The organism is Mesorhizobium tamadayense (assembly GCF_003863365.1).
In the GTDB taxonomy this organism is placed as follows: Bacteria; Pseudomonadota; Alphaproteobacteria; order Rhizobiales; family Rhizobiaceae; genus Mesorhizobium; species Mesorhizobium tamadayense.
The window spans coordinates 1-55,858 of the sequence record NZ_RQXT01000037.1; the positions used below are offsets into that span (position 1 = coordinate 1).

Annotated in this window: 52 protein-coding genes and 4 pseudogenes; 24 read left to right on the forward strand and 32 right to left on the reverse strand. The window is 64.0% G+C overall.

Going from position 1 to position 55,858, the window contains the following annotated elements; genetic code table 11:
* Positions 1-108: 108 nt before the first annotated feature.
* Positions 109-720: a TetR/AcrR family transcriptional regulator gene (locus EH240_RS24900; RefSeq protein ID WP_125003578.1), complete on the reverse strand. Its 612-nt coding sequence runs from the start codon at positions 718-720 to the stop codon at positions 109-111.
* Positions 721-1,031: 311 nt separating this feature from the next.
* On the opposite strand from EH240_RS24900, the pseudogene EH240_RS38140 reads away from it, so the two are divergent.
* The 3 genes and pseudogenes from EH240_RS38140 to EH240_RS24915 form a co-directional block, all read left to right on the forward strand.
* A pseudogene (locus EH240_RS38140) lies at positions 1,032-2,089 on the forward strand (aldehyde dehydrogenase family protein); the annotation flags it as partial.
* Between the two features lie 192 nt (positions 2,090-2,281).
* Complete coding sequence (locus tag EH240_RS24910) at positions 2,282-2,740, forward strand: GFA family protein (protein ID WP_167484152.1); 459 nt, start codon at positions 2,282-2,284, stop codon at positions 2,738-2,740.
* A gap of 247 nt (positions 2,741-2,987) precedes the next feature.
* Positions 2,988-3,992 carry a hypothetical protein gene (locus tag EH240_RS24915; protein ID WP_125003710.1) on the forward strand — a complete coding sequence of 335 codons (1,005 nt, stop codon included), beginning with the start codon at positions 2,988-2,990 and terminating at the stop codon, positions 3,990-3,992.
* 54 nt (positions 3,993-4,046) lie between these two features.
* Here EH240_RS24915 and EH240_RS24920 read toward each other — a convergent pair whose 3' ends face one another.
* Complete coding sequence (locus EH240_RS24920; RefSeq protein WP_125003580.1) at positions 4,047-4,334, reverse strand: hypothetical protein; 288 nt, start codon at positions 4,332-4,334, stop codon at positions 4,047-4,049.
* Between the two features lie 554 nt (positions 4,335-4,888).
* Here EH240_RS24920 and EH240_RS24925 point away from each other — a divergent pair.
* Positions 4,889-5,902: a PQQ-dependent sugar dehydrogenase gene (locus tag EH240_RS24925; RefSeq protein ID WP_125003582.1), complete on the forward strand. Its 1,014-nt coding sequence runs from the start codon at positions 4,889-4,891 to the stop codon at positions 5,900-5,902.
* 28 nt (positions 5,903-5,930) lie between these two features.
* On the opposite strand, the gene EH240_RS24930 is transcribed toward EH240_RS24925, so the two are convergent.
* From EH240_RS24930 to EH240_RS24955, 6 genes and pseudogenes are all read right to left on the reverse strand, one after another.
* Entirely contained in the window at positions 5,931-6,344 is a 414-nt protein-coding gene (locus tag EH240_RS24930) for an ABC transporter permease subunit (RefSeq protein WP_125003584.1), read from the reverse strand.
* Positions 6,341-7,085 (reverse strand): annotated as a pseudogene (locus EH240_RS24935) (amino acid ABC transporter permease). The gene EH240_RS24930 and the pseudogene EH240_RS24935 overlap by 4 nt, the downstream one beginning before the upstream one ends.
* A 72-nt stretch (positions 7,086-7,157) precedes the next feature.
* Positions 7,158-7,967 (reverse strand): transporter substrate-binding domain-containing protein, encoded by an 810-nt coding sequence (locus tag EH240_RS24940; protein WP_125003586.1) that lies wholly within the window; start codon positions 7,965-7,967, stop codon positions 7,158-7,160.
* Between the two features lie 100 nt (positions 7,968-8,067).
* Entirely contained in the window at positions 8,068-8,799 is a 732-nt protein-coding gene (gene cuyB, locus EH240_RS24945) for a cysteate racemase (protein ID WP_125003588.1), read from the reverse strand.
* 47 nt (positions 8,800-8,846) lie between these two features.
* The gene (gene cuyA, locus EH240_RS24950; RefSeq protein WP_125003590.1) at positions 8,847-9,851 is read right to left on the reverse strand and encodes a D-cysteate sulfo-lyase; all 1,005 of its coding nucleotides are present in this window, start codon (positions 9,849-9,851) and stop codon (positions 8,847-8,849) included.
* 134 nt (positions 9,852-9,985) lie between these two features.
* Positions 9,986-10,435: a GatB/YqeY domain-containing protein gene (locus EH240_RS24955; protein ID WP_125003592.1), complete on the reverse strand. Its 450-nt coding sequence runs from the start codon at positions 10,433-10,435 to the stop codon at positions 9,986-9,988.
* Positions 10,436-10,706: 271 nt separating this feature from the next.
* Here EH240_RS24955 and carA point away from each other — a divergent pair, with 271 nt between their 5' ends.
* A complete protein-coding gene (carA, locus tag EH240_RS24960) occupies positions 10,707-11,912 on the forward strand; it encodes a glutamine-hydrolyzing carbamoyl-phosphate synthase small subunit (RefSeq protein ID WP_125003594.1) in 1,206 nt (401 codons plus the stop codon).
* Between the two features lie 16 nt (positions 11,913-11,928).
* Here the strand turns inward: carA and EH240_RS24965 are convergent, their stop codons facing one another.
* From EH240_RS24965 to mntR, 3 genes are all read right to left on the reverse strand, one after another.
* Entirely contained in the window at positions 11,929-13,197 is a 1,269-nt protein-coding gene (locus tag EH240_RS24965; protein ID WP_125003596.1) for a TCR/Tet family MFS transporter, read from the reverse strand.
* A 149-nt stretch (positions 13,198-13,346) separates the two neighbouring features.
* Positions 13,347-14,246, reverse strand: a complete 900-nt coding sequence (gene ypfJ, locus EH240_RS24970; protein WP_125003597.1) for a KPN_02809 family neutral zinc metallopeptidase — start codon at positions 14,244-14,246, stop codon at positions 13,347-13,349.
* 159 nt (positions 14,247-14,405) lie between these two features.
* Complete coding sequence (mntR, locus tag EH240_RS24975) at positions 14,406-14,861, reverse strand: manganese-binding transcriptional regulator MntR (RefSeq protein ID WP_167484150.1); 456 nt, start codon at positions 14,859-14,861, stop codon at positions 14,406-14,408.
* 217 nt (positions 14,862-15,078) lie between these two features.
* On the opposite strand from mntR, the gene EH240_RS24980 reads away from it, so the two are divergent.
* The 4 genes from EH240_RS24980 to EH240_RS24995 all read left to right on the forward strand — a co-directional run bounded on the left by EH240_RS24980 (position 15,079) and on the right by EH240_RS24995 (position 18,815).
* Positions 15,079-16,434 (forward strand): Nramp family divalent metal transporter, encoded by a 1,356-nt coding sequence (locus tag EH240_RS24980; RefSeq protein WP_125003601.1) that lies wholly within the window; start codon positions 15,079-15,081, stop codon positions 16,432-16,434.
* A 46-nt stretch (positions 16,435-16,480) separates the two neighbouring features.
* A complete protein-coding gene (locus EH240_RS24985; protein ID WP_125003603.1) occupies positions 16,481-17,317 on the forward strand; it encodes a protein-L-isoaspartate O-methyltransferase family protein in 837 nt (278 codons plus the stop codon).
* Between the two features lie 96 nt (positions 17,318-17,413).
* Positions 17,414-18,064 carry a dihydrofolate reductase family protein gene (locus EH240_RS24990; RefSeq protein ID WP_125003605.1) on the forward strand — a complete coding sequence of 217 codons (651 nt, stop codon included), beginning with the start codon at positions 17,414-17,416 and terminating at the stop codon, positions 18,062-18,064.
* A gap of 112 nt (positions 18,065-18,176) precedes the next feature.
* On the forward strand, positions 18,177-18,815 hold the full coding sequence (locus tag EH240_RS24995) for a glutathione S-transferase family protein (protein WP_125003607.1): 639 nt from the start codon (positions 18,177-18,179) through the stop codon (positions 18,813-18,815).
* A 50-nt stretch (positions 18,816-18,865) separates the two neighbouring features.
* Here the strand turns inward: EH240_RS24995 and EH240_RS25000 are convergent, their stop codons facing one another.
* On the reverse strand, positions 18,866-19,732 hold the full coding sequence (locus tag EH240_RS25000) for a LysR family transcriptional regulator (RefSeq protein WP_125003609.1): 867 nt from the start codon (positions 19,730-19,732) through the stop codon (positions 18,866-18,868).
* Positions 19,733-19,831: 99 nt separating this feature from the next.
* Here EH240_RS25000 and EH240_RS25005 point away from each other — a divergent pair, with 99 nt between their 5' ends.
* Positions 19,832-20,431, forward strand: a complete 600-nt coding sequence (locus EH240_RS25005; RefSeq protein WP_125003611.1) for a LysE family translocator — start codon at positions 19,832-19,834, stop codon at positions 20,429-20,431.
* Between the two features lie 10 nt (positions 20,432-20,441).
* Here EH240_RS25005 and EH240_RS25010 read toward each other — a convergent pair whose 3' ends face one another.
* Positions 20,442-21,236, reverse strand: coding sequence for an SDR family NAD(P)-dependent oxidoreductase (locus tag EH240_RS25010; RefSeq protein WP_125003613.1), 795 nt, complete (start codon positions 21,234-21,236; stop codon positions 20,442-20,444).
* 193 nt (positions 21,237-21,429) lie between these two features.
* On the opposite strand from EH240_RS25010, the gene EH240_RS25015 reads away from it, so the two are divergent.
* Positions 21,430-21,894, forward strand: coding sequence for a MarR family winged helix-turn-helix transcriptional regulator (locus EH240_RS25015; RefSeq protein ID WP_125003615.1), 465 nt, complete (start codon positions 21,430-21,432; stop codon positions 21,892-21,894).
* A 32-nt stretch (positions 21,895-21,926) separates the two neighbouring features.
* On the opposite strand, the gene EH240_RS25020 is transcribed toward EH240_RS25015, so the two are convergent.
* Positions 21,927-23,105 (reverse strand): MFS transporter, encoded by a 1,179-nt coding sequence (locus tag EH240_RS25020; RefSeq protein WP_125003617.1) that lies wholly within the window; start codon positions 23,103-23,105, stop codon positions 21,927-21,929.
* Positions 23,106-23,311: 206 nt separating this feature from the next.
* On the opposite strand from EH240_RS25020, the gene EH240_RS25025 reads away from it, so the two are divergent.
* From EH240_RS25025 to carB, 4 genes are all read left to right on the forward strand, one after another.
* A complete protein-coding gene (locus EH240_RS25025) occupies positions 23,312-23,668 on the forward strand; it encodes an ArsR/SmtB family transcription factor (protein WP_125003620.1) in 357 nt (118 codons plus the stop codon).
* Entirely contained in the window at positions 23,668-24,426 is a 759-nt protein-coding gene (locus EH240_RS25030) for a metallophosphoesterase family protein (protein ID WP_125003622.1), read from the forward strand. Before EH240_RS25025 ends, EH240_RS25030 begins: the two co-directional genes overlap by 1 nt.
* 215 nt (positions 24,427-24,641) lie before the next feature.
* Positions 24,642-25,439 (forward strand): SH3 domain-containing protein, encoded by a 798-nt coding sequence (locus EH240_RS25035; protein WP_125003624.1) that lies wholly within the window; start codon positions 24,642-24,644, stop codon positions 25,437-25,439.
* A 262-nt stretch (positions 25,440-25,701) separates the two neighbouring features.
* On the forward strand, positions 25,702-29,205 hold the full coding sequence (gene carB / locus EH240_RS25040) for a carbamoyl-phosphate synthase large subunit (RefSeq protein ID WP_125003626.1): 3,504 nt from the start codon (positions 25,702-25,704) through the stop codon (positions 29,203-29,205).
* Between the two features lie 508 nt (positions 29,206-29,713).
* Here carB and EH240_RS25045 read toward each other — a convergent pair.
* The 6 genes from EH240_RS25045 to EH240_RS25070 form a co-directional block, all read right to left on the reverse strand.
* Positions 29,714-30,271, reverse strand: a complete 558-nt coding sequence (locus EH240_RS25045) for a DUF4142 domain-containing protein (protein ID WP_125003628.1) — start codon at positions 30,269-30,271, stop codon at positions 29,714-29,716.
* Positions 30,272-30,488: 217 nt separating this feature from the next.
* Positions 30,489-31,313: a carbohydrate ABC transporter permease gene (locus tag EH240_RS25050; RefSeq protein ID WP_125003630.1), complete on the reverse strand. Its 825-nt coding sequence runs from the start codon at positions 31,311-31,313 to the stop codon at positions 30,489-30,491.
* Between the two features lies 1 nt (position 31,314).
* Positions 31,315-32,229, reverse strand: a complete 915-nt coding sequence (locus tag EH240_RS25055; RefSeq protein WP_125003712.1) for a carbohydrate ABC transporter permease — start codon at positions 32,227-32,229, stop codon at positions 31,315-31,317.
* Between the two features lie 119 nt (positions 32,230-32,348).
* Complete coding sequence (locus EH240_RS25060) at positions 32,349-33,617, reverse strand: ABC transporter substrate-binding protein (RefSeq protein WP_125003632.1); 1,269 nt, start codon at positions 33,615-33,617, stop codon at positions 32,349-32,351.
* Positions 33,618-34,023: 406 nt separating this feature from the next.
* On the reverse strand, positions 34,024-34,521 hold the full coding sequence (locus EH240_RS25065; protein WP_125003634.1) for a GNAT family N-acetyltransferase: 498 nt from the start codon (positions 34,519-34,521) through the stop codon (positions 34,024-34,026).
* A 53-nt stretch (positions 34,522-34,574) separates the two neighbouring features.
* On the reverse strand, positions 34,575-35,534 hold the full coding sequence (locus EH240_RS25070) for a lytic transglycosylase domain-containing protein (protein ID WP_125003636.1): 960 nt from the start codon (positions 35,532-35,534) through the stop codon (positions 34,575-34,577).
* Between the two features lie 175 nt (positions 35,535-35,709).
* Between EH240_RS25070 and EH240_RS25075 the strand changes: the two genes are divergently transcribed.
* Positions 35,710-36,279, forward strand: coding sequence for a methylated-DNA--[protein]-cysteine S-methyltransferase (locus tag EH240_RS25075; protein ID WP_125003638.1), 570 nt, complete (start codon positions 35,710-35,712; stop codon positions 36,277-36,279).
* Between the two features lie 207 nt (positions 36,280-36,486).
* On the opposite strand, the gene EH240_RS25080 is transcribed toward EH240_RS25075, so the two are convergent.
* Positions 36,487-36,816, reverse strand: a complete 330-nt coding sequence (locus tag EH240_RS25080) for a hypothetical protein (protein ID WP_125003640.1) — start codon at positions 36,814-36,816, stop codon at positions 36,487-36,489.
* 278 nt (positions 36,817-37,094) lie between these two features.
* On the opposite strand from EH240_RS25080, the gene EH240_RS25085 reads away from it, so the two are divergent.
* Positions 37,095-37,307, forward strand: a complete 213-nt coding sequence (locus EH240_RS25085) for a cold-shock protein (RefSeq protein ID WP_125003642.1) — start codon at positions 37,095-37,097, stop codon at positions 37,305-37,307.
* 582 nt (positions 37,308-37,889) lie between these two features.
* Here the strand turns inward: EH240_RS25085 and EH240_RS25095 are convergent.
* From EH240_RS25095 to EH240_RS25105, 3 genes and pseudogenes are all read right to left on the reverse strand, one after another.
* Positions 37,890-38,482 (reverse strand): annotated as a pseudogene (locus EH240_RS25095) (glutathione S-transferase family protein).
* Positions 38,483-38,666: 184 nt separating this feature from the next.
* Positions 38,667-39,527: an EAL domain-containing protein gene (locus tag EH240_RS25100; RefSeq protein WP_125003644.1), complete on the reverse strand. Its 861-nt coding sequence runs from the start codon at positions 39,525-39,527 to the stop codon at positions 38,667-38,669.
* Entirely contained in the window at positions 39,524-40,423 is a 900-nt protein-coding gene (locus EH240_RS25105; RefSeq protein WP_125003646.1) for an EAL domain-containing protein, read from the reverse strand. The genes EH240_RS25100 and EH240_RS25105 overlap by 4 nt, the downstream gene beginning before the upstream one ends.
* A gap of 205 nt (positions 40,424-40,628) precedes the next feature.
* Between EH240_RS25105 and EH240_RS25110 the strand changes: the two genes are divergently transcribed.
* The gene (locus EH240_RS25110; protein ID WP_125003648.1) at positions 40,629-41,831 is read left to right on the forward strand and encodes a pyridoxal phosphate-dependent aminotransferase; all 1,203 of its coding nucleotides are present in this window, start codon (positions 40,629-40,631) and stop codon (positions 41,829-41,831) included.
* A gap of 58 nt (positions 41,832-41,889) precedes the next feature.
* Here the strand turns inward: EH240_RS25110 and EH240_RS25115 are convergent, their stop codons facing one another.
* The gene (locus EH240_RS25115; RefSeq protein ID WP_125003650.1) at positions 41,890-42,285 is read right to left on the reverse strand and encodes a (R)-mandelonitrile lyase; all 396 of its coding nucleotides are present in this window, start codon (positions 42,283-42,285) and stop codon (positions 41,890-41,892) included.
* 290 nt (positions 42,286-42,575) lie between these two features.
* Between EH240_RS25115 and EH240_RS25120 the strand changes: the two genes are divergently transcribed.
* Entirely contained in the window at positions 42,576-44,627 is a 2,052-nt protein-coding gene (locus EH240_RS25120) for an elongation factor G (RefSeq protein ID WP_125003652.1), read from the forward strand.
* Positions 44,628-45,296: 669 nt separating this feature from the next.
* A complete protein-coding gene (locus tag EH240_RS25125; RefSeq protein ID WP_125003654.1) occupies positions 45,297-45,794 on the forward strand; it encodes a methyltransferase family protein in 498 nt (165 codons plus the stop codon).
* Between the two features lie 28 nt (positions 45,795-45,822).
* On the opposite strand, the gene EH240_RS25130 is transcribed toward EH240_RS25125, so the two are convergent.
* Positions 45,823-46,719 carry a LysR family transcriptional regulator gene (locus EH240_RS25130; protein ID WP_040970899.1) on the reverse strand — a complete coding sequence of 299 codons (897 nt, stop codon included), beginning with the start codon at positions 46,717-46,719 and terminating at the stop codon, positions 45,823-45,825.
* 72 nt (positions 46,720-46,791) lie between these two features.
* Positions 46,792-47,766 (reverse strand): thioredoxin-disulfide reductase, encoded by a 975-nt coding sequence (trxB, locus tag EH240_RS25135; RefSeq protein WP_125003656.1) that lies wholly within the window; start codon positions 47,764-47,766, stop codon positions 46,792-46,794.
* Positions 47,767-47,984: 218 nt separating this feature from the next.
* Here trxB and EH240_RS25140 point away from each other — a divergent pair, with 218 nt between their 5' ends.
* On the forward strand, positions 47,985-48,461 hold the full coding sequence (locus tag EH240_RS25140; protein ID WP_125003658.1) for an Lrp/AsnC family transcriptional regulator: 477 nt from the start codon (positions 47,985-47,987) through the stop codon (positions 48,459-48,461).
* Positions 48,462-48,548: 87 nt separating this feature from the next.
* Here EH240_RS25140 and EH240_RS25145 read toward each other — a convergent pair whose 3' ends face one another.
* The 4 genes and pseudogenes from EH240_RS25145 to EH240_RS25160 all read right to left on the reverse strand — a co-directional run bounded on the left by EH240_RS25145 (position 48,549) and on the right by EH240_RS25160 (position 52,021).
* Positions 48,549-49,181, reverse strand: coding sequence for a D-glycero-alpha-D-manno-heptose-1,7-bisphosphate 7-phosphatase (locus tag EH240_RS25145; protein ID WP_125003660.1), 633 nt, complete (start codon positions 49,179-49,181; stop codon positions 48,549-48,551).
* Positions 49,174-49,746, reverse strand: coding sequence for a D-sedoheptulose-7-phosphate isomerase (locus EH240_RS25150; protein ID WP_125003662.1), 573 nt, complete (start codon positions 49,744-49,746; stop codon positions 49,174-49,176). Before EH240_RS25150 ends, EH240_RS25145 begins: the two co-directional genes overlap by 8 nt.
* Before the next feature lie 7 nt (positions 49,747-49,753).
* On the reverse strand, positions 49,754-51,244 hold the full coding sequence (gene rfaE1 / locus EH240_RS25155; protein WP_125003664.1) for a D-glycero-beta-D-manno-heptose-7-phosphate kinase: 1,491 nt from the start codon (positions 51,242-51,244) through the stop codon (positions 49,754-49,756).
* Between the two features lie 150 nt (positions 51,245-51,394).
* Positions 51,395-52,021, reverse strand: a pseudogene (locus tag EH240_RS25160) (LysE family translocator).
* A 189-nt stretch (positions 52,022-52,210) separates the two neighbouring features.
* On the opposite strand from EH240_RS25160, the gene rfaD reads away from it, so the two are divergent.
* The 3 genes from rfaD to waaC are packed head-to-tail and all read left to right on the forward strand — an operon-like array spanning position 52,211 to position 55,112.
* Positions 52,211-53,161, forward strand: coding sequence for an ADP-glyceromanno-heptose 6-epimerase (gene rfaD, locus EH240_RS25165; RefSeq protein ID WP_125003666.1), 951 nt, complete (start codon positions 52,211-52,213; stop codon positions 53,159-53,161).
* Entirely contained in the window at positions 53,134-54,141 is a 1,008-nt protein-coding gene (gene waaF / locus EH240_RS25170) for a lipopolysaccharide heptosyltransferase II (protein WP_125003668.1), read from the forward strand. Before rfaD ends, waaF begins: the two co-directional genes overlap by 28 nt.
* Positions 54,138-55,112 (forward strand): lipopolysaccharide heptosyltransferase I, encoded by a 975-nt coding sequence (gene waaC, locus EH240_RS25175; protein WP_125003670.1) that lies wholly within the window; start codon positions 54,138-54,140, stop codon positions 55,110-55,112. Before waaF ends, waaC begins: the two co-directional genes overlap by 4 nt.
* A gap of 201 nt (positions 55,113-55,313) precedes the next feature.
* Here waaC and greA read toward each other — a convergent pair whose 3' ends face one another.
* Positions 55,314-55,787 (reverse strand): transcription elongation factor GreA, encoded by a 474-nt coding sequence (gene greA / locus EH240_RS25180; protein ID WP_125003672.1) that lies wholly within the window; start codon positions 55,785-55,787, stop codon positions 55,314-55,316.
* Positions 55,788-55,858 lie beyond the last annotated feature (71 nt).

The window sequence follows — 55,858 nt, forward strand, 5'->3', positions numbered from 1 at the left end:
TGTGAGCGCAGGGAACCGGCTTTCCTGGCGTCCTGTGTCGGCGAGAAGCGGTCATTCACTCAGGACCTATTTGCGGCCACGAGCGGATTATTGCATGCGCAGCTAGGGTCATGTTGCCGGGTTCCCCAGCCCTTCCACCAACGTGCTCAAGGCCGCGTCCAAGGGGGCCGATCCCACCTTCTCGGGCACCAAGAGCCCATCGATCGCAAGCATGGTCATGCCGTGGACGAGCCCCCAGCCGGCTGCCGCCTGACCTTCTATCGGCCGTCTGCGAACGCTCCCCGCGGCCTGGCCGCGCCGGAGGATTTCGAGGAGAACATCGAATACCGCCAGCGCCCGCTCGTTGAGATGCATTCCCACCGCTTTCCCCTCCTCCGCGCTAAACATCAGGCGGTAGAGAGCCGGGTTGTCCGTTCCGAACGCGACGTAGGCACGAGCTAGCGTAGTAATTTCGTCGCGCAGAGTTTCGGGCGCTTCAGACTTCGCTGCCGATAGGGACTCGCGCAGCCGATCGAACCCAATCATAGCGATCTCTGCAAGCAGCCCGGCCTTATCGGGGAAGTGCTTGTAAGGTGCCGCGTGGCTTACACCAGCCCGGCGGGCGACTTCCCGCAGCGTGAACTGCCAGCCCTTCTCCTCCCGAAGCATATCCAACGCCGTCTCGATAACCGCACGACGGAGATCACCGTGGTGATAGGGGCGGTTGGCTGCGTCCTGCATGCGACCTCGAAGTTTCTTTTGGATACATTGTTGACAGTGGCTACTTAAGCGCCTAAGTCAAGGGCGTAAGTTTCTCCCGTCTACATCGGGGTGAACCATGAACGCAATGGCAAAAATCACCGACGCTGATCGGCTAGGCGGCCTCCTCGCCAGCCAGCGTGCTGCCTTTCTGCGTGAGGGAGCGCCGTCGCTGGCGCGGCGACGAGCCGATCTGGCCAAGTTCAGGGCCACGATAATCGGGCATCGCAAGGCGATCGAAGATGCCATCAATGCCGATTTTCGGGCATCGCTCCCGGCACGAAACGGCGATCATGGAGGTTGCAGGGGTCGCCGAGGGCACGAAGTATCTGATCCGCAACCTTCGCAAATTCATGGCGCCGACCCGCCGACACGTTGCGCTGCACATGCGGCTAGGCAACGCCCGCATCGAATACCAGCCGCTTGGCGTCGTCGGCGTGATGTCACCGTGGAACTATCCGGTGAACCTCGCGCTGATGCCGGTCGTCACGGCCATCGCCGCCGGAAACCGGGTTATGCTGAAACCTCGGAGTTTACGCCCGTCACCAATGCGCTACTCGCAAAAATGTTCGGCGAGATATTCTCCGAAGATCAGTTCGCGATCGTCACTGGCGACGCGGTCGTGGGGGCGGCCTTCTCGGCCTTGCCGTTCGACCACCTGGTCTTCACCGGGAGCACTGCAGTAGGGCGATCGGTGATGAAGGCCGCAAGCGACAACCTCGTTCCGGTTACGCTCGAACTCGGGGGCAAGTCGCCTAGCATCGTTGCCAAGGGCCACACCCTTGACCGAGCGGCGGCGTCAATTGTCTACGGAAAGCTGCTCAGCGCCGGACAAACCTGCGTCGCCCCGGACTACGCGCTCGTCCACGAAAGCGACGTTGACTCGTTCGTCAAGGCATATGCCCGGAAGGTGGCGTCCTTCTATGCTGACGGTCCGGCGAGTGAACACTACACCTCAATCATCAACAAGCGGCACTATGCCCGGCTTCAGAGCCTGATCGACGATGCTCGCTCCAAAGGAGCGCAGATTATCGAGGTCGGCAATCGGCCCGGTGAAGCGTCCCGACGCCCCAACACGCTGGCGCCAACCGTCATCCTCGGCGTCACAGACGACATGCGCGTCGCTCATGAGGAAATCTTCGGCCCGGTCCTGCCGATTTTTCCCTACCGCGACGTCGAAGAAGCGATCGCCTACGTGAACGCCCGGCCCCGGCCGCTCGCGCTCTACTACTTCGGCGCCGATGACGATGACCGACGCAAGGTGCTGAGCCGAACGACTTCCGGCAACGTCACCATTAACGGCACAATCATGCACATCGCTCAGGACGACTTGCCTTTCGGCGGTGTCGGTCCCAGCGGCATGGGCGCATACCATGGAATCGAAGGTTTCCGTACCTTCAGCCATGCCAAAGGGATCTATGAGCAGGGTCGCTGGAACCTCTCCAATCTCCACGCCCCCTTCAGACAGCCGATCGATACCATCCTCAACGTTGCTCCGGTGACCAGCATGCCGTCATCAAGTCAGGCTCAGGAGCATCCGCACATGACCACCACATCGTTGCCACTGCGCGGCTCATGCGAATGCGGCGCTTGCTCGTTCGAGGTGCATACTGCGCCAAAGGGTAGATTTCGGTGCCACTGCCTGATCTGCCAGGCGTTCAACGGCAAACCGTTCGCGGATGTGGTCGCCGTTCGCGCCAAGGATGTCGTGCTGAAAAACGCCGGCAATATCTCATTCAAGAAATACCGTCCGCCGCCGAACTTCAATCGCGGGGTCTGCCGAACTTGCGGCAAACCTATTGTGGAGGTTGCGGGCGTCTGGCCGTTGAAGGTGATGTTCATCCCGGCCAGCAATTTCGAGCCCGAGGCCCGGCTGCCGCCGATTCGGATGAATATATTCTATCACCGTCGTGTGCTGGACATGCCCGATAGCTTGCCCAAATACAGCGGCTATTTCCCGAGCGAGTTGGCGATCGGGAAAATGATCATGAGCGGCTTGTGAGATGGCGAGTCGATCTGTTCTGCGAAGCGTGAACCAATTGCTCCCCTAGGCTTGAACTAATGCATGTCGCTCAAAAGTGCGCAGCGGTTTTGGGAGAACGACATGCATCAAACAAAGACTTAAAGCGTGTCGCCTGAATCCGTTTCAGTGCGACACGCTTTAGAAGTGTTTCGCCGATGGAAGCGAGACGCTTTATGATCGCATCAGGGTGATTCCCAACAATGCTTCGAGAGGGGGAACTGAGCTGGTGGGGTTGAAATCTGTTCCGCTGGGTATCGCTGTCCTCGGCCTCCTCGCCATTGCCGTCGCCACGACGATGTCGGCCCGATCTTTCGCGGCGTTGCGGTCCTCAAGCATTCCGGCCTGGCTGCAGGCTCATGTCGGCGAAGGCGACGGTCAGATCGCTCAGGTGGTTCTGGAACGGGCGCGTGCGCTTTACCTGAAAAAGGTGAGCGAAGGTTCCGTGAAAAATCCCTGTTACTTCGCCATGGACGCAACCCGTCCGGGCGATTTGGGCAACGGGGTGCTGGGACGCCGCTACTACGTCATTTGCGAGGCCGAGCAGAGCTTTCGCGCGGTCTCGGCCGGCCACGGCGGCGGCCGCAACCTGAAGGGCGTCGCGGATTTTTCCAATGGCAGGCGTTGCGCGAAAAATTTCGGCAACGCGATGGATTCGGAACTGACGGCAGACGGCGCCTACATGACCGCCGAGGCCAAAACCTCGTTCAAGGGCTACTACCGCGTCGGCGCGAAGCAGGACGCGGTTTTCATGCGCACCTTCGTGCAGTTCGACGGCGAAGGCGAAACCGCCAACGCCAGGCAGCGCGTGATCGGCGGGCACCCGGCAGCGTTGCTGAGAGGAATGTGCCTTCGCAAAAGCCCGAACAGCTCACACGCCGACCACGATGGCTACGTGCCCTTTGGCAAGCTGGTGAATTATGCCGGCGGCCGCAGCAATGGCTGCACCAGCTGGTCGCCTGCGGATGCCGAGCAGATTATCCCGATGGTGAAGGACAATCCGACGACGCTCTACATCTATCCGGAGTCGCGCGACATTGCCGCCATAGCGCGTGCCGTGGCGGCCCGGCAATCGCCGTCAGGTGCCGAACTGTACTGGAATGCATCCTGCCTGAAGGAGATCGGCTCCCCGAAATTCTGGCCGAAGAAAATGCTGGAGCCGGTCATCGCGCGATACAAGAAGGATCAACCGTTGCCGCCCGCGCAGCCGGTGCCGATCTGCAGGGATCCATGAGGTCTCCAGCCGCCGCCTAAGATCGCGATGGGCTTTAGGGGCGTGACACAGATCCTACTTCAGCAACCCCTTGACGGTGGCGCTGTGCTTTGGCGAGATCCATTTGGCCGTCACGGCCTGCGCCCGTTCGCTTGCAAACATCGTCAGGCACCATTCCGATCGGAGTTCGTCGTGCCGCAGGATGTAGAGCGCGCCATCGCTGCCTTTGACCTTGCAGTAGCGGTAATCGGCGCCAAACCACTGGTCGACCATCTCGAAAACATCCACCTGGTCGCCATTGAGGCAGAACCTCCTGGGCACGTCGATACCGCCGTCTTGCCGGGTTTCGACCTTGATCCGCATACGCGCCTCCGCGCTTTGATAGAGGCTGATCGCTGTGCCCCCACGTAGGCACTCGCCTGACCACCTTCCACCCCGAGCGGCTCGGGCGGGCCCGCCGGTCATCGCCGGCGAAAGGACCGGACCTGATCGCCGCCGACCGTAGCGCACTGTGCGCGCGGCCTCCTTCCCGATGGATCCCGTTTCCGGAGACCGAAGCGCAGCGAAGACCGAGAACGCGCTCCGGCCGACAGTCCGGTCTCTATCCGGAACGCCTCGCCGCCGACGGCGCGTACGGTTCTACCGAGATGCCGGCTGGCTGGTACACGAGCGTGGGATCGAGCCGCTTATCCCGGTCTTTGACAAGACACCCGGCTTTTCAGGAAGTGATGGAGTTTGTCACTATGGCCGATACGAGCGCGCAGCCGTCGTGCGCGTCGCGGAAGAGCAAGTGGTCTTTGGATCAAAACTTTGTCTTTCCAGTCGCCTCTTCCGCCAGTGCCTTGGCTCCGACTTGAAACCAGAATACGCCGCTCCAATTCCCTCCGGCAGACTCTGCCTATGCTCGGAGGACGCCGATGAACGTCTTTCCCCGTAAAGCCGCATTTCGCTTCGCTAGAATCGGATTTCTCGCTTTTGCCTCGGTCGCGATGGCCGCCTCCGGTATGGCCCTCGGCCCGGCGCAGGCAGCGCTGCTTGCCCGCGTTCCAGCCGCGCGCGAAATGGCGGTCTGCGGCGACATGCTGTTCGTCGGAACCAAGGGTTCGTCGGTCTATGCCTTACCGGTGTCCGGCGGTCGCGCCCGGCGGGTCGCCTCCGGCTTCTCAGCTCCGAGCGGAGTCGCATGCTCCGGCGGTCGTCTGTTCGTAGCCTCGAGGAACAGCGTGACCGCGTTCGACGTAGGGCCGGGAGGCGCTCTGAGCGGCAGGCGCGACATTCGCCGCGGATTGGCGAATTCCGGGGTCCACAGTCTTCGCTATATCGGCGTCGGCCCGGATTCGCGGCTCTATGTCTCGCTGGGATCGCCCTGCAACATTTGCTTGCCGCGCGGGCTGCAAGGCACGATCGTCAGCGTGAAGCAGGACGGGTCCGATCTTCGGCGCGTCGCCTGGGGCGTGCGCAACTCGGTCGGCTTTGACTGGCACGGCCGCGCGATGTTCTTCACCGATAACGGCGCCGACCGGATGGGCGACAATATCCCGCCTGACGAATTGAACGAACTCCGGCCCGGCGGCTTCTACGGCTTTCCCTATCTCGGAGGCCGAATCCGGCTCAAGGGATTCGAGGATGCGCGACCGCCCGCTCAGCAGATTCCGCCCGTCTTCGATTTCCAGGCGCATGTCGCAACGCTGGGAATCCATTTCTTCCGAAGCCTCGGCGGCGACGCTCTGGTCGCCGAGCACGGAAGTTGGAACAGGTCGGTTCCAGTCGGGCGCCAGGTCGTGCGCGTACGCTTCCAGGGCGGCCGTGCGGTTTCGGCTGCGACTTTCGTCAAAGGCGTTGGCCGGCCCGTGGATGTCAAGGAAGCGCCGGACGGTTCCGTCCTCGTATCCGACGACGCCGGAGGCGCGATTTACGTCTTCAGACAATGACGCCAAGGGCGCCTCTAGGGGGGGCGGTCTACAGCACCTGTTCAAGGATCAGGTACATGGCGAAGAACAGTAGCACCAGCCACGGCGCGTTGCGGAAGAACTGGGTCAGCGCCCACGCGCACCGGCTGAGCCAGCGGAACTCGCTCAGCTGCAGCAGGCCAAGGCCGAGGCCCACGATCGTGCCAAGCGCCATCGACAGCACGGAGATGAGAAGATTGAAGCCGAAGCCGGTTAAAAGCAGCGGCATCCATTTGACGATGACACCGATTATCGAAAGCTCTTCCGGACTTGCCTGGGCGGCCGCGGCGGGCGCGAGCAAAAGCATTGCCGCGACCAGAGCCGGGCCGTGCCAGGCACGAAACCGCAAAGCCGGCACGGAAGGTGGTCGAACCGGCAGCAGCACGGGCAGGTCGGTCATTGGCGTGGTGCGCCCTTCCGTCATTGGCCGAATCCTGGAATGCGCAGCGACCGCTCCCAGCGGTGCATGACCCATACGAGCACGCCGACCAGCAGAACGAACGTGGCCAACAGCACGCACATCATTTCCGTCACGTTCTGCGATTCCGCCCAAATTTGCGTGACGGCATAAAGCGCCTCGGGAACCGCGATGGCGTAGGCAAGCGTCGTGGTCTTCAGCAGATTGACCAGATTGTTGTTCAACGCCGGCAGGCAGACGCGCAGCGCCAGCGGCAGGACGACATGGCGGTAGGCGCCGAGGCGTGTGTAGCCAAGAGCCTCGGCTGCCTCCACCGTTGTTTGCGGCACTGCTTCGATCCCGGACCGGAAGATTTCGATGTTGAAAGCGCCGGCAAACAGGGAAAGGGAAATGATCGCCCACTGCATATTGCTGAGCAGCGGCTGGCGCAGGCCGATGTCGTCGTAGCTGGCGGGCAGCAGCTCGCCCAGGCCGAAATAGAAGAAGAAGATCTGAACCAGGGGCGGCGTGTTGCGGAAAATGACGACGAAAATCTCGACGGGGCCGCGCACGATCCCGATCCGCGAGCTTTGCAGCCACGCGCCGATCACGCCTACGACGAGGCTGATGAGGATCGACACGACGCTCAGATAGATCGTCATGCCGACGCCCCTAGCGAACTGGGTCGCATAAGGGATCGTAGAAGATCGTAAAATTCAGCCCTGTAGTTTCGTAAAGGCCACGAAACCAAGCGGCGATTTCCTGCATGCATATCACCCACTGGCAGACGCAACCAAGGCAAGCGGGCTTTCCGCGACCGCGCCGGTTGCTTGAGGCATGTCAGCTCTGGTTCTTGTACTTGTCGTGCATGCGCTTTGAATAATCAGTGGGCTTGATGCCCCATTTTTGTTCGAGCCCGACGATCGTGCCCTTTTTCATCCACTCGATCGTGGCCTTGGAAACGAAATCCCTCAGGTCGTCGTTGCCCGGCGCCACGGCCATGATCCAGGGCGTTTCCATGATGCCCTTCAGCGGCATGGAATAATCGGCGGACCATTGCTTATCGAGCAGTTTGCCCTGAATGAATGTCTGGTCGTAAAGATAGCCTACGCAATTGCCCTGCTTCAGCGCGACGAGCGGCTTGTCGGAGCCATCGAGCCCGACGATCTTGGCGCCGTATTTCTCGGCGACCGACTTGTTGTAGAACGACCCGATCGTCGCGCAGAGCGGCTTGTCCTTCAGATCCTCCCAGGACGTGATCTTCGCGCGGTTCGATATCAGCACATTGACCGAATCCGAATAATAAGGCGGGTCGACCGCTTCCACGACCTTCCGGCGCTCCGGCTTGTCGGACATGGTGGCGATGAGGAGGTCGATCTTTCCCTGCTTGAGGAACTCCATCCGGTTGGCGGCGACGACCGGAACAAATTCCAGCTTGACGCCGAGTTGCTTGGCGAGATCGGCTGCCAGATCGGGCTCGATGCCGACGATCCCCCCGGACGGATCACGGAACCCGAACGGCTTGTAGTCGGCCTTGGTTCCAACGATCAGCGTGCCGCGAGCCTTGATGTCGTCTATCTTGCCGGCCGACGCTTGTGCCGTCAGCATGGCGAGCGTGATACCCGCGGCAACAAAGAAGAGTCTATTCATTCGCTCCACTCCGGGATAATGCGCGTCGTGCCCGTGATAGCCTCGAAGGCAGAGCGCGCTTAAGGAAGGTCAATGAAACGAGAGGGACCCGGCGAGGTCCTCAGGCGCGTACCGGGCGACCGGCAGGCCGTGCCCGTTCGACGATCGTTGAAGCCAGCACGTCGAGGGCGTCGATTTTCGCCATGTCGGCGTCGAGGCCTTCGGCAAGGAGCGAAAGTTCGGTGCACGCAATCGCCAGAAGATCAACATCGCCGGCAAGCAGTTGGCGCGCCACGACATTGAGCCGGCGACGCAATTCAGCCGTCGCGCCTTCCTTCTTGACCGCCTTGATGATGGCCATGATTTCCGTCTGATCGTCCGGATACCGGGTTTCTACCCCGAATGCTTCGAACGCTCTTTCGTAGAGCTCCAATTGCAGCACCGCGGTGGAGGCGAGCATGCCGATGCGTCGCCGACGCAGCGGCCGGCGCGCGACCGCCTCGGCGGTCAGCTTGACCATGTCGAGAAGCGGAATGCGCACGGCCGCCGCGATGTCGCCGGCATAGCCATGGGCGGTGTTGCAGGCGATGGCGAGCATCGTGGCGCCGGCGCTTTCCAGTCCCTTTGCCATGCGCACCAGCTCGTCGAGCGGGCTCGGCCCGGTGCCGTTGATCAGGGCATCGATGCGAGACGGAACCTTCGGGTTCTGGTCGACCAGAAGATGAATGTGGTCGGCATCATCCGCGGCCGGCGTCGCCTCCATGACCCGGCGCATCAGGTCGAGCGTGGCGGCAGGCCCCATGCCGCCGAGCACGCCGACGATGGGGTGAGCGGGCGGATAATGGCTGCTCATTGCGATTCGAACCTCCTGGATACCTCTTCGAGCGGGATTGGATGCCGTCAGGAATTGCTCTGGAGATCGGTCGGATAACCGAACAACCCGGCCGAGCCGCCGGTGTGGAGAAAGACGACGGTCTCGCCTTTCTTGAAGAAACCCTTCTTCGCCAGATCGACCAGCCCGGCCATGCCCTTTCCGGAATAGACCGGGTCCAGCAGGATGGCATCGGTGCGCGCCAGCATGCGGATCGCCGCGATCGTATCGGCAGCCGGCAAGCCGTAGCCCTCGCCGACATAATCGCAATTGGCAACGACATCTTCGCGCTTGACGGCACCGGCAATGCCGAGCTTCTCGGCCGTCCGGCACGCGAGCGAAAAGACGTTTTCCTCCTGCTTTTCCTTCGGTGCGCGCACGCCGATGCCGAGCACCGGCACGCCGCTGTTGATGCCGACGAGTCCGGCGACCAGGCCTGCCTGGGTTCCGGCACTGCCGGTCGCATGCACGACATGATCGACCTTCAGGCCGATGGTATTCGCCTGATAGACCAGCTCGATGGCCGCGTTCACATAGCCAAGCGCGCCCGTCGGGTTCGATCCGCCGCCCGGTATCGTATAGACTTTGCGGCCTTCGGCGCGCAGCCGTTCGGCGAGCTTTTCCATCTCGCCGTTCATGTCGGGATTGGCCGGGCAGCGCTCGATCGTCGCGCCGTGGAGACGGTCGAGCAGCACATTGCCGTTTTCCTTGTAATCGAAATCGGTCTTGCCGGTGCGGTCCTCCAGCAGCAGATGGCAGGCCATGCCGAGCTTGGCGGCGGCGGCCGCGGTCTGGCGCGCATGATTGGATTGGGTAGCGCCCTGAGTCATGACGGTGTCGGCGCCTTCGGCCAGCGCTTCGGCCATCAGAAATTCAAGCTTGCGCGTCTTGTTGCCGCCGGTCGACAGCCCGGTGCAATCATCGCGCTTGATCCAGATCTCCGGGCCGTTCAATTCCCTGGTCAGGTTGTCGAGCCGTTCGAGAGGAGTGGGCAGATGGCCGAGCGCAACACGAGGATAGCGGGCGAGATTCATTATGTCCTCCTTCATGGCAAGGAATACCGCATGCACCGTTTTGGAGAAGGCGCCGGCGCGGCTTGAACCGGGCTTACGCGCCCAGACCTACATGGGCCGCGCTGAGGGAGCGGCAAGAATGCCTGCAGCAGCCCCTACTGCAGCAGGCCCTTGACGATGGCGCTGGCCTTGGCGAAATCCATCTGGCCGGCATATTTCTGCTTGAGCGCGCCGATCACCTTGCCCATGTCCTTCTGGCTGGCCGCGCCTGTCGCGGCGATCGCCTCGCGCGCCGCCGCCGTGATTTCCGTGTCGCCGAGCTGCTGCGGCAGGAATTCGCGGATGATCTCCATCTCGCCGCGCTCTTGAGCGGCCAGTTCCGGCCGCTTGCCGTCCTCGAAAGCCTTGGCCGATTCCTCGCGCTGCTTCACCATCTTGGCGAGGATCTGCAGGATTTCCTCCTCGCTTGCCGCAGGCTTGCCGGCGCCGCGATTGGCGATGTCGCGGTCGTGGATGGCGGCCTGGATCAGCCTGAGCGTCGGCAGGCGATGCTTGTCCTGCGCCTTCATCGCGCTCTTCATGGATTCGGCGATTTTCTCGCGCATCGTGCTTCTCCTTCGATTGCGGCGGACAATAGCTTTGCCAAACGCGCAAGGCAAATCTCGGCAAACTATTGATATTGCTTGACGAAATAAATCGATTCCGTTCGGAGGAAGCGTCATTGACCGCTTTGGCGCCTTCGCCTATGTACTGAGCCTCGCATGAACTGAAAACTTTGGTTGCGCGCAGGCCCGCGAATTCGCCGCCGCGCGCTGTTTGCTGCGCGGATCGTCCCGCCAACGGGATAATCCGGAAGCAGCCTCTAGGAGTGCCGCCATGGCCACGACCACCGCCCCCTGGGCCACCGAAAAGCCGACCGCCCTTCTGGTGCTCGCCGACGGCACGGTGATCGAGGGCCGCGGTCTCGGCGCCACAGGATCGGCGGTCGCCGAAGTCTGCTTCAACACCGCCCTCACCGGTTACGAGGAGATCCTTACCGATCCCTCCTATGCCGGCCAGATCGTCACCTTCACCTTCCCGCATATCGGCAATGTCGGCACCAACAGCGAGGATATCGAAGACCTCAATCCGGCGGCGCGCGCCGGCGCCGTCGGCACCATCTTCAAGGCCAATGTCACCGACCCGTCCAACTACCGGGCAGCCGGGCATCTCGACCAGTGGCTGAAGAAGCGTGGCATTGTCGCGCTTTCGGGAATCGATACCCGTGCGCTCACCGTGCTGATCCGCGAGAAAGGCATGCCCAACGCCGTCATCGCCCATGCACCCGACGGCGTCTTCGACCTTGACGACCTGAAGCGGCGCGCCGCCGCGTGGTCGGGCCTTATCGGACTGGACCTCGCCAAGGAAGTCACCTCGGGCCAGTCCTCGGTCTGGCGCGAGACGCCCTGGGCCTGGAACAATGGCTTCGGCGAGCAGGGCGAGCCGTCGCTGCACGTGGTGGCGATCGACTATGGCGTCAAGCGCAACATCCTGCGCCTGCTCGCCGGCCTCGGCGCCAAGGTCACCGTCGTGCCGGCCAAGACCGGCGCGGAGGAAATCCTGGCCATGCGGCCGGACGGCATCTTCCTCTCCAACGGTCCCGGCGACCCGGAGGCGACCGGCGAATATGCCGTGCCGGTCATCCAGGATCTCTTGAAGACCGACATCCCACTGTTCGGCATCTGCCTCGGTCACCAGATGCTGGCGCTGGCGCTCGGCGGCAGGACCGAGAAGATGCACCAGGGCCACCATGGCGCCAACCATCCGGTGAAGGACCACACGACCGGCAAGGTCGAGATCGTCTCGATGAACCATGGTTTCGCCGTCGATGCCGACTCGCTGCCCGAAGGTGTCGAGGAGACCCATGTCTCGCTCTTCGACGGCTCCAATTGCGGCATCGCGCTGACCGGCCGGCCGGTGTTCTCGGTCCAGCACCATCCCGAAGCCTCGCCCGGCCCGCAGGATTCGCACTATCTCTTCCGCCGCTTCGTCAATCTCATCCTCGAGCGGCGCGGCGAGGAATTGCTGGCCGAGCGTGCCTGACCAAGACGAACGCTACTCAAGCCACGTCGGTCGCCGCTTCCTCGGCATGCATGCGCTCGACCTCCTTCGGGGTCGGCTTGGCCACTTTCGTCACGAAAGCGATAACCGCGAGCGTCAGGAAAATCGCGCCGAGCACATAGGGCGCGCCGCCGAACGCAATCGGCGCGCTCGGGCCGGTGAACCAGGAAAAGATCGCCGTATAAAGCAGCGGCGTGATGATCGAGGTGATCGAGAAGATCGAGGTCATTGCGCCCTGGAGCTCGCCTTGCGCCGAAGGCGGCACCTTGGCCGCGGCAAGGCTTCTCAGCGGCGGGTCGGCGAGCGCTTCCAGGCAGCCGGCGACGATCACCGCATAGATCATCCAGCCTTGCGTCGCAAACGCATAGCCGAAAGCGCTGAGCGCGGTGAAGGTGAGGCCGATCGCTGCCGTCCTCCATTCGCCGAGCCTGGGGATGACGCGCGGCAGCACCGTCGCCATGACGATCGCGCCGCACAGGCCGAAGACGCCGAGCGAGAAGCCGATCTGCTGCTCGTTCCAGCCATAGCGGTAGTTTGAGACGAAGGACCACACCGCCGGATACATCATGTGGCCGAGCGTCATCAGGAAGAAGACGAGCCCGATCCAGCCTATGCCCTGGTAGTTGCGCATCTGGATGAGCGTACCGACGGGGTTTGCGCGCTTCCACTCGAAGCGGCGCCGATGCTGCTCGTCCAGTGTCTCGGGCAGGAGAAATAGCGCGATGAGGAAGTTCACGAGGGCAAGCCCGGCGGCGAAATAGAACGGCACGCGCGGCCCGAAGGTGCCGAGCAGCCCGCCCAGCACCGGGCCGATGACGAAACCGACGCCGAAGGCGATGCCGAGCAGGCCGAAATTCTTGGCCCGGTTCTCGTCGTTCGAGATGTCGGCGATGAAGGCCGATGTCGTCGAATAGCTGGCGCCCGAAATGCCGGCGAGCACGCGTCCGATGAACAGCATCGGGTACGACCAGGCGATGGCGCAGATCAAATTGTCGATGGAAAAGGTGAGCACCGAGGCAAGCAGGATCGGCCGCCGTCCGAAACGGTCGCTCAAGCCGCCGATGACCGGCGCGAAGAAGAACTGCATCGCCGCATAGACGAAGAACAGCCAGCCGCCCTCGATCGCCGCCTCGCTGACGCCGACGCCGGTCAGTTCCTGCAGATAGGCCGGCAGCACCGGCATGATGATGCCGAAGCCGATGACGTCGAGCAGCAGCGTTGTGAAAACGAGCGCAAGGCCCCGCCTGGCGGTTTTGGGGTCGATCATGATGGTGTCAAGCTCCTCGGCCGCCCTGGGGCAAAGGCGGCGGGCTCTTATAGGCGAGCTTGCCGGCCGGAACAATAAGCGAACGACCGCAACTGCCTCATCCTGACATCAGGCGGGACCGCAGAGGAACGCGGCCGTATATCGCCGCCTCAGACTGGATTGTTGAAAGTATCGCAGTCCGAAAGCTTGCCGTTCTTGTAGCCGCGTGCCAGCCAGGTCTGCCGCTGTTGCGAAGTGCCGTGGTTGAAGCTTTCGGGAACGACATAGCCCTGCATCTTCTTCTGCAGCGTGTCGTCACCGATCTGCTTGGCGGCATTCAGCGCGCTTTCCATGTCGCCCTGCTCCAATATGCCCTTCTGCGCGGTATAGTGCGCCCAGACACCGGCGAAGCAGTCGGCCTGGAGCTCGACCCGCACCGACATCTGGTTGGCGTCGGCCTCGCTCATGCCTTGCCGCATCTGGTTGAACTTCGACATCATGCCGGTGAGGTTCTGCACGTGGTGGCCGACCTCATGCGCGATCACATAGGCGCGGGCAAACTCGCCCGAGGCGCCGAACTGCTGGTCGAGCTGCTGGAAGAAGGTCATGTCGAGATAGACCTTGTGGTCGCCGGGGCAATAGAACGGCCCGGCCGCCGAGGAGGCGAAACCGCAGGCCGAACGGATCCGGCCGCTGAACAGCACCAGCTTGGGGTCTTCGTAGGTGAGGCCGCTGGCCTTGAAGATGCCGGTCCAGGTTTCCTCGGTTTCAGCGAGCACCGTCGCCACGAACTGCTTCATCTCGTCGGATGCCGGAGCGCCGCCATCCGGCGAACTGGCGTCCTCGGTGATCTGACCGCCGCCACCATCGCCCAGAATCTGCGACGGATCGAAGCCGAAATACCATCCCGCAAGCACGACCAGGATGACCAGGATGATGCTCGAGCCGCCGCCGGCGCGCCCGCCGATCGGAACGCGGAACTGACCGGGGCTGCCGCCGCTGAATCCGCCACCGCTGTCGCCACGCTGGTCCTCGATGTTGTCGCTCTGGCGACGGCCTCTCCAAAGCATGGCAACTCCTCGCTATGCGAATGTTCTGGAAGGTCCGGCCCGTGACCGCCCCCTCCAGACAATTATCGCAACGCATACGCCAAGTCACAGCATTTTTCGCGCGGCCGGCGCCGCGACTTCAAGCTCCGCAACCCGATCCTTGTCTCGGAACGCCCAAGCTCAGCGTGCTGAGGTCATTGCCCTGCGGAAAGCTTCCAGCGTCTCGGCGCTGACATGGTGCTCGATGCCCTCGGCGTCGATCCGCGCCGTCTCGGCGCTGACGCCCAGCGAGCGCAGGAAGGCTTCCACCGTCTGGTGGCGGATGCGGCTCTCCTCCGCTACCTTGCGGCCGGCTTCGGTGAGGAACACCCCGCGATAGGGCTTTCTGGAGACCAGCCCGTCGGCGCAGAGCCTGGTCAGCATTTTCGCCACGGTGGGTTGCGCGACGCCGAGCCTGGCCGCGATATCGACCTGACGGGCTTCGTTGCCGTCCTCGATCAGATCGGCGATCAGCTCGACATAGTCCTCGACAAGCGCGCTGCGGCGCGCCTCGCGCGTATGCCGGAACCCTTCCGAATGGATTTCGGCATCGGGAAGCGGCTCTTCACGTCGAACCGGTCTGTTCCTCAGCGCCAAATACGCGCTCCTTCTTGGCTGGCCGAAGGCTGAATCGGGGATCGCATTCATAACACGAACCCTGGTGCTCCGGCCGTTTATTTGCATTCCCGTTCACGTGCAACCGGCCTCTGCGCCATCAGATAAAAGCACAAACAATGAAATATAGCCTATTGCATAATGTTGAGCCGTGGCATAGATAAGGGGCGCCATCGAAATATTCCAGCGGAAGTCCGTGATGTCCGACGCAGAAGCCGTATCCCGTTCCTCGTGGCAATTTGCCCGCGCCGATGAGGGCGAACAGCCCAGCCTGCGCGAGGTCAATGCCACGATCGCAGTGCCGCGGACCGGCGTCTGGTTCCGCCGCCTGTTCGCCTTCATGGGGCCGGGCTACATGGTGTCGGTCGGCTATATGGACCCGGGCAACTGGGCGACAGACCTCGCCGGCGGCGCACAGTTCGGCTACACGCTGCTTTTCATCATCATGCTGTCGAACCTGATGGCGATCCTCTTGCAGGCGCTGGCTGCCCGCCTCGGCATCGCCACCGGCCGCGACCTCGCCCAGGCCTGCCGCGCCTATTATCCGCGTCCGGTCAATTTCCTGCTCTGGATCGCCTGCGAGCTGGCGATCATCGCCTGCGACCTTGCCGAGGTGATCGGCACGGCGATCGCGCTGCAGCTGCTGTTCGGCATTCCGCTGATCGGCGGCGCCGTGCTCACCGCGCTCGACGCCTTCCTTGTGCTGCTGCTCATGAACAGGGGCTTCCGTTACCTGGAAGCTTTCGTCGTCGCGCTCCTGATCGTCATCTTTGGCTGCTTTGCCATCCAGATCTTCGTTGCCGCGCCGCCGGCCGGCACGATCCTGCATTCGATGTTCGTACCGTCGTCCGAGATCGTCACCAACCCGACGATGCTCTACATCGCCATCGGCATCATCGGCGCCACCGTGATGCCGCATAATCTCTACCTGCACTCCTCGATCGTGCAGACCCGCGCCTATGCGCGCACCGATGCGGGCAAGCGCGACGCCATCAAGTGGGCGACGACCGATTCGACCATCGCGCTGGTCCTGGCGCTGTTCGTCAATGCCTCGATCCTCATCGTCGCGGCCGTGGCCTTCCACGGCACCGGGCACCAGGATGTCGCCGAGATCGGCCAGGCATTTGAATTGCTGTCGCCGCTCTTGGGCTTGAGCATCGCCTCGATCCTGTTCGCGGTCGCGCTGCTCGCCTCCGGCCTCAACTCGACGGTCACCGCGACGCTCGCCGGCCAGATCGTGATGGAAGGCTTCCTGCGCCTGCGCGTCCCGCAATGGGCGCGCCGCCTGCTGACGCGCGGCATCGCGATCGTCCCCGTCGTGGTCGTCACCGCGCTATACGGCGAGAAGGGCACGGCCCAGCTCCTGGTCTTCAGCCAGGTCATCCTGTCGATGCAGTTGCCCTTCGCCGTGGTGCCGCTGGTGCAGTTCGTGTCGGACAAGAAGAAGATGGGCTATTTCGCCATCCCGCGCGGTGTCACCGCGCTCGCCTGGGTAGTCGCAGCCATCATCCTTGTGCTCAACTTCAAGCTGCTCTACGACACCATCGCCGGCTGACATCGGGCCGCGACGTGTCCTGCCGGCCGCGCTATCTTCTGGAAGCATGACCGGATCGGACGACGCCCGAAAATTCTATGCCAAGCTGATGGCCGCGCATGCGCGTTCGGCCGATCCGCGCATCGAAGAGGTGTTCGCCTCGGTGCCGCGCGAGGCCTTTCTCGGGCCCGGACCGTGGACCGTTTTTGCCGGCGACGGCGGGTTCAAAACGCCAACTGCCGATCCGAGCTATATCTATCAGAACGTGCTGGTGGTGCTCGACGCCGACAAGGGTATCAACAACGGCGAGCCGGTTCTGCACGCCATGTGGATCGGCAAGGTCGAGCCGAAGCCTGGTGAAGCCGTCACCCACATCGGCGCCGGCACCGGCTACTATACCGCGCTGCTGGCAAGGCTGGTCGAGCCTGGCGGCAGCGTCACCGCCTTCGAGATCGAAGCGGACCTCGCCGCGCAAGCCAAGGCGAACCTCGCAGCCTATGGCAATGCCGAGGTCGTTTCCGGCGACGCCGTCGCCGGCCCACTGCCGCCTTCCGACATCATTTATGTCAATGCCGCCGTCGTTGCCCCTCCCGCAGCATGGCTGAAAGCGCTCAAGCCTGGCGGCCGCTTGATCTTCCCCTGGCGGCCTGCAGAGCGCGTCGGCCTCGCGGTGCTGGTCACCCGCATGGAATCGGGTTTCGCATGCCAGCCTTTCATGGGCTCATGGTTCATCCCTTGCGTCGGCGCCTCCGTCGCCGGCCCCGACGCAAGAGTGCCAACCCGCGAACGCGCCACCCGCACGCGCTCGATCTGGCTGACGCAGGACAAGGCGCCCGATCGCACCGCCACCGCCGTCTTCGGCGATGTCTGGTTCTCGTCCCGCGCCATTCGCGCCAAGCGCTAGAAATTTATAGGCTCGTGTCGGAGAGCAACCGCGTCGCCCGTCCTTAGGCCGAAATCCGGCCGCGTCGGCGCGGATCGCGAAAAAGGGAGAAGTCAGATGCGCAAGATCATCGCCGCCACATTCGTCAGCCTCGACGGCGTCATGCAGGCGCCAGGCGCTCCGGAAGAGGATCCGGCCGGCGGCTTCAAGTTCGGCGGCTGGACGTTCCATTACTTTGACGAGGTAGCGGGCGCGGCAATGGATGAACTGTTCTCCAAACCCTTCGCGCTGCTGCTCGGCCGCAGGACCTACGACATTTTCGCCGCGTACTGGCCGTATCAGAAAGATCCGATCGCAGATGCCTTCAACCCTGCGACCAAATATGTGGCGACGCACCGCCCGGATTCGCTTACCTGGCAGAACACCCAGTCGCTCGGGCCAGATGTCGTTGCCAGGCTCAGGCAGCTCCAACAGGAAGACGGACCTGACCTGCTCATCCAAGGATCGGGCAATCTGATCCAGACCCTGCTCGCCAACGGGCTGATCGACGAGATCCGGCTGATGATCTTCCCGCTGTTGCTGGGCAAGGGCAAGCGGCTGTTCGGCGATGACGCGATGCCGGCCGCCTTCAAGCTTATCAAGTCACAAGCCTCGAGCACCGGCGTCATCATGGCGACCTATGAACGCGGCGGCGAGATCAAGACCGGGTCTTTCGCAACAGAGCAGCCTTCGGAGGCCGAGCTCGAACGGCGCAAGAACTGGAAGTAGCAACAGGTCGCGGGCCAGGGTTCGGCATGGCTGACGCCTCGCCGCGAACAATGCTTTCGCAGAACCACCAGACGCTTGACGCAACCACCAGGATGCTGCCGATGATCCCACCATTACCGCCTTTGAACGATCGCCCGACGGCGGCAGGGGACAGGCACGCGACATCCGTGTGCGCTGGGCGCTTGAGGAAGTAGGCCAACCTTATCACGTCCGTCTCGTTTCGTTCAGCGAGATGAAGCAACCCGCGCATCTTGCGGTTAATCCGTTCGGCCAGATTCCGACCTATGAGGAAGGCGATCTCTGCCTGTTCGAGTCCGGATCGATCGTGTTCCATATCGCGGAACGTCATGCGGGCCTGCTGCCGGAGGATGCGAACGCCCGGGCGCGCGCAATCACCTGGATGTTCGCCGCCCTCAACACGGTGGAGCCGCCGATCCTGGAGTTCGTAACCGTCGTGATCCTGGAGCGCGACGCGACCTGGCACGACCAGCGCCTGCCCTTGGTCGAGGACCGGATCCGTAAGCGCCTGGCCGAACTCTCCCGCTGCTTGGGCGATGCCGACTGGCTCGACGGCGCGTTCAGCGTCGGCGACCTTGTCATGGTGGGTGTTCTGCGCCGGCTGAACAGATCGGGCTTGCTGGACGAATTCCCGAACCTCGCCGCCTATGTCGCCCGCGCCGAAGCGCGGCCGGCCTTCAAGCGTGCTTTCGAAGCCCAATTGGCGGTTGCCACCGCCGCATCGAACGGCTGATTGGGGCCCGACCGCTTCGCCGCCACTGCCCGCGGGCCGGAGAAGTCCTGTCACGCCGCCTGGCGATAGCGTGAAAGACCTTCGCGGATATGGCTGGCGAAAGCCTGCACGGCCGGCGCGGTGACATGTTTGGGCAAATGCAGGTTGACGGAAAAGTTCGGCAGGGCCGGAAGGTCGGCGCCGGACAGGATGTCGAGATCGGCCGGAACCGTCGAGGCAAGCCACGTGGTCACCGCAAGGTCTGAGCGCACGGTCGCCGTCGTGGCATCGATATTGCCGTTCTCGAACACGGTGCGCCAGTCGAGCCCATTGGTGCCGAGCGCCGCCAGCACCGCCGGGCGGAAGGCGCAGGTGTCCGCGACCATCGACACCGGCAGGGGCCGCTTCAAGCGCGCAGAGCCGCCTCTGGCGCCGACCCAGACCAGCCGGTCGACCAGTAGGCATTCACCGACGGTCGGACCCGCCCGCTCCTCGATGACGGCGAGATCGATCGTTCCTGCCGCCAATGCCGCCGTAAGGTCCGGCGAAGAGGCGCAGATCAGCGAAATCTCCACCTGTGGGTAGGCTTCCGCATAGGCCTTGAGCACCGGCTGCAGCAATGTGCCGACAAGGTCGTAGGGCACGCCGATCCGAACCTGGCCCGCGACCGCCTTGCCGCCCATCTCGGCGATGATCTCGTCGTTGAGCTGCAAGAGGCGCCTGCCCTTGTCGAGCAGCAGCTCGCCGGCGCGCGTCAATCTCAAGCCGCGCCGGTCGCGCTCGAACAGTGTCTGGCCAAGCACCTTCTCCAGCCGCTTGATCTGCTGGCTAACGGCGCCCTGGGTGAGGTTGAGCGTGTTGGCTGCCGCCGTCATGCTCGCCATGCCGGCCGCGGTGACGAAAGTGCGGATAAGGGTCGTATCGATATCGCGGATCATTTCTCCATTATAAATGCTAATGCAGATCATATCAGACATTGCATTTACTGATGAAACAGAGCGCCTAGCATGCCGGCTTCCTTCGACCGGAAAAGGCGCATGTCCGAAACCTTCATTCCCCTGATCCTGTTCGCGCTGATCTCCACTTCGACGCCGGGCATCGCCACGACGCTGTCGACGGCATCCGGCGCGCAGTTCGGCTTTCGCCGCTCGATGCCGTTGATGGCCGGCAGCGCCGCCGGTCTGGCCTCGGTGGCGGCTGCAGGCGCAGCGGGGCTGGCCGGACTGCTCGCCGCCGTGCCTTCGCTGCAGCTCGCCATGAAGATCGCCGGCTCGCTCTACCTGCTCTGGCTGGCGATCAGGATCGGCCGCAGCGGGCCGCCAAACCTTGACGTGACCATGGCCAGGCCGAACAGCTTCTTCGGCGGCGCCGGCATCCAGTGGATGAATCCGAAGGGCTGGGCGATGGGCCTGGGCGCTGCCGCGTCCTTCGCAGCGCTCGCCGACGGTCCCCTCCAGCTTGCGCTGCTGCTCGGCGCCGTGTTCGGCCTTGCCGCCGCTTTCTCGCTGTCACTGTGGTGCGTGGCCGGCACGCTGCTCGCCCGGCTGCTCAGGACCGAGCGGCAGTGGCGCGCGCTCAACATCGTGCTCGGCCTGCTGCTGGCCGCCTCGGTCCTGCAGATGTGGCGGCCAGCCTGATAGACGGAGACTACACGGCGTAGCGAGCCGCCGGCTTGTCGGCGTGCAGGCTGCCGTAGAAGGCTTGCCGGGCGCCGAGGAAGGCATCCACCTTGGCCGCATCGGCAAGCGCCGGCGCGGTGACGGCTTCGCCCTTGGCCAGGCCGACAAGCGCGGCGTCGACCAGATCGTCGGCCGTCATGATGATCTCCTTCGGAAGGCTGTCGATATCGCTTCCGGCAAGCTCCCAGAAATCGGTCCGGGTCGCGCCCGGCAGCACCACCTGTACATTCACTCCGGTACCCGCCACCTCGCGGTGCAGGGCTTCGGTGAAGTTGACGACGTAGGCCTTGGTGCCGCTATAGATGCCGCCGAACGAAGTGTCATAGGCGAGCACGGAAGCGATGTTGACGATGGCGCCGCGGTCGCGTGCAAGCAGGCCCGGCAGCACGGCGCGCGTCAATCTGGTCAGCGCCAGGACATTGACCTTGATCATGCGTTCAGCCGCGTCGGCATCGGCCTTGGCAACCACCTGTTGACCGCCGAGACCGGCATTGTTGACCAGCAGCGTCACGCTCTCGTCCGCGATGATCGCCTGTTCGACGCTGCGCAAGTCAGCATCATTGGCGAGATCTGCAGCGATCACCTTGACCTTGCGGCCATAGGCATAAGCCAGCTTGTCCGCCAGTTCCTGCAGCCGGTCGGCGCGCCGCGCCACCAGCACCAGATCGTAGCCCTGCCCCGCCAGCCGGTCGGCATAAACCGCGCCGATGCCCGAGGAAGCACCTGTAATCACGGCCGTGCCCTTATTGTCGTTGCTGCTCATTGTCCTGTTCCTTTTCGTTGTTCGCTCGCTCGGCCTCGACAGCCAAGTCGGAGCCGAGCCCATAATCCAATTTTCAATTAGTGGCATATGCCACTTTCGGCGAAGTAGGTATATGCCACTATCTTGTCAACGGCCGCGGCGAAAACTATTTCTGTGGCAGGCCGGTGCGCGTTTTCACCGGCAAGGAGTGGATATGACTGAAGCTCAGCAGCCGGGATTCAGCCGTTGCAATAATGCGACCTTGCGGCGCGCCGCACGCAGGCTCGGCCGCTTCTACGATGACGCGCTGGGGACTTCCGGCTTGAAGAGCACGCAGTTTGGCCTGCTCTTTCAGATCCATGTCAGCGGCGAGCCGGCGATGGGCGCAATTGCCGAGGCGCTGATCATGGATCTGTCGGCGCTTGGCCACACGCTGAAGCCACTGATCCGCGACGGCTATGTCGAGACTTTTGCGGACAAGGACGACCGCCGCATCAAGCGCGTGCGGCTGACGCCGCAAGGCCAGGCCAAACTCGACGAGGCGATCAAACTGTGGAGCGCTGCCCAGCGGCAATTCGAGGATATGGTCGGCGCGAAACAGGCCGCGAAGCTGCGCGCAACGCTGGACGAGGTGGCCGCGCTGGATTTCGAAATGGCAACGGCCGCTCCTTCCATTTGAAGAAGCGGCCGTCGATCAGGTCTGCTGCAACTCTATTCCGCCGGCATGGCGGCCGGACGGGCGAGCATGCGTCCCGCAAGCACCACGCCCAGCCCCACGATCGGGAACATGGCAGCGATCACGCCGAGATCTGCCGGCGCGCCAAAGCGCAGCACGGCGCCGCCGACCACCGCGCCAAGCGCGACGCCGAAATAAAGCGCCGAGGCGTTGAGCGAGAGCACGATCGGGGCGGCATCGGGGGCTATTCTGATGATGCGGCTCGCCTGCGCCGGCGGAAAAGCCCAGCCGACGATGCCCCACGGCACCATCATGCCCATCAGCGCCGGCCCGGCGATCGAATGCGGCAGGATTGCCGGGATCAGCGAGAAGGTGATCAGCATCGCAGCCGAAAGCGCCAGCGACCAGCAGACGGTGCGCGTCGCGCCGAACCGGTCGGCGGCCTGACCGCCGGCGATGTTGCCGATAAACGCGCCGACGCCGAAGGCGAGCAGCATGCCGGGCAGCGCCAGCGGGCTGAGGCCGCCGCCTTCGATCGCCAAAGGCGCGATGAAGGCAAAGACGGTGAAGGCGCCGACCAGCGCCAGCACGGTCGTGACCAGGATCGGCAATACACCGGGACGGACCGCCGCGGCGAGCCGCGCCCGAAGTGCAAGCCTGGTGCCGACGATGCCGCGCGGCAGCCGGTACCACAGGATCGCGCCGGCGAGCGTGCCGAGGCCGGCGATGGCGAAGAAGGTGCCGCGCCAGCCGGCGATGGCCGCAACCAGCGCGCCGAGCGGGGCGCCGACCGCGACCGCCACCGTGGTGCCGCCGACCACGACCGCGATGGCGCGCGCCCGGTAGTGGTCGTCGACCAGCGCCACCGCCGTGCCTTGCGCGGTTGCCGCGAACAGGCCGGACGAGAGCGCCATGACAATGCGGGCAATCAGCAGCAGCTCGAAGGACGAACTTACCGCCGCCACTAGGTTGCCGAGCACGAAGAACGCCATTGTCCACAGGATGACGCGCCGCCGGTCCCATTCGCCGGTCAGCGTCGCCAGGACCGGCGCGCCGATCGCATAGGCAAGCGCGAAGGCGGTGATCAGCGAGCCGGCGAGCGGAACGGAGATGCCGGCATCCGCGGCGATATCGGGAAGAAGGCTGGAGATGACGAAGCCTTCGGTCGAGATCGTGAACGATCCGAGCGCAAGCCAGAAGATCCGCTTGTCCATGGGAATTGTCCTTAGTTCAAAAGTTATTGAACAATTGGACATAAAGGGCCATGATGTCAACGCAGCCAGGGAAAAATAACCGAACCCTACTGACAGCCCGGTGTCAGGACTGGGCCAAGGACGAAGAACCAAAACATGAAGCTGTGTAAACCGCCGGGAAGAGGAGACGCGTTGAAGTTGGTTCCGTTTGCGCTTAATTCTGGCTCATGACCCTGCCCCATCCAACCGCCGATCAGATCAGCCTGCCGATCGTGCTTGCCGTGCTCGGCGACCCGACCAGGCTGGCGATCGTGCGTTATCTCGCCAGCAAGGAAGGCGTGCCGCTGAACTGCAGCAAATTCCTCGATCTCGCCTCCAAGACCAACCTCAGCTACCACCTCGCCAAGCTGCGCGAGGCCGGCGTCACCCGCAGCGAAGCGGTCGGCACCAGCCGCCTGATCACGCTGCGCCGCGACGACCTCGACAGGCGCTTCCCTGGCCTGCTCGACAGTGTGATCGCTGCCGCCGGCGAGGACAAGGCGCTGCCCATGGTCGGCACCGCCGACAGCGAGATCGACGCCTGATGCGCATTGCCGTCCTCGCCGACATTCACGGCAACGTGCTCGCTTTGGATGCCGTGCTCGACGATCTCGAGCGGCGCGGCGGCGCCGATCTCGTCGTCAATCTCGGCGATTGCGTCTCCGGCCCGCTCTGGCCGCGCGAGACGTTTGCGCGGCTGGAAGCGCTGCGCCTGCCGACGGTGCGCGGCAATCACGACCGCCGCGTGGCGCAGGACCCCGCCGACGATGCCATGTGGCCTTCCGACCGCTATGCGCAGGAGCGGCTGACCGCCGCGCAGCGCGAAGCGCTGTTCGCCCTGCCGCTCACGCTTGAGATCGCGCCGGGCATCGTGGCCTTCCATGCCCGGCCCGACCATGACGAAAAGTATCTGGCCGACGCGATTGTCGATGGACAGTTGGTGCTCGCGCCGATCGCTGCGATCAAGCGGCGGCTGAAGTCGCTCGACCCCGCCTGCCGCATCGCGCTGTGCGGCCATAGCCATCGAAGCGAGCTCATCCGCATTCCGGGCGGCCCGGTCGTCTTCAATCCCGGCAGCGTCGGCTGCCCTGCCTATGACGATGACACGCCGCCGGCGCATGTATCCGAGCAGGGCAGTCCGCATGCGCGCTACGGCATCGTCGAGTTGGGCGCCCCCGGCCGCCCCGACCGCTTCGAGGCGATCGCCGTGGACTACGACCATGAAGCCGCCGCAAAACAGGCTGAACAAGCCGGACGGCCGGAATGGGCGCACGCGCTGCGGACCGGTTTTATGAAGGATTGAACGAAGTTCATATCCAGGATTGAGCGCAGGTCGTATCCGATTGAGCGAAGCTCATATCCAGGATTGAACAAATTCCGGGCTGAACGGCCAAGCCATAGCGTCCATTTTGGAGATGACATGCCACGGCAACCTCCCCTACAAACGCCGTGGCTTGAGGTGGGCGCACCGATTCCGGTCGCGCCTGGAGATTGCAGTGCATTGCCCATGGCCGAGGAATGAAGCGCAAAGTCACGCTCCGATCGACATTGCTGATCGCCGCTCCTTTGCTGCTGGCCGCCCTGCCGGCCTTGGCCGAGGACGCGCCGGGGACGATCGTCTCGATCATCGGTGGCCTCGCGCCCGACGATCTCCTCAACATCCGCGCCACCGCTTCGCCGGATGGAAGGGTCGCGGCGCGCCTGCCCAACGGCGTGGCCGTGAAGAATTACGGCTGCAAGATCGTCAACAACAATCCCTGGTGCAAGGTCGAGGACACGCAGGACGCGCACATCACCGGATGGGCGCCAGCCCGCTATCTCAGCCCCAGCAACCCGGCGCCGGCGCCTGAAGATGGCGCCGGCCCGCCTCAGGAAGCCGACGCGCCCCAGCCCTCCCAAGAACCGCCGGACATCGCGGCGCGCCTGGGCGGCAGCGAGCCGGCCGATCCGCCATCGGCGATCGATATCAGCGTGACCGCCATGCAGGATGCCTATGGCCTCGCCTTCGCGGCCTCGGCAACCGCTCAATCCGATCCCCCTGTCCCCGACGACGCCGGCGGCATTCCCTGCGCGCGCCATGTCGGCCAGCCGATGACCCGTTGCGAGATCAGCGTCGCGCACAAGGGCGGCGACAGCGCCGTGACCGTGACCTGGCCGGACGGCGGCACGCGCGTCATTAATTTCCATGGCGGCAAGCCGGCCGGCTCAAACTCTTCCGACGAGTTCCGCTTCACCCGCGAAGGCAGCTTGAACATGATCCGCATCGGCGTTTCCGAACGCTTCGAGATCACGGATGCCCTGGCGCTGGGCGACTGAATTCAGGGGAGTAGGGCAGTAGGGCAATAAGGCGGTATGTTTTACAAACCGCCCGAGCCTTCGCCCTACTCCCCTACTCCCCTACTCCCCTACTCCCCTGCTCCCCTACTCCTCCCCTACCTCGCGCATTTTCGGGGTTACATAGGGCAAAACTCTTCCCTATAAGGCCCTCCTAGCCTGATACCAGAATCGCAAGCACAACCGGCCGGGTCCCCCCGCCCGGTTTTTCGTGCAAGCCGCTCGCCCAACGGAATTTTCGAACATGCCAAGACGCACCGACATCAAGTCGATCCTGATCATCGGGGCCGGCCCCATCGTCATCGGCCAGGCATGCGAGTTCGACTATTCCGGCACCCAGGCCTGCAAGGCGCTGAAGGAGGAAGGTTTCCGCGTCATCCTGGTCAATTCCAACCCGGCCACGATCATGACCGACCCGGAGCTGGCCGACGCCACCTATATCGAGCCGATCACGCCGGAAGTGGTGGCCAAGATCATCGCCAAGGAGCGGCCCGACGCGCTTCTGCCCACCATGGGCGGCCAGACGGCGCTCAACACCGCGCTGTCGCTGCGCCGCATGGGCGTGCTCGACCGTTACAATGTCGAGATGATCGGCGCCGACGCGCATGCCATCGACAAGGCCGAGGACCGCGCGCTGTTCCGCCAGGCGATGAGCAAGATCGGCCTGGAGACGCCGCGCTCGATGCTGGCCAACGCCACCGAGGTCAAGGATGCCGACCGCAAGATCCACGAGGCCGAGCGCGCCGCGCTCAAGGCCGAGAACCCCGAAAACCTCGATGCCGCGCTCGATGCGCTGGAGACGCGCTGGAACCTCGGCGAGGGCGACCGCAAGCAGCGCTACATCAGCCACGCCATGGCGATCGCCGCCCAGGCGCTCGACCATGTCGGCCTGCCGGCGATCATTCGCCCGTCCTTCACCATGGGCGGCACCGGCGGCGGCATCGCCTACAACCGCGCCGAATTCTACGACATCGTCCAGTCGGGGCTTGATGCCTCGCCCACCACCGAGGTGCTGATCGAGGAAAGCGTGCTCGGCTGGAAGGAGTACGAGATGGAGGTCGTCCGCGACAAGGCGGACAACTGCATCATCATCTGCTCGATCGAGAATCTCGATCCGATGGGCGTGCACACCGGCGACAGCATCACCGTCGCGCCGGCGCTGACCTTGACCGACAAGGAATACCAGATGATGCGCAACGCCTCGATCGCGGTGCTGCGCGAGATCGGGGTGGAGACCGGCGGCTCCAACGTGCAATTCGCCGTCAACCCCGCCGACGGCCGCCTGGTCGTGATCGAGATGAACCCGCGCGTCTCGCGCTCGTCCGCGCTCGCTTCGAAGGCGACCGGCTTCCCGATCGCCAAGGTCGCGGCCAAGCTCGCCGTCGGCTACACGCTGGACGAGCTGGAGAACGACATCACCGGCGGCGCGACGCCGGCCTCGTTCGAGCCGACGATCGACTACGTGGTGACGAAGATCCCGCGCTTTGCCTTCGAGAAGTTCCCCGGCGCCGAGCCGGTGCTGACCACCGCCATGAAGTCGGTGGGCGAAGTGATGGCCATCGGCCGCACCTTCCAGGAATCGCTGCAGAAGGCACTGCGCGGACTGGAAACCGGCCTGACGGGATTGGACGAGATCGAGATCCCCGGCATCGGCCATGGACCCGCCGCCGCCAATCACGTCGACGACCGCAACGCCATCCGCGCCGCGCTCGGCACGCCGACGCCGGACCGGCTGCGCATGGTGGCGCAGGCGATCCGCATGGGCACCTCGCTGGAAGACGTGCACGCCATGTGCAAGATCGACCCGTGGTTCCTCGAGCAGATCGCCGGCATCATCGCCATGGAGGATCGCGTGCGGGAGCATGGCCTGCCGCAGGACGCCGAGAACCTGCGCATGCTGAAGGCGATGGGTTTCTCCGATGCCCGCCTCGCGTCGCTGGTCAGGAAAGACGCGGAAGAGATTCAAAGCATTCGCGAAAAGCTCGACGTTCATCCGGTCTATAAGCGCATCGACACCTGCGCGGCCGAGTTCGCCTCGCCGACCGCTTACATGTATTCGACCTACGAAGTGCCCTTCGCCGGCGCCTTGGCCAACGAGGCGCATGTCTCGTCGCGCAAGAAGGTTGTCATCCTCGGCGGCGGCCCGAACCGCATCGGCCAGGGCATCGAGTTCGACTATTGCTGCTGCCACGCGGCGTTTGCGCTGCGCGACGCAGGCTACGAGGCGATCATGATCAACTGCAACCCGGAGACGGTGTCGACCGACTACGACACCTCCGACCGCCTCTACTTCGATCCGCTGACGGCGGAGGACGTGCTGGAGATCCTGCGCGCCGAGCAGGCATCCGGCGAGCTCGTCGGCGTCATTGTCCAGTTCGGCGGCCAGACGCCGCTGAAGCTCGCCGACGCACTGGAGCAGGCCGGCATCCCGATCCTCGGCACCTCGCCCGATATGATCGACCTGGCGGAAGACCGCGATCGCTTCCAGAAGCTCTTGCACAAGCTCGGCCTCACCCAGCCGAAGAACGGCATCGCCTATTCGGTCGAGCAGGCGCGCCTCGTCGCCGGCGAGCTCGGCTTCCCGCTGGTGGTGCGCCCGTCCTACGTGCTCGGCGGCCGCGCCATGCAGATCATCTACAACGAAGGCATGCTGCAGACCTACCTGCTCGACACCGTGCCCGGCCTGGTGCCGGAGGACATCAAGCAGAAATACCCCAACGACAAGACCGGCCAGATCAACACGCTGCTGGGCAAGAACCCGCTTTTGTTCGACACCTACCTGACCGGCGCCATCGAGGTCGATGTCGACTGCCTCTGCGACGGCAAGGAGACCTTCGTCTCCGGCATCCTGGAGCACATCGAGGAGGCCGGCATTCATTCGGGCGACAGTGCCTGCTCGCTGCCGGTGCACGCGCTGCACCCGGACCTCGTCGACGAGCTGGAGCGGCAGACCGCGGCGCTCGCCCGCGCGCTCAATGTCGGCGGCCTGATGAACGTGCAATACGCGATCAAGGACGGCACGGTCTATGTGCTGGAGGTCAACCCCCGGGCCTCGCGCACCGTGCCCTTCGTCGCCAAGACCATCGGACGTCCCATTGCGAAAATCGCGGCCCGTATCATGGCCGGCGAGACGCTAGAAGATGCCTTCGCCCATTACGGCGCCATGCCCGATCCGCGTAACCCTGGCCACATCGCGGTCAAGGAAGCCGTTTTCCCCTTCGCCCGCTTCCCCGGCGTCGACATCCTGCTCGGACCGGAAATGCGCTCGACCGGCGAGGTGATGGGCCTCGACCGCGACTTTGCCTTAGCCTTCGCCAAGAGCCAGCTCGGCGCGGGTGTTGACCTCCCCCGCGCGGGCACGCTGTTCGTCTCGGTGCGCGACGAGGACAAGAAGGGCATCCTGCCGGCGGTGAAGCGCCTCGCCGGCCAGGGCTTCAAGGTGCTCGCCACCTCCGGCACCGCGCGCTTCCTCGCCGAGAACGGCGTGGTGGCGGAAAAGATCAACAAGGTGCTCGAAGGCCGCCCCCACATCGAGGACGCCATCCGCAACCGCCAGGTCCAGATCGTCTTCAACACCACGGACGGCCAGAAAGCGGTGTCGGACTCGAAATCGCTGCGCCGCGCCACGCTGATGCAGAAGGTGCCATATTACACGACGCTGTCGGGGGCTGCGGCTGTGGCGGAGGCGATTGCGGCATTGAGGGCGGGGAATTTGGAAGTGAGGCCGCTGCAGGAGTATTTTGGGTGAGATAGCGGCGGTGCGGTTGGGTTGCGCGAGCCGACTTCCAGGTAGCGCGCCGCCACCGACGAGCGGTGATCATGTGCAGTTGCCGCTGTTCTTGGCAAAGTCGCGCAGTCGCCGGCCCTGAGCAGCGTTTCGCGGCCGTTTTCGACCAGCGTCAGCTCGCCCTCAGCGGTAGCGCTCTACGGCGCCCCCCTCTGTCCTGCCGGACATCGCCCCCACTTGGGTCCCACTTGGGGGGAGATTGGCAGCTTCGGCGGCGGCGCCCTTTCTGTAAGGTTGGCGATTGGCAAAAGCCTGCGCGAAGCGCGCTCCCCCTTCTCCCCCTGAGGGAGAAGGTGGCCGAGCGAAGCTCGGTCGGATGAGGGTGTTCCAGCTTGGCGATGCGCGCGCTTACCACTGTCCCATCGGCGCACAATCGCGGCCGTCTCGTTTCTTCCAGCACCCCTCATCCGTCTCGGCGCTGGCGCGCCTTCCCCCTTCTCCCACGAGGGGAGAAGGGGGAAGGCGCACCTCACCCCTGATGCGCCACGGCCAGTTCCTTCGCGTGCTTCTCATGCATCTTCAGCGCCGGCAGCGTCTTCTTGGCGAATTCCTTCATCGCCGGGTCGTCGCCTGACTTCGCATAGGTGCTGAACAGGGCGACAGCGTCCTTGTGCGCATCGTTCTGCATCTTGATGTACTGCTGGTCGAAATCCTTGCCGCTGGCGCCCTTCAGCTCGCCGAGTAGCTGCTGCTCCTTGGGCTGCAGCGAAGGTCCGGCGGACTTGACCGAGGCGGTCGTCTGGCCCTGGCTGAGCGCCCCCTTGAAATCCTCAGCAACCTTGGTGTGATCCGCGATCATCTGCTTGGCGAAGGCCTTGACGTCGGCCGACGCGGATTTCTCTTCGGCCAGCTTGCTCGATTGGATCTCGAATTCGTTGGCGTTGGGCACTGCGGCGACGAAGGTCTGCGTGTCGACCTTGTCCTCGGTCACCATGGGGCCGACCGCATCCGGCTCGTTCGACTGGGCAAGGGCGGCCGGCGCGCCGGCAAGGAGCGCGACGGCGGCCACGGTTAGAAGCGTTCTCATCTGAAATCTCCGATCAGCCCCTCAGACACCCAACGCGGAATGGCCCCGCCGGTTGCGTTCTTGCCCCGTGAGGTAGGCTGTGTTGAGATTCAGGTCAGGCCGAGCCGACAATGGTGGTTTCCGAGAACCGGAGCGGAGCGCACTTAAAGTACGTGAGCACCGGAAGCGCAGGAAACCACCATTCGCAGGCCGGCATCACCTGAATATCAGCACAGCCTCATCCTTTGACCCCGCCGGCGGTCAGCCCGGAAACGATCTTGCGCTGGAAGATGAGGACCAGCACCACCAGCGGCACGGTGACGATCACCGAGGCGGCCATGATGTTGCCCCACGGGATCTCGAACTGCGAGCTGCCGGAAAGCAGCGCGATCGCCACCGGCACGGTGCGCTGCGCGTTGTTGGAGGTGAAGGTGAGCGCAAACAGGAACTCGTTCCACGCGCCGATGAATGCGAGCATCCCCGTCGTCGCCAGCGCCGGCCACATCAGCGGCAGGAAGACTTGGCTGATGATGATCCATGGCGTCGCGCCGTCGAGGATCGCCGCTTCCTCGACCTCGACCGGCAGGTCGCGCACGAAGGTGGTGAGCACCCAGACGGTGAACGGCAGAGTGAAGATCATGTAGGAGAAGATCAGCGCGATGAGCGAATTGTAGAGGCCGGCCCAGCGGATCATCTCGAACAGGCCGGCCAGCACCGCCACCTGCGGGAACATCGAGACCGACAGGATGCCAAGCATCAGCGCCGAGCGGCCACGAAACCGGATGCGCGCCAGCGAATAGGCGGCGGTGACGCCGAGCAACAGCGAGATCAGCACGACGGCGCCCGAGACGACCAGCGAGTTCACCAGGTTGCGCACGAACGTGCCTTCGGTGAGCACGTTCCGGTAGTTGGCGAGGCTGATCGTATGCGGCCAGAGGCTCGCCTCGAAGAGCTCGGTGCCCGATTTCAGGCTGGTGGCGATGGCGTAGTAAAACGGGAAGACGGCGATGAAGACGATCACTGCAACCAGCAGGTAGAAGGCCGCGCGCTTCAGGATCTTCATCTCAGCGGCCTCCGTCCAGGCTTATCCGGGCAATGCGGATGTAGGAAATGGTAAGCAGCGCCAGGATGAGGAAGAGCAGCGTCGAGGCGGCCGAGCCGTAGGCGAACTTGTCGAACTCGAACAGGTTCTCGCGCGCGAACACCGACATCGACTTGGTCTGCACATTGTTGGGCGTCAGCACATAGATCAGGTCGAAGATGCGCAGCGCATCGAGCGCGCGGAAGATCACCGCCACCATCACCGCCGGGCGGATCAGCGGCAAGGTCACCCGCCAGAAGATCTGCCACGGATTGGCGCCGTCGAGTTTTGCCACCTCGATGATCTCGCGCGGCAGCATCTGCAGTGCCGCAAGGATCAGGAGCGCCATGAACGGCGTCGTCTTCCAGATGTCGACGATCAGCACGGCGATCATCGCCGTGTCGGCGTTGGCGGTCCAGGCGATCTTGGCATCGATCAGACCGAGATTGAGCAGCACGACATTGATGATGCCGAACTGGTCGTTGAGCATCCACTGCCACATCTTGGCCGAGACGATCGTCGGGATCGCCCAGGGAATGAGGATCGCCGCCCTGACAATGCCGCGGCCCGGGAACTCGGCGTTGAGCACGAGCGCGACGATCATGCCGAGGATGGTCTCGCAGACGACCGAGATCGCCGTGAAGCGCACCGTGTTCCAGACGGCGCGCCACCACACCGGATCGACCAGCAGCCCGTCATAGAGCGTGCGGCCGCTCGGCATGCTCAGCATCGAGAAATAGTTGGCGAAGCCGACCCATTGGCGGGCGTCGAGGTCGGCCAGCGAGGCGTCGGTGAAGCTGAAATAGACGGTGCGGATGAGCGGCCAGCCGGCAACCGCGGCAAGCACCACAAGCATCGGCGTCAGAAACAGCCACGCCGAGCGCACCCGCTGGCGCATCAAGAGCGAGGGCCGGCGCTTGGCGATGTATTCAGGCGCGCCGGCTTTCGTTGGCGCCGACCTGCTGGTGCTCGTTCGACCGGCACGAACGCTCGAGCCCGCCCCTGCAGGCTCGGCGGTCACCAGCCGCTGCCCTTCAGCTTGGTCAGCGTCACTTCGAGATCGGCGAGGTTGTCGGCAGCACTTCCTTCGCCGGACAGGGTCTTGTGCACGGCGGTCCAGAACTGGCTCGACGCCTCGTTGTACTTGACCTTGACGGTGGCCGAGGGCCGCGGCGCCGCGTTGAGGAAGACTTGCCTCCAGCGCGGGATGATCGGCTGTTCCCTGGCGATGTCGGCATCGTCATAGAGGACCTGTATGGTCGGCAGGTTGGAAGTCTTGAGCGTCCGGTATTTTTGCATCTCGGGCGAAGCGATGAACTTGACCATATCGATCGCGGCGTCCGGGTTCTTGGAATATTTGGAGACCGCAAGGTTCCAGCCGCCCAGCGTCGCGACCGGCCGCGCGCCCTCGTCCGTGCCTGCCGGCAGAGGCGCCACGTCGAACTTGCCCTTGATCGGCGCGTCCGGGCCGTTGCCCAGCGCATAGGCATAAGGCCAGTTGCGCATGAAGACCGCATTGCCGGTCTGCCAGACGCCGCGCGATTCCTCTTCCTGGTAGGCGAGAACGCCCGGCGGCGAGATGGTGCCGATCCAGCCCTTGACCATGTCGAGCGCCGCCGCCGCTTTTGGATTGTTGATGGAGACCGTGCCGTCCGGCTCGATGATCTGGCCGCCGCCGTTCGACATCACCCATTCGAGCGCATCGCAGGTCAGCCCCTCATAGGCGTTGCCCTGGAAGACGAAGCCCCACATGTCCTTGTTGCCGGCGGCGCGCTCCTTGTCCATGACGAGCTTGGCGGTGTCGGCCAGCTCCTTCCAGGTGGTCGGCACCTTGGCGCCGTATTTGTCGAGCAGATCCTTGCGGTAATAGAGCGCCGGCGCGTCGGTGAAGATCGGCAGGGCGATCAGCTTGCCGTTGACGGTCTGCGACTGGATGATCGACGGGAAATGCTCGCCCACGACATCCTTGGCAGCACTGGTCAGGTCGACAAGCTGGCTGGCGAGCTGCGGCGCCCAGATCACGTCCGTCTGGTAGACGTCGATGTCGGTGTTGCCGGCGGCGAGCCACAGCTTGTACTGGCCGAACTGATCGGTCGTCGACGACGGCATCACGACGATGTTGACCTTGTTGCCGCTCTGCTTCTCGTAGCGGTCGAGTATCTCGCGCAACACCTTGATGCCGTTGCCGGTATCGCCCGACACGATCGACAGGTCGACCGCGTGGGCTGGGACCACGGCCAACATCGCGCCGACTGCAAGCGCAAGAAATGCGTGGAAAAACTTCATGGCGGTGGACCTCCCTTTGGAGCCGGCGACGGAGACTGCGCGCGTCGACAGCCATCAGATGCCCACCCAGCACTTGAATGCGGAGCGCCGCTTTGGGTTCCAACATGAGCCACTCAGCATGGATCACGGATGACCCCTGGCTGAGTGCCGGAGGCGTGCGATCTGGCTGGAAGGATGGGCGGATCTCAAACCAAAGCGGGCGGGCTCCGAAACCCCCGCCCCGGAACCCGCCTTTGGAGTGGCTGACGCATGCCGGCACAGCCCCCTCCGACGCCTTGCCAGCGTCGATCCGCCGATCGGCCGCCCGGCACGACGACGCATTAGCATGTCCTAACGTCAGCCTGTGTGAAGCGCTTCACAATGCGCCAGCACGACGATCGCGCAGCGCCGGTACTGCTGGAAATCGCTAACCTTCCCAGGCGACCGGAACCATGCCCAGCCGCTCGTAAAGCCTGAAGGCGGCGGCATTCTCCACCGTATCGGTCTTGAGGTCGACATAGGCGGCGCCCCTGTCCCGAAAGGTCAGGAAGACGTGCCGCATCAGCGCCTCGCCGATGCCGCGCCCTCTGGAGTCCGGATGAACGGCGAGATCCTTGACGAAGCCGGACGTCCAGCAAAGGGCGGCGCCCGCCAGCAGCCCCTTGCCGTCGATGACGAGGAAACATAGGTCCGGATCGAACTGGGCATCGCCCGAGATACGCGGCCACCAGTCGTCGAACGCGCCGTCGGCGCCGTCGTCGAACACCTCCTCCAGCAGCGCATGCAGGGCGTGCGCATCCCTGTGCTCGAATGGGCGCATGACGAAACCTTCCGGCCAATGCGGCGAGGTCAGCGTATCGTCGAGGCTCTTGCGGAGGCGGATGTCGTTGGGGCCCGGCGGGCGAGGACCTGGAGTTTCATGCATGGTCTTGTCCCGAACAGCTACCCCTAAGCTGCGACCTGCTCCGAGCCGGGTGCTCAGGCGCCTGGCTGCAGACGGCGGCGGTCGACGCCAAGGCCCGTCTGCTCGAGCAGGCCCTTGCGCTTGGCGTCGTAATAATAGCCGGTCTGGTATAGCATGTCGGCCCGCTTGGCATTGCCGCCGGAGACCAGCCAGGCGCCGCGCAGGTATTTGATGGCGTATTTGAGATTGGTCTCGGCGTCGAACAGCCCGCTCGCCGGACCGTCATAGCCCATGCCGCGCGCCGTCGCGTGCCTGATCTGCATCAGCCCCCAATGGCCGTGATTGTAGGCTTTCGGGTTGAAGGTGCTCTCGCGGTTGACGACATGGCGCACCAGATCGACCGGCACTTCGTAGATCGCCGAATATTTCTCGATCAGCCGTTCGATCTCGCCGCGCGGCCCCGTGGCATGCTGCTCGCCGGCGTGCTCTTCGAACTGGCCCGGCTGGGCAAGTAGCGCCGGGTTCTGCGGCACCACATAGGCGACCTGCTGGACGCCGGGCACGGCAGCCATCTTCGCCGACTGGCCGGTGACCGGCATGGCAACGCCGGCCCTCGTGTAGACGGCGGTCTGCTTGAGCGAAGCGGGCCCGGTCGGAGACGCGCCGGCCATCAGCACCGGCGGCGGCGGAAACTGGCCGGTGACGGGTGTCGATCCGGCAAACGCGGCAGGCTGCGCCGGCGGTGGCAGCGTCGCCCCCGGCTGTACCGGCGGCGGCAATTGTCCGCCCGACGCGGCAGCGGCTGCAGCATCGCCGGCCAGCGCAGCCGTCTGCACCTGTGCGAGGCCGGAAGGCTCCGGCACTACGGCCACCGTTTCCGGCAGCGCAACGGTCGGTGTGTCGTCCTCGACGGTCGGCGTCGAGGCTTCCGCAAGCTGGGGCGTGGCCTTCATCTGCGAGGTCGAGGTGCAGCCGCTGAGGCCGGCAGCGGCAACGAGCACGCCGATCGCGGTGAGGATGATTTTCGCTGCCAAGCCCTGCAGGTCCGATTGTCGGTTGTTAAGGAGTCCTTACACCAGCGATTCTTCGTGAGCAATCAGCGGCCCCGCTCGGTTTTCGGGTGGCAAGACCTGGAGCAAACTGCGATATTGTTCCCCATCTGTACTGTAGATGTACCTGTTTTTCGCAGTTTGCGGAAAGGAGCCCACCATGAAAAACGCTTCACCGATCACGGCCGGGCACGCAGTGTTAGAAACAGTGATCGGCTTCATGGGCATCGCCTGGAGCGAAAAAGGCCTGATCCGGCTCTGCCTGCCCGAACGCAGCCGCGAAGCGGTCGAGCGCCGGCTGTTTCGCCATGCCGGTGTTTCAAGCGCCACCGAGCAACCGAAATGGGTGGTCGAATTGATCGCATCGATCAAGGCTTACGCGGCCGGCGAGGATGTCGATTTCTCCGGCGTGCCGGTCGACCTCGACGGCGTCGACGATTTCCGCCTCGCCATCTATGACGCCGCGCGCAAGCTCGGCTTTGGCGAGACCACCACCTATGGCGAATTGGCGAACCGCGCCGGCCATGCCGGGCTCGCCCGCGAGACGGGCGCGGCCCTCGGCGCCAATCCGGTGCCGCTGGTCATCCCCTGCCACCGCATCCTGGCTGCCGGCGGCAAGATCGGCGGCTTCTCGGCGCCCGGTGGCTCGACCACCAAGGAAAAGATGCTGGCCATGGAAGGCGTGCGGGTCGGCCCGCCGCCGGCCGCGCAGGCTTCGTTCGGGTTCTAATATTCGCCGGCCAGTACCTCGGCGCGGCAGTCTTGACAGATCGGATCGTGCCAGCGTTGGCGCATCGCATGCCTTGGAGGCCGGCCGAAACGCCCATCGCGATCGTCATCCTGAGGAGGCTTCGGCCAATCCCGAGCGGTCCACTCAAACGGCAAAATCTTGGCAGTAGCCGGCCCGAAGCCTGTCAAAAATCACTCGGTCGAGGAACTAATTCTGCGGGAAGAGACGGCGCCGGAAGTGCCGCTCGAAGTCCGGCCGCTTGCAGAGATAGACGGGGCAGGACCTGGTATCGGCGCTGGGCACGTAAGCCCTCGCCCTCACCTCGCCCATGTTGCAGAAGCGCTCGTCCCGCACGTAGCGGTCATAGAGCGGCAGTCCCGGCACGCGCGTCGACTGATAACGCAGGATGACGGCGCCTTGCCTGGCGATCGTCGCCCGCACGCGATCGCAGCTCATGCGCGTCGGATCGTAGCGCGAGACCGCCTGCGCCTCGGCGGCCACCAGCATCAGGCAGGCGGCGAGCAGAATGGTTTTCATGATCCTCTCCTACAACAGCGAGCGTATCTTCCCTCCACAACGCACGCCTGGCCGCAAAACTTCCACGCGCATTGGGGCCCGTTGCACGCTATCGCGGCACATGCCGGTAACGCCATCTTGTTTTCGTCCGCGAACCATACTATATGCGGGGCTATTGAATTTGGCCGATCGATCGGGCCTCGCGATCTTCGCGTTTGCTGACGTCTATCTCCAAAATTTCGATACCACCGGCCGGGCTTTGGTCCGGTCAAACGAAGCAAATGTGAAGGATATTCCAAATGGCAACTGGTACGGTCAAGTGGTTCAACGCCACCAAGGGCTTCGGCTTCATCCAGCCCGACAACGGCGGCGCGGACGTTTTCGTCCATATCTCCGCTGTCGAGCGCGCTGGCATGACCACCCTCGTTGAAGGCCAGAAAATCAACTTCGAGATCGAGCAGGACCGCCGCACCGGCAAGTCCGCTGCTGGATCTCTGAGCAAGGCAGCCTGATTTTTGCGAATGGCGCGCGCCGGACGAAGGTTCGGGGCGCGCGGCAAGTCACGGATGTACTGACGGTCGCGCGAGAAGCGCGCCGGAGCGAAAGACCGACACGCTGGAACAGCAGATAGCTGCCAGCCCGGACCGGACGCTCCCGATCAGGCTACCGGCAACGGAAGGCGGGCATTGTCCCGCCTTTTTTGTTGCCTGCTTTCCAGCGAACCGCTGCATTGGCCTTGTGGTGCCGACCATGCTTTTTTTGGTCCATGACCCAAGCTTGAACAGATCGAAAAAGCCGTCTCCGAACTGAGCCCAGAGGAACTGAAGGCGTTTGCAGCTTGGTTCGAGGAGTTCCAGGCTGATTTGTGGGATAAGCAGATCAGACGCGAAAGCGGACCGGCTGGACAAGCTTGCCGAGCAGGCGTTGGCCGAAATTCGGGCCGGACGGACCCGGCCTCTCTAAAATACTTCGCCGCCTCACCCTATCCAAGTATGCGCCGCCGGCCGAAGGCCGCAAGCCCGACCGGGCGTCGCGCCAGTTGGCGCGCCCCGTCCGGAGCAGCCGCGAAGCGGCGACGGCGTGAGGACAAAAAACTACGGCTGCCACTCGATCGGCACATGCCCCTTGTCGGCCTCCACCCGCTTCAGCCACTCCACCACGGCCGGATAGGCGTCAAGCTGGAAGCCGCCCTTCCCGGCGGTATGGGTGTAGGCATAGAGCGCGATGTCGGCGACGCTGTAAGACCTGCCGGCGAAGAAGGCGTTATTCTCCAGATGCTTGTTCATCACGCCGAGCGCCTTGTTGCCGCGCTCCAGCGTCACGGCGAGCCGTTCCGGCGTCGCGTCACGCTCGGGAAATGTGAGCAGCGCCTTGCGCACCGCAATATAGGGCTCGTGGCTAAGAACAGCCACTGATAGGCCAGCGCCCGCTCGTATCTGTCGGCCGGCAGGAAGCGCGTGCCTTCGGCGAGATAGAGCAGGATGGCGTTGGATTCGGCGATGCGCCGGCCGTCGTCGAACTCGAGCAGCGGCACCATGGCGTTGGGATTCTTGGCGACATAGTCGGCCTTGCGCGTCTCGCCGGTGTGCGAGCTCACCTCGATATTGGTGAAAGGGATGCCGAGCTTGGCCATCAAGAGGCGCGGCTTGTAGCAATTGCCGCTGTCGATCATTCCGTAAAGTTTCATGGCCCCTCACCTCGCGCGACGACCGACCAGGCATGTCGCGCAAAAGTGTGCAGCGGTTTTGCGAAAACGGCATGCATAAAAAAAGACCTAAAGCAGGTCACGTGAATCATTTTTTCACGCGACCTGCTTTAGGCTCTACCGCGCCGACGCAAGGCTCATCCAGTGATTTGTTTTGGCGCGACCATCAGCGGCGCTGATGCAAAGGCACGACCTTGTTGTCCGTGCCGAGCAGCGCGTCGATCGAAAGCGGCTCCTCGTTGAAGATCGTGCCGGCGAGCGCCGGGCGGGCGAGGTGATATCCTTGTAGGAGGTCGACGCCGCCGTCGAGCGCGACGCGCAGATGCGTGGCATGCTCGATGCCTTCGACCAGCACCTTGGCGCCGCGGTCGTGCAGCATCGAGACCAGCGGCCGGAAAAACCGCTCGGCGGCGGCATGACGGCAGAACTCGGCGAACCAGCCGCCGTCGATCTTAATGATGTCTGGCAAAAGCAGGCCCATGCGCGCTTCGGTCGAATGTCCGGTGCCGAAATCGTCGATGGCGATGCGAACGCCGTCACGCCTCATCTCGCGCACGAGGCTTGCGAGCAGATGCTCGTCGGCCGCCTGCTCGGTGATCTCGCAGACCAGCATGGCGGGCTCGAGGCCGAAATCGCCGAGATGCCTGGTCATAAGCCGGATCTCGGCCAGCGCCCGCCCGCGATGATCGTTGATCTTCGGGTTGTAGTTGAAGAACAGGGTAAGCCCATCGACGCCGATGTTGCGGTAGTTGCCGAGATGCAGCATCCGGCACATCGTCTCGACGAACAGGCGATCCGACGCCGGGACACCGTCGAAGAACACCGGCGGCGCCACGGGCCCCGCCGCGCGTCGCGGCTCGATCAGCGCTTCGACGGCGACAGCCCTGAGCGTCCTGCCGCGCGGCGCGAAGATCGGCTGGTAGGCGCTCCACAACCGGAACTCGCCATAGACGCCGAATTGGAGGCCGATCTCGTCGGCGAAGATCGCCTCGGCGGCATTTCGCCGCCTGTCGGGCCGCCCGGTCATGGCGCCACCTTGCGCCCGAACACCCGCGGCGGCCGTGCCGACGGCGCCGGAGACGAACTGGCGGCGCCCGCGGCCTTGCTCTCCTCAGCCGAGGGCACCTGCACGGTGTTGCTGAAAACGCGAAAACTGGTTGGAGCGAGTTCCGGCCGAGCAAGCACGTACCCCTGCACCATCGAGGCGCCCGACTTCTCGGCGAGCTCCAGCTGCCAGCCTTCTTCGATGCCTTCGAAGACCGTGCGGATGCCCTGGCTTTCGAAGCTCTCGACCATCGCTGTCAGCAGCGCGAATCCCGCGCCCGACTCCATTAGCTCGGTGATCCAGTGGGCGTCGAACTTGACGATGTCCGGCCGCAATTCCTTGACGCGGTTGATGTCGGAATCGTCGGCGCCATAGTCGTCGACGGCGATGCGGAACCCGTTGGCTCTCAGCGCTTCGACAAAGCCGTAGAGCGCCTCCTGCGAAGCCGACTTCTGCTCGGTGACCTCGCACACGATGCGGCGCGGATCGATGCCGGCCTCGTGCAGCACCAGTCGCATGTCGCGCAGCGCCATGTCGGCGATGGCGCGGTCGGTGAACACCGACGGGTCGAAATTGATGAAGATGGATGCCTCTTGCGGCAGGCAGGCGCCGGCGTTGAGCAGATGCAGCGTCCTGGTCAGCGCCTCTATATGCAGCCGGTCGCCGGCCGGACAGGTGCCGAAGAAGCTCATCGGCGTCTGCGGTTCGCCGTCGCGGAACGGCCGGATCAGCCCCTCGAAGGCGACGAGCGAAAGCTTGCCCTCATTGAAAGCGAAGATCGGCTGAAAGGCGCTCTTCAGCGTGTAGATGCCCCAGACACCGGTGGAGGTGCCGTCATCATGACGGATGATAGGGGCAAGCCCGATGCTGCGCGACAAAGGTCCCTCGCTCCGCCAAGTAAGCGGAATTCGATCTGCGATCCTGCCAGCCAAGGGTTTACCGGTCGTTGATGAATTTATAGTTGCAGCTCTCGGCACCTTGACCTCTGGATCATCCGACAATGCTTGCGCTTGGGCCGACGATGCGACATGAGAGGCGCCGCGGCCGCTCCTGGCCGCGCCATTCTCTTGGAGACGCCCTGTCATGGCCTTTCTTGCCGACGCCCTTTCCCGCGTGAAGCCTTCCGCGACCATCGCGGTGACGCAGAAAGCGCGCGAGCTGAAAAACGCCGGTCGTGACGTCATCGGCCTCGGCGCCGGCGAGCCGGACTTCGACACGCCCGACAACATCAAGAACGCGGCGATCGACGCGATCCGCCGCGGCGAGACCAAGTACCCGCCGGTTTCCGGCATCGCGCCGCTGCGCGAGGCGATCGCCAGGAAGTTCAAGCGCGAGAACAATCTGGACTACCGGCCGGAGCAGACCATCGTCGGCACCGGCGGCAAACAGATCCTGTTCAACGCCTTCATGGCGACGCTGAATCCCGGCGACGAGGTCATCATCCCGCGCCCCTATTGGGTGAGCTACCCGGAAATGGTGGCGATCTGCGGCGGCACGTCCGTCTTTGCCGACACTTCGATCGACAATGGCTTCAAGCTGACGGCGCAGGTGCTGGAAAAGGCGATCACGCCGAAGACCAAATGGCTGCTGATGAACTCGCCGTCGAACCCGTCGGGCGCCGCTTACACCGAGAGTGAGCTCAGGGCTCTGGCCGACGTGCTGCTGAAGCACCCGCACGTCTGGACGCTGACCGACGATATGTACGAGCACCTGACCTACGGCGACTTCGTCTTCAAGACCATCGCCGAGGTCGAGCCGAGCCTCTACGAGCGCACGCTGACCATGAACGGCGTGTCGAAAGCCTATGCCATGACCGGCTGGCGCATCGGCTATGCCGCCGGCCCCGTGCCGCTGATCAAGGCGATGGACATGATCCAGGGTCAGCAGACCTCCGGCGCCTGCACCATCGCACAATGGGCCTCCGTCGAGGCGCTCAACGGCCCGCAGGATTTCATTGCGAAGAACAAGGCGATCTTCCAAGGGCGGCGCGACCTCGTCGTGTCGATGCTCAACCAGGCGCGCGGCATCTCCTGTCCGTCGCCGGAAGGCGCCTTCTATGTCTATCCGTCTTGCGCTGAGCTGATCGGCAAGAAGACGAAGGCCGGCAAGGTCATCGACAGCGACGAGAGCTTCTGCTCGGAATTGCTAGAGGCTGAAGGTGTCGCGGTGGTGTTCGGCTCGGCCTTCGGCCTCGGCCCGAACTTCCGCATCTCCTACGCCACCTCGGAGGCGCTGCTGGAGGAAGCCTGCACGCGCATCCAGCGTTTTACGGCTTCGCTGACCTAAGCGGCAACGTAGCCATCAATGAGAAAAACCCGGCTTCGCGCCGGGTTTTTGACGGCGATCAGCCGCCATACTGCTCGTCGGAGACCGCCTCGAGCCACTCGGCGTGAACGCCGTCCAGCGCCTCCTGCATGGCGATATGCGTCATCGTGGTATTCGGTCCGGCGCCGTGCCAGTGCTTTTCGCCCGGCGCAAAGGAGATGACGTCGCCAGCCTTGATCGCCTCGATCGGTCCGCCCCACGTCTGCGCAAGCCCGGCGCCGGCCGTGACATAGAGCGTCTGGCCGAGCGGGTGCGTATGCCAATGGGTACGGGCCCCCGGTTCGAAGCTGACCAGCGTCGCCCTGAGCCGCGCCGGCGCCTCCTTCTCGATGATCGGCGTCTGCAGCACCTTGCCGGTGAAATACTTCTCCGGCGCGACGATCGTCGGCACGCTGCCGCACGCAATGATCTTCATCGTAAAGTCCTCGAATTGTGACGGCCGTCCAGACAGGCACGTCGGATTGGCCGCGGGAAATTGGCTCCATATCGCTTCGGGCGCAACCATGATCGGGGTCGACTGTGCGATTGTAAACCCGGCCGCGCCGAACTCCGAAGCCGGCAAGGCAAGGGCGTTCCTATTTTCCTTGCCCTCTCCGCGAACCCGTGTGACGATGGCGTTGGGCAGGCGGTGACCAACAACCCCGCCCGCGACGGCCGAACAGGCCGGCCGCCGCTCCCAGGGAAACGCCTGAGTGGAGGTCAGCCATGGGTAATCGCGCCGGAGGACGACGCACGGGACCGAAATGCATCGCCATAGTCGGTCCCTTCGCAAGCGGTAAGACAACACTTCTCGAAGCAATCCTCGCCCGCACGGGCGCCATTCCCCGCCAGAATCCCGTCTCATCGGGCAACACCGTTTCCGATCATTCGCCAGAAGCCCGTGCCCACGCCATGAGCGTCGAGGCGACCTTTGCCACCACGGAATTCATGGCCGAGCAGTTCACCTTCGTCGATTGTCCCGGCTCCATCGAATTCGCCTTCGAGGCTGAGCCGGTGCTTGCCGCCTGCGATGTCGCGGTGGTCGTGGCCGAGGCGGACGAAAAGAAGATACCCGCGCTCCAGCTCATCATGCGCAAGCTCGACGATCTCGGCGTGCCGCGCATCCTGTTCCTCAACAAGGTGGACAAGGCGATCACCGGCGTGCGCGAGACGCTGAAGATGCTGCAGCCGGCTAGCGCGGCGCCGCTGTTGCTGCGCCAGATCCCGCTGCGCAAGGACGGCGTCGTCATCGGCTCGATCGATCTCGCGCTGGAGCGCGCCTATGTCTATCGCGAATACGCCGAAAGCCAGGTCGCCGAGATTCCGGACGACGACAAGGCGCGCGAGCTCGAAGCGCGCTTCTCGATGCTGGAGACGCTCGCCGACCATGACGACCAGCTGATGGAACAGCTCCTGGAGGAGATCGAGCCGCCGAAGGACGCTATCTTCGATGACCTTGCCGCCGACCTCCGCGCCGGCACGGTGACGCCGGTGCTGATCGGCACGGCGGAGAAAGGCAACGGCGTTCTGCGCCTGCTGAAGGCGATCCGCCACGATGCGCCGGATGTCGAGGCGACGCGCAAGCGCCTCGGCGCGCCGGACGGCAACCAGACGGTCGTGCAGGTGATGAAGACCATCCACACTGCGCATGGCGGCAAGCTGTCGGTGTCGCGGGTGCTCTCCGGGCAAGTGGCCGACGCGGCCGAGCTTTTCCTCTCCAATGGCGACACGGCGAAGGTCTCCGGCATTTACAGGATGCTGGGCAAGGACCAGTCGAAGCAGACATCGGCCAACGCGGGCGAAACCGTGGCGCTCGGCAAGCTCGACGACGTCAAGACCGGCCAGACGCTGAGCTCGGCCAAGGGCGGCATCAAGCCTCTGGTCGTGCTGGAGCCGCCGCAGCCGGTGTTCGCCTTCGCGCTCCGCCCCAAGGAGCGCAAGGACGAGGTCAAGATGTCGTCGGCGATCCAAAGGCTTGCCGAGGAGGATCCCTCGCTCTGCCTGCATCACAACCAGGACTCCGCCGAGACCGTGCTGTCTGGGCATGGCGAAATGCACCTGCGCGTCGTGCGCGAGCGCCTGGAAGGCAAGAACCAGATCCCGATCGAAGGTCATTCGCCGGCGGTGCCTTATCGCGAAACGATCCGCAAATCCGTGCAGCAGCGCGGCCGCCACAAGAAGCAGTCCGGCGGCCACGGCCAATTCGGCGACGTGGTGATCGAGATCAAGCCGCTGCCGCGCGGCTCAGGCTTCCAGTTCACCGACACCATCACCGGCGGTGTCGTGCCGAAAACCTACATCCAATCGGTGGAGACAGGCATTCGCGACTATCTGAAATCGGGTCCGCTCGGCTTCCCGGTGGTCGATGTGGCGGTCAACCTGTCGGACGGCTCCTACCATGCGGTCGACTCCTCCGACATGGCCTTCCAGATGGCGGCGAAGCTGGCGATGAAGGAGGGCATGGCGGCCTGTTCGCCGGTTCTGCTGGAGCCGATCATGAAGGTCGAGATCGTTACGCCTTCCGATGCGACCTCGAAGATCATTGCGTTGATCCCGCAACGGCGCGGCCAGATCCTTGGCTATGACGCGCGGCCCGACTGGCCGGGCTGGGACGTGGTCGAGGCGACGATGCCCCAGGCCGAGATCGGCGACCTGATCATCGAGCTGCGCTCGGCGACGGCAGGTGTCGCCAGCTACAAGGCCGCCTTCGACCATATGGCCGAACTGACCGGCCGCCTGGCCGACGAGGCGATGAACGCCAACGGCAAGGCCGCCTGATCGATCTTAGGTGAGGACACGAAAACGGCGCCCGGATCATCCGGACGCCGTTCTTATTGCGGACCGTCTTCCTGGGAGGCAACGGCAGGTCCGCCGCATCAGGAAAAATGGTTCGGACGCGGTAGCTGCCTGAGCCCGGCCTGCGCGAGTGATGCCCCCATCTCCCGAACCGACCAACCGCGTCCTATGGTCTACTTAATCGATAGAGTGCGTCCGCGACATGTTACCCGATGTTACATGTCACTGTTACGTGGCTTTCGCGCACGCATTTCCGGCACCGGCGTGACCTGCAGGCAACAAAAAAGCCGGATCAATAAAGATCCGGCTGAGTTTGATTGGAAGTGCCGATTAGGGCTAACCTCCAGAGGGGAACACTCGAGGGCGCTAATGGGAGGAGAACGCGCCCTGGAGATGAACTATATATGTGCTCATCATGCCCAAGAAACAAGCATCTATTTTGCAACACTCGCATGCAAAAACACGCAGGCTGTGGTCCAACTCGTTCCAGGAACCGATAGGACCAGGAAAAATGTCCGAAATCATGGGCCTTTCCGAACCAAAAGCGATTGCTGATAAGCGAAATGAGCCGTTTTTGTTCCGGAAATACGCAGAATCGTAAATGATGTGGATTCGGGCAGCCCGCGTTTATTTTTGCGGCAGGAGAGCCTGATGCGAGCTTTTTCGGCAATTGCGGGCAGCGCGCTGTTCTTTGTCGCCGCCCCCGGTGTCGTCGCCGGGTTGCTCCCCTGGTTGCTGACCGACCGCTATCGCGTGCCGCAGTCCAGCGTGCCAGGTTTTGCGCCGGTCGGCTGGATCCTCGTCGTCGGCGCCACGGCGGTCTTGCTTCATTCCTTCGCGCGCTTCGCGCTCGAGGGACTGGGCACACCGGCTCCCGTGGCGCCGACCGAGAAGCTCGTTGTTGGCGGCGTCTACCGCCATGTGCGCAACCCCATGTATGTGGCGGTGCTGTTGATCATCCTCGGCCAGGCGCTCATCTTTTCGAGCTGTGCCGTTTTCGTCTACGGCCTGATCGCCGCGGCTGCGATGATCTTGTTCGTCAAATTCTACGAAGAGCCGACGCTTGCCCGCCGCTACGGCGCCGAATACGAAGATTACCGCCGCGCCGTACCCGGCTGGCTGCCGCGGCTGACACCATGGCGCGGATAGACCCAAAGGGCCTGTCGAGATTCAGATGCTAATAAGACCAGCTACGCGCCTTGGCGATGATGAAATCGCGGAACACATGCAGCTTGGCCTGGTTCTTCATCGCGTCGGGATAGGCGAAATAGGTGTCGAAGGACGGCACCTCGGTCTCGGGCAGCAACTGGACGAGGTTAGAGTCCTTGCTGATCACGTAGTCGGGCAGCATCGCGATGCCGGCGCCGCCCTGGACCGCACGCTTGATCGACAGGATGTCGTTGATCTGCAGCGTCGGCACCCTTTGCCCGCCTTCGAAATCGCCGACCGTCTCCAGCCAGTTCAGTTCCGACAGATGCGAGGGCACTGGCACGCCGAAGGTGACGATCCGGTGGTTTCTGAGCTCGGCGATCGAGGCCGGCTTGCCGAACTTCGCCACATAGGAAGGGGCCGCATAGAGATGGAAATGCACCGTGAACAGCCGGCGCTGGATGAGGTCCGGCTGCTGCGGCTGCCTGAGGCGAATGGCGCAATCGGCCTGGCGCATGGTCAGGTCGAGTTCCTCGTTGGCGAGGATAAGCTGCAGGCTGATCTCGGGATAGAGTTCGATGAATTCCTGCACGCGCTCGGTCAGCCAGCCGGCGCCCAGGCCCACCGTGGTCGTCACCCTGAGCACGCCGGAAGGCCGGTCCTTGGTCTCGGTCAGCCGCGACTTGATCGTCTCAAGCTTCATCAGCACGTCGTGCGCCGTGCGAAACAGCATCTCGCCCTGCTCGGTCAGCACCAGGCCCCGCGCGTGGCGGTGAAACAGCGCCACGCCGACGTCATGCTCCAGCGCGCTGACCTGCCGCGAGATAGCCGATTGCGACAGATGCAGCGTCTCGGCGGCATGGGTGAACGACCCAGCCTCCGCCGCAGCGTGAAACACGCGTAGCTTATCCCAGTCCAGCGCCATGATTCCCCTCGTGTTGCCTTTGGCGTCTGAATGAAAAATCAGGCTTTTAAACGGCTTCTCTCAGCCGATAGCTTATTCTGCCGCCTCGCGGTGAACTTCGATCCCCGCCAGATATTTCTCCGCCTCGAGCGCGGCCATGCAACCGAGGCCCGCGGCCGTCACCGCCTGGCGGTAGATGTCGTCCGTCACGTCGCCGGCGGCGAACACGCCGGGAACGTCGGTGCGGGTCGAATCCGGCGCCGTCCACAAATAGCCGTTCGGCTTCTGCTTGAGCTTGCCGGCGAACAGCTCGACCGCCGGCGCGTGGCCGATCGCCACGAACACGCCGTCGACCTTCAGCCGCGACACGTCTCCGGTCACCACATTGCGCAGCTTCAGCCCTTCGACCGAAGGCGGCAGCGGCGCCTTGCCAGGCTGCCCGGTGATCTCGTCGACGACCGTGTCCCAGATGACGCGGACGTTCTCCTTCTTGAACAGCCGCTCGCGCAGGATTCGCTCGGCGCGAAAATCGCTTCGCCGGTGAATGACGGTGACGCTCTTGGCGAGGTTGGCGAGATAGAGCGCCTCTTCGACCGCCGAATTGCCGCCGCCGACCACGGCAACATCCTTGCCGCGATAGAAAAAGCCGTCGCAGGTGGCGCAGGCGGACACGCCAAAGCCCATGAAGGTCTGCTCCGAGGGAATGCCCAGCCACTTGGCCTGCGCGCCGGTGGCGATGATCAGCGCGTCGGCGGTATAGACGGTGCCGGAATCGCCGGTGGCGCGGAACGGCCGCACGTTGATGTCGACCTCGGTGATGATGTCGTTGACGACGTCGGTGCCGACATGCTCGGCCTGCTTGAGCATTTGCTCCATCAGCCAGGGACCCTGGATCGGATCGGCAAAGCCAGGATAGTTCTCGACGTCGGTGGTGATCATCAGCTGGCCGCCCTGCTGCAGGCCGGCGACGAGCATCGGCTTCAGCATGGCGCGGGCGGCATAGATCGCCGCCGTGTAGCCGGCCGGACCGGAGCCGATGATGAGAACTGGCGCATGTTTGGTGTTCATAAAAGTCCCCTGCGGCTCGAGGCCGTGGTTTGTCGCCGGTAATGTAAGTGTTGCCCGGCAAGCCAGCAAGGCAGCTTGGCCTTCGTCCCCGGAAAGCTTCGTCGCAGGCATACCGGGCCATATTGCCGCCCGTTATCGGAAAAATCATCGCAAAGGGATGGCCTCTCGCGCGAAACCAAATTACAAAATCGCGAAAGATTCTTGCGCGAAAGCCGATCATGCCGCTCAAAGCCGATCTCGACGCCATCGACTGGAAGATCCTGCGCGAGCTGCAGAATGACGGCCGCATGACCAATGTCGAGCTATCGAGCCGGGTCGGCATCTCGGCGCCACCTTGCCTGCGCCGTGTCAGGCGGCTGGAAGAAGCCGGCATCATCCGCGGCTACCGCGCTTTGCTCAACGCGCCTGCGCTCGGCATGGATGTCGTCGCCTTCTGCCTGATCGGCCTGCACCATCAGGCCGACGCAGAGCTCAAGACTTTTGCCGAGCGCACGCGCGGCTGGCCGATCGTGCGCGATGCCTGGATGGTGTCGGGAGAGTCCGACTTCCTGCTGCATTGCGTGGCGAGCGATCTCGGCACCTTCCAGACCTTCGTTATCGAGGAGCTCGCCTCGGCGCCCAATGTCGATACCGTGCGCACCGCGCTGACCATCCGCCGCGTCAAGGATGAAGGGTTGGTGGCCTTTCCGAGTTGACGAAAGCAATTCCAGGAAAACTGCGCCAGCTTCCCATAAACCCTGGAGAACCAGCGGCTTGGCGCCCAGCTTTGAATCAGTACGAGATCAAAGCGACCGTATCGCGGCCAGCAGGCCGTCGAGATCACGGGCGTCGCGCAACGGAGAAACCGCAAGTCCGCCTGTCGTTGTGGCTTCGCCGTCGACAAGCCAGCCGCGTGTGAGGCCGGCGCGCTGGCCCGCCTCCATGTCCGCCGCCTTGTCACCGACGATCAGCGATCGCTTGAGATCGAGGCCAAGCCTGCGTCCCGCCTCGACCAGCATGCCCGGATTGGGCTTGCGCATCGGATGGTCAGCAATTGCCAGCGGGCCGGAACCAGCTTCGTGGTAGGCGCAGGCCAGTACCATGTCGACGGCGGCGTTCTTCTCACCCAGCAGGTCGAGCACCCGCCGATTGACGGACGCGAATGCGTCCCAGCCAAAATAGCCGCGCGCGATGCCGGACTGGTTGGTGACGACGACGACCGGAACACCAGTCTGGTTGGCGGTCTCGACGGCCGGCAGTATCTGCGGCCTGAGCACGATGTCCGCCGGGTCGCTTGGATAGTCGGTGTCGATATTGATAGTGCCGTCACGGTCGAGAAAGAGCGCCGGCAGGCCGGTCGCAAAAGTCTTCGTTCCGATCCGCTCGACCCACAGGCCGGGCTCTACAAGCGGATAGTCCGCGCCGCCATCAGGCATGGCTGAGACGCGCTTCCACCGCCTCGCACAGATGGTGGTAGAGGCAGAGATGCCCCTGCTGGATGATCGGCGTCGAGGTCGACGGTACGTTGAGCAGGATATCCGTCAGCGGCTTCAGCTTGCCGCCGGTGTCGCCGGTCAGGCTGATCACCGTCATGCCCATGGCCCGCGCCTGCTCGGCGGCCGCAAGGATGCTCGGCGAATTGCCGCTGGTCGAGATGGCGAGCAGCACCGCGCCTTCCGATCCATGCGCCTCGACCTGGCGCGAGAAGACCGTGTCGAAGCCGTAATCGTTGCCCCAGGCGGTCAGCACCGCCGCGTTGGCCGGCAGCGCGATGACGTTGTAGCCCTTGCGCTCCTTGAGGAAGCGGCCGACCAGTTCGCCGGCGATGTGGATGGCATCGCTCGCCGAGCCGCCATTGCCGCAAATCAGCAGCGCCTTGCCCTGCGAAAGCGCCATCACGACCGTGCTCACCGCGCGTTCCATCTCTGCCGTGAGGTCGCGTTCGACCATCGCCGAGATCGCCGCCGCGGAGCGGACCAGATAGTCGTTCAGTTCGGACATGAAATCCTCAATTCGTGCCGCCGGCACGCAGCTTGCCGATGGTGCTGGTCGTGCTCTTGCCGGCGACGAGGTCGACCAGCACCACGCGCCCGCCCGCCTTCTGCACCTCGTCCGCGCCGACCACAGTCTCGATCGTGTAGTCCGCGCCCTTGACCAGGACGTCGGGCTTGAGCGCGTCGATCAGCACCAGCGGCGTGTCTTCCTCGAAGACGACGACGGCATCGACCGAGGCAAGGGCGGCGAGCACGCAGGCACGGTCATGCTGGTCGTTGACCGGACGCCCGGGACCCTTGAGCCTGCGCACCGAGGCATCGCTGTTCAAGCCAAGCACCAGCCGGTCGCACTGGCTGCGCGCGGCATGCAGCAGGCTGACATGGCCGGCATGCAGGATGTCGAAGCAGCCGTTGGTGAAGCCGACCGTCAGCCCCTCCTCTTTCCACGCGACCACCATCCTTGCCGCGGCGTCGGCGTCGAGAATGGCGTCCTGGTGGGCAACCGGACCGTGCGAGCGGAACAGCGCGCCCGAAAGCTCCTCGACCGTCAGCCGCGCCGTGCCGCGCTTGCCGACCACGACGCCGCCGGCGGCGTTGGCGATCGTAGCGGCCTGCACGCGGTCCGCGCCTGCGGCCAATGACAGAGCGAAGGTCGCGATGACCGTGTCGCCGGCGCCGGAGACGTCAAACACTTCGCGCGCCTGCGTGGAGATGTGGCGGGCATCCTCCGCGGTGACGACGCTCATGCCCTTTTCGCTGCGCGTCGCCACGATGAAATCGAAATCATGCGCCGCGATCAGGTCGCGCGCCGCGGCGACAATCTCGTCGTCGCCGAACACCGCGCGCCCGGCTGCTTCGCCGAGTTCCTTGCGGTTGGGCGTGACCGCCGTCGCTCCGGCATAGCGCGCATAGTCGCGCCCCTTGGGATCGGCCAGCACCGGCTTTCCGGCATCGCGGCAGATCGCGATCAGTTCGGCCGCCACACCGTCGAGCAGGATGCCCTTGCCGTAATCGGAGAGGATGACGATGTCGGCGCGCGCAAGTGCGGCCTGGAAATGCTCGATGAGCATCGCCCGCTCCGCAGAGGTGAGCGGCCTGATCTCTTCCTCATCAAACCGCAGCACCTGTTGGTTGAGCGCGCTGAAGCGGCTCTTCGACGAAGTCATGCGGCCCTTTTGCTGCAACAGGCCGTCGGTATCGGCGCCGAGATCGCCTAGCATACGCATAAGGCTGTCGCCGGTCTGGTCGGCGCCGATCACCGAGACGGGAATAGCGCCGGCCCCCAGCGAAACGATGTTGGAAACCACATTGCCAGCGCCGCCCATGGCCAACATCTCGCCACGCCCGTGCAGCACGGGGATCGGCGCTTCCGGCGAGATCCGCTCGATAACGCCGCTGACGAAGCGGTCGAGGATGAAATCGCCGACCACCAGCACGGTGACGTCGCCAAACCGCGCGATGGCGCGATGCAAGGGTTCCGGGGAAGGCAGTTGGTGCTTGATCATCTCACTGGCGCGCGCCCGAAATGGCGTATCTTGATCAGGGTTGCGGCGCCGGAAATCCGGCGCCATTCGGTATTTGCGATGCCGATATACCGCAATTCGAGCCAGCGCAACGCCGGGCTTGGAGCGGCTCGCGGCGCGGCGGCAGGCGGATCAGCTCTTCTGCAGGGCAACATGGACGCCGAGACCGACAAGCACGGCGCCGCCGGCGCGCTGCATCAGACACTGCGCACGACCCGAGCGCCGTAGCCGCGAAATCATCGCACCGGCCAGCGCAAACGATGTCGGCCGACGAGAACATCAGGTTGACGATGGTTCCCAGCACCACGAACTGCAGCCAGACCGGAAAGGTCGCCGAGGCATCGATGAACTGCGGCAGGAACGCCATGAAGAAGATGGCTGTCTTGGGATTGAGCACCTCGACCGTGATGCTCTCGAAAAAGGCGCGATGGGTCGATTTTCGCTCGATGACAGGCAGCGTTCCGTTCGCCTGGGTCTTGGCGCGGAACAGTGAAACGCCGAGCCAGATCAGGTAGAGCGCGCCGACGAGCTTGACGGTCATGTAAAGCGGCGGCACGGCGTGGAACAGCACGGCAGGCCGGTCGCGGCGGCAAGAACATGCACGTAGCCGCCAAGGTGGATGCCGAGAGCAGCCATCAGCCCCGACCAGCGCCCGCGCGCCATGGTCTGCGCCGCGGCATAGAGCATGGCCGGGCCGGGAATGTAGGCCAAGATCGCTGTAGTGGCGAAAAAGGCGATAAGCAGTTCGGTCGATGGCATTGCCTTGCTCCTGTCGCGATCTCGTCAGCCGCTGGCATTTCGCCCGGAAGGTCAGCCCGCGCGAGTGAAGCGGGAGCTTTGCGGCGCGACTGTGGCCGAGCGGGTGCCCGGTATGCGTTTGACATGCTTTATCGACACCCCCTCGCGCCTCCCCTATAAGGGCCGAAATCGCTTGCAACAGAGGCTCTCATGATCATCGTCACGGGCGGCGCCGGCATGATCGGCTCCAACATCGTCGCCACGCTCAATGCCGAGGGCCATGACGACATCGTGGTCGTCGATGATCTGACCGACGGCCACAAGATCGCCAACCTCGCCGACCTCCATATCGCCGACTATCTCGACAAGGACGAATTTCTGGCCCGGCTCGAGGACGGCGGGCTCGGCCGCATCGAGGCCGTCTTCCACCAGGGCGCCTGCTCGACCACCACCGAATGGAACGGCAAGTTCATGATGGAAGTGAACTACGCCTATTCGAAGCGCCTGCTGCACGCCTGCCTCGCGCTCCGCGTGCCCTTCCTCTACGCCTCCTCGGCCTCGGTCTATGGCGGCGGCAGCGAGTTTCGCGAAGAGCCCGAGTTCGAGCGGCCGCTCAACGTCTACGCATATTCGAAAAAGCTCTTCGACGACTATGTCCGCCGCAACGTCTTCGACACCGACCATTCACAGGTGGCGGGGTTGCGCTATTTCAACGTCTACGGGCCGCGAGAGGCGCATAAGGGCGCCATGGCCTCGGTCGCCTTCCACCTGTTCAACCAGATCGAGCAAGGCCAAAACCCGAAACTGTTCGGCGCCTATGGCGGGTTCGGCCCCGGCGAGCAGAGCCGCGACTTCATCCATGTCGGCGATGTCGCCGACGTCAATCTGTGGCTGTGGAAGCGGGGCTCAAGCGGCATCTTCAATTGCGGCACCGGCCGCGCCCAGCCGTTCCGCGCCATCGCCGAAACGGTGATCGACACGCTCGGTAAGGGTGAGATCGAGTTCATCCCCTTCCCCGACCATCTCAAGGGCAGCTACCAGAGTTTTACGCAGGCTGATATGTCCCGCTTGCGCGCAGCCGGCTACAATGGCCAATTCCGCACCGTCGAAACCGGCGTCAGAGACTATGTCCAATGGCTGAAAGCCCAACGATCCTCGTGATCGGCCCACGCTGGGTGGGCGACATGGTCATGGCGCAGTGCCTGTTTTCGGCACTGAAGGAAAAGCATCCCAACGCCGCGATCGACGTGCTGGCGCCCGCCTGGGCGGCGCCCCTGGTCAAGCGCATGCCCGAAATACGCTGCCAGATCGACTTCCCGCTGATGCCCGGCGCGCTCGAATTCCGCAGCCGCAGGCGCTTCGGCCGCCTGCTGCGCGGCCGCTACGACATGGCCTATGTGCTGCCGGGGAGCTGGAAATCGGCGCTGATCCCTTTCTTTGCCCGCATTCCGCGCCGCGTCGGCAATTTGCGCGAAATGCGCTACGGCTTGCTGACCGACATCGTTGCCTTGCCCGACGCCCTCAAACGGCGCACGGCGAGGGCCTATTTCGGCTTGGCGCGCGGCGGCACCTTTCGCGCGCCGAAGCTCACCGTCGATGCGGCCAATCAGGCGGATCTACTGGCGCGGTTCGGATTGCAAGCAAAGGAATTCGTCGCGTTGATGCCGGGTGCCGAATTCGGCCCAGCAAAGCGCTGGCCGAGCGATCACTATGCCGAGCTAACCCGGGGCATGATGGCAAAGGGCTTGGGCGTCGCCTTGCTCGGCTCGAAGAACGACGCCGAGGTGACCGGCGAGATCGCGAGGCTCGCGCCGGGCGCCGTCGACCTTGCCGGCAGGACAAAGCTTGAGGACGCCATAGACCTGATCGCCGCGGCGAAGCTTGCCGTGTCGAACGACAGCGGACTGATGCATGTCGCGGCCGCCGTCGGCACGCCGATCGTCGCCGTCTACGGCTCGACCTCGCCCGAGAACACGCCGCCGCTGACCGATCGCTCGGAGCTGATCTGGCTGCACCTTTCCTGCTCGCCCTGCCATCAGAAGATTTGCCCGCTCGGCCATCTCAACTGCCTGAAAACGCTCGACGTCGCGCGGGTCGCCGCCGCGGCCGACCGGTTGCTCAAGGTTCCGGCAGCCGCATGAAGGTGCTGATCGTCAAGACGTCGTCGATGGGTGACGTCATCCATACGTTCCCGGCTGTCGAGGATGCGCTCCGCAATCACCCAGGCATAAGCTTCGACTGGTGCGTGGAGGAGCCCTTCGCCGGCATCGTCGCCTTGCATCCAGCAGTAAGGTCCATCCACAAAATGGCGATCCGTCGCTGGCGCAAGAAGCCGTTCGACCGCGGCACATGGCGCGAGATGGCCGGCCTGCGCCGAGCGTTGCGCTCGGCTCGCTATGACCTGGTCATCGATGCCCAGGGGCTGTTGAAATCGGCTGTCGTTGCCAAACAGGCCGGCGCGCCGATCGCCGGCTTCGACCGCGCCAGCGCCCGCGAGCCTTCGGCGACGCTGCTTTACGACCACAAATACGCGGTGCCGCGCGACTTGCACGCCATCGAGCGCACACGGCGGCTGTTCGGGCTGGCGCTGGGTTATCAGCCGGATCTTTCGCGCCTCGACTCAGGCATAGTGCCGCCGGCAGGCGGACTTCCCGGCGTCGAAGGTAGAACCGCTTTCCTGCTGCACGGCACGAGCCGCGAAGACAAGAAATGGCCGGTTGAGGACTGGATCGAGACCGCCCGCCAACTGGTTGCCGGGCAATTCACGCCGGTCGTCACCTGGTCGAACGAAGCGGAAAAGCGCGTCGCCGAAGCGATCGCCGGCGCCGTACCGAAAACGGCGTTGATCCAGAAGGCGCCGCTCGCAGAGATCGCCGCGATCCTCGGTCGGTCGACGCTCGTCATCGGCGCCGACACCGGCCTCACCCATCTCGCCAGCGCCTTCGGCTTGCCGACGGTCGCCATCTTCCTGGCAACGGAGCCGGGCCTGACCGGCCCGCGTGGGCCGTTCTCGTCGACCTTGCTGGCGCCCGCTGGCAGCAAAGTCACGCCGGTTGATGTGATAGAGGAGGCTGAACGGCTGCTTATGCTCAAGTCACAAGCGGCGGCGTAAGGGCCTTTCAGAATTCGCTCCGGCGAGTCGAATAGCGTGGTTTTCGAGAACCGGAGCGGAGCGTACTTAAAGTACGGGAGCACCGGCCTACGCCGGCCGTAGCCTTAACTGCCACGCCACTCATGAGTGCTTCGGCCGGCGAAGGCCGGTAGCGCAGAAAACCGCTCTACTCGGCCGCCGGAGTAGAATTATCAAAAGGTCCTAAATGAACTGCACCTGGACGATCTCATAACCCCTGGCGCCGCCGGGGGCGTTGACCTCGATGGCGTCGCCGACTTCCTTGCCAATGAGCGCGCGCGCGATGGGCGAGGAGATCGAGATGCGGCCGGACTTCACATCCGCTTCCTGGTCGCCGACGATCTGATAGGTCTTCTTTTCCTCGGTATCCTCGTCGACCAAAACGACGGTGGCGCCGAACTTCACCTTGTCGCCGCTGAGCTTCGTTACATCGATCACCTCGGCTCGCGCGATCAGGTCCTCGAGCTCGTGGATACGACCCTCATTGTGACTCTGAGACTCTTTCGCCGCGTGGTACTCGGCATTTTCGGACAGGTCGCCATGCGAGCGCGCCTCGGAGATCGCCTCGATGATGCGCGGACGCTCTTCCTGCTGGCGCCAGCGCAGTTCTTCCTTCAATGACGCGAACCCCTCGCCTGTCATCGGGACCTTGATCATGTGCCTGACCTTTCCTGCCGCCACCCCCGCTTCTCGGGGATAGCCTTGTCGTTGGGTACAAAAAGAAAACG

Bases quoted from the DNA above. Each gene is read 5' to 3' on its own strand.
- EH240_RS25120 (WP_125003652.1), top strand. From the start codon at position 42,576: ATGGGTAATCGCGCCGGAGGACGACGCACGGGACCGAAATGCATCGCC.
- EH240_RS24955 (WP_125003592.1), bottom strand. From the start codon at position 10,435: ATGCGCGAGAAAATCGCCGAATCCATGAAGAGCGCGATGAAGGCGCAG.
- EH240_RS24900 (WP_125003578.1), bottom strand. From the start codon at position 720: ATGCAGGACGCAGCCAACCGCCCCTATCACCACGGTGATCTCCGTCGT.
- waaF (WP_125003668.1), top strand. From the start codon at position 53,134: ATGGCTGAAAGCCCAACGATCCTCGTGATCGGCCCACGCTGGGTGGGC.
- greA (WP_125003672.1), bottom strand. From the start codon at position 55,787: ATGATCAAGGTCCCGATGACAGGCGAGGGGTTCGCGTCATTGAAGGAA.
- EH240_RS25075 (WP_125003638.1), top strand. From the start codon at position 35,710: ATGAAAAACGCTTCACCGATCACGGCCGGGCACGCAGTGTTAGAAACA.
- EH240_RS25050 (WP_125003630.1), bottom strand. From the start codon at position 31,313: ATGAAGATCCTGAAGCGCGCGGCCTTCTACCTGCTGGTTGCAGTGATC.
- EH240_RS24965 (WP_125003596.1), bottom strand. From the start codon at position 13,197: ATGATCGACCCCAAAACCGCCAGGCGGGGCCTTGCGCTCGTTTTCACA.
- EH240_RS25115 (WP_125003650.1), bottom strand. From the start codon at position 42,285: ATGAAGATCATTGCGTGCGGCAGCGTGCCGACGATCGTCGCGCCGGAG.
- EH240_RS24990 (WP_125003605.1), top strand. From the start codon at position 17,414: ATGCGCAAGATCATCGCCGCCACATTCGTCAGCCTCGACGGCGTCATG.
- EH240_RS24925 (WP_125003582.1), top strand. From the start codon at position 4,889: ATGAACGTCTTTCCCCGTAAAGCCGCATTTCGCTTCGCTAGAATCGGA.
- EH240_RS24985 (WP_125003603.1), top strand. From the start codon at position 16,481: ATGACCGGATCGGACGACGCCCGAAAATTCTATGCCAAGCTGATGGCC.
- waaC (WP_125003670.1), top strand. From the start codon at position 54,138: ATGAAGGTGCTGATCGTCAAGACGTCGTCGATGGGTGACGTCATCCAT.
- EH240_RS25035 (WP_125003624.1), top strand. From the start codon at position 24,642: ATGAAGCGCAAAGTCACGCTCCGATCGACATTGCTGATCGCCGCTCCT.
- EH240_RS25010 (WP_125003613.1), bottom strand. From the start codon at position 21,236: ATGAGCAGCAACGACAATAAGGGCACGGCCGTGATTACAGGTGCTTCC.
- EH240_RS25150 (WP_125003662.1), bottom strand. From the start codon at position 49,746: ATGTCCGAACTGAACGACTATCTGGTCCGCTCCGCGGCGGCGATCTCG.
- EH240_RS25020 (WP_125003617.1), bottom strand. From the start codon at position 23,105: ATGGACAAGCGGATCTTCTGGCTTGCGCTCGGATCGTTCACGATCTCG.
- cuyB (WP_125003588.1), bottom strand. From the start codon at position 8,799: ATGAGCAGCCATTATCCGCCCGCTCACCCCATCGTCGGCGTGCTCGGC.
- EH240_RS25045 (WP_125003628.1), bottom strand. From the start codon at position 30,271: ATGAGAACGCTTCTAACCGTGGCCGCCGTCGCGCTCCTTGCCGGCGCG.
- EH240_RS25055 (WP_125003712.1), bottom strand. From the start codon at position 32,229: ATGCGCCAGCGGGTGCGCTCGGCGTGGCTGTTTCTGACGCCGATGCTT.
- EH240_RS25030 (WP_125003622.1), top strand. From the start codon at position 23,668: ATGCGCATTGCCGTCCTCGCCGACATTCACGGCAACGTGCTCGCTTTG.
- EH240_RS25060 (WP_125003632.1), bottom strand. From the start codon at position 33,617: ATGAAGTTTTTCCACGCATTTCTTGCGCTTGCAGTCGGCGCGATGTTG.
- carB (WP_125003626.1), top strand. From the start codon at position 25,702: ATGCCAAGACGCACCGACATCAAGTCGATCCTGATCATCGGGGCCGGC.
- rfaE1 (WP_125003664.1), bottom strand. From the start codon at position 51,244: ATGATCAAGCACCAACTGCCTTCCCCGGAACCCTTGCATCGCGCCATC.
- EH240_RS24980 (WP_125003601.1), top strand. From the start codon at position 15,079: ATGTCCGACGCAGAAGCCGTATCCCGTTCCTCGTGGCAATTTGCCCGC.
- EH240_RS25015 (WP_125003615.1), top strand. From the start codon at position 21,430: ATGACTGAAGCTCAGCAGCCGGGATTCAGCCGTTGCAATAATGCGACC.
- EH240_RS25110 (WP_125003648.1), top strand. From the start codon at position 40,629: ATGGCCTTTCTTGCCGACGCCCTTTCCCGCGTGAAGCCTTCCGCGACC.
- EH240_RS25000 (WP_125003609.1), bottom strand. From the start codon at position 19,732: ATGATCCGCGATATCGATACGACCCTTATCCGCACTTTCGTCACCGCG.
- rfaD (WP_125003666.1), top strand. From the start codon at position 52,211: ATGATCATCGTCACGGGCGGCGCCGGCATGATCGGCTCCAACATCGTC.
- EH240_RS25065 (WP_125003634.1), bottom strand. From the start codon at position 34,521: ATGCATGAAACTCCAGGTCCTCGCCCGCCGGGCCCCAACGACATCCGC.
- EH240_RS25005 (WP_125003611.1), top strand. From the start codon at position 19,832: ATGTCCGAAACCTTCATTCCCCTGATCCTGTTCGCGCTGATCTCCACT.
- trxB (WP_125003656.1), bottom strand. From the start codon at position 47,766: ATGAACACCAAACATGCGCCAGTTCTCATCATCGGCTCCGGTCCGGCC.
- EH240_RS25100 (WP_125003644.1), bottom strand. From the start codon at position 39,527: ATGACCGGGCGGCCCGACAGGCGGCGAAATGCCGCCGAGGCGATCTTC.
- carA (WP_125003594.1), top strand. From the start codon at position 10,707: ATGGCCACGACCACCGCCCCCTGGGCCACCGAAAAGCCGACCGCCCTT.
- EH240_RS25085 (WP_125003642.1), top strand. From the start codon at position 37,095: ATGGCAACTGGTACGGTCAAGTGGTTCAACGCCACCAAGGGCTTCGGC.
- EH240_RS24930 (WP_125003584.1), bottom strand. From the start codon at position 6,344: ATGACGGAAGGGCGCACCACGCCAATGACCGACCTGCCCGTGCTGCTG.
- EH240_RS25140 (WP_125003658.1), top strand. From the start codon at position 47,985: ATGCCGCTCAAAGCCGATCTCGACGCCATCGACTGGAAGATCCTGCGC.
- EH240_RS24920 (WP_125003580.1), bottom strand. From the start codon at position 4,334: ATGCGGATCAAGGTCGAAACCCGGCAAGACGGCGGTATCGACGTGCCC.
- EH240_RS25130 (WP_040970899.1), bottom strand. From the start codon at position 46,719: ATGGCGCTGGACTGGGATAAGCTACGCGTGTTTCACGCTGCGGCGGAG.
- ypfJ (WP_125003597.1), bottom strand. From the start codon at position 14,246: ATGCTTTGGAGAGGCCGTCGCCAGAGCGACAACATCGAGGACCAGCGT.
- EH240_RS24940 (WP_125003586.1), bottom strand. From the start codon at position 7,967: ATGAATAGACTCTTCTTTGTTGCCGCGGGTATCACGCTCGCCATGCTG.
- EH240_RS25125 (WP_125003654.1), top strand. From the start codon at position 45,297: ATGCGAGCTTTTTCGGCAATTGCGGGCAGCGCGCTGTTCTTTGTCGCC.
- EH240_RS24910 (WP_167484152.1), top strand. From the start codon at position 2,282: ATGACCACCACATCGTTGCCACTGCGCGGCTCATGCGAATGCGGCGCT.
- EH240_RS25080 (WP_125003640.1), bottom strand. From the start codon at position 36,816: ATGAAAACCATTCTGCTCGCCGCCTGCCTGATGCTGGTGGCCGCCGAG.
- cuyA (WP_125003590.1), bottom strand. From the start codon at position 9,851: ATGAATCTCGCCCGCTATCCTCGTGTTGCGCTCGGCCATCTGCCCACT.
- EH240_RS25145 (WP_125003660.1), bottom strand. From the start codon at position 49,181: ATGCCTGATGGCGGCGCGGACTATCCGCTTGTAGAGCCCGGCCTGTGG.
- EH240_RS25025 (WP_125003620.1), top strand. From the start codon at position 23,312: ATGACCCTGCCCCATCCAACCGCCGATCAGATCAGCCTGCCGATCGTG.